At 60.6% G+C, this 56676-nt stretch carries 54 protein-coding genes (1 of these 54 only partly in view); 38 read left to right on the forward strand and 16 right to left on the reverse strand.

The features are described 5' to 3' along the window. Window positions 1-428: peptidylprolyl isomerase (locus tag Q1W40_RS00605; RefSeq protein WP_300707799.1), on the forward strand; the 428-nt coding region annotated here is incomplete at its 5' end. Here Q1W40_RS00605 and Q1W40_RS00610 read toward each other — a convergent pair. Both Q1W40_RS00610 and Q1W40_RS00615 read right to left on the reverse strand, forming a co-directional pair. Next, window positions 385-1182 (reverse strand): BPSS1780 family membrane protein, encoded by a 798-nt coding sequence (locus Q1W40_RS00610; RefSeq protein ID WP_300707801.1) that lies wholly within the window; start codon window positions 1180-1182, stop codon window positions 385-387. The two genes, Q1W40_RS00605 and Q1W40_RS00610, sit on opposite strands and share 44 nt — an antisense overlap. 12 nt (window positions 1183-1194) lie before the next feature. After that, entirely contained in the window at window positions 1195-2145 is a 951-nt protein-coding gene (locus Q1W40_RS00615; RefSeq protein WP_300707804.1) for a homoserine kinase, read from the reverse strand. Window positions 2146-2241: 96 nt separating this feature from the next. Here Q1W40_RS00615 and polA point away from each other — a divergent pair, with 96 nt between their 5' ends. The 3 genes from polA (at window position 2242) to Q1W40_RS00630 (ending at window position 5845) form a co-directional block, all read left to right on the forward strand. Continuing rightward, on the forward strand, window positions 2242-5082 hold the full coding sequence (polA, locus tag Q1W40_RS00620; RefSeq protein ID WP_300707806.1) for a DNA polymerase I: 2841 nt from the start codon (window positions 2242-2244) through the stop codon (window positions 5080-5082). Between the two features lie 92 nt (window positions 5083-5174). Beyond that, window positions 5175-5432 carry a type II toxin-antitoxin system Phd/YefM family antitoxin gene (locus Q1W40_RS00625; RefSeq protein WP_300707808.1) on the forward strand — a complete coding sequence of 86 codons (258 nt, stop codon included), beginning with the start codon at window positions 5175-5177 and terminating at the stop codon, window positions 5430-5432. After that, complete coding sequence (locus Q1W40_RS00630; protein ID WP_300707810.1) at window positions 5429-5845, forward strand: type II toxin-antitoxin system VapC family toxin; 417 nt, start codon at window positions 5429-5431, stop codon at window positions 5843-5845. The genes Q1W40_RS00625 and Q1W40_RS00630 overlap by 4 nt, the downstream gene beginning before the upstream one ends. Window positions 5846-5887: 42 nt before the next feature. Here Q1W40_RS00630 and Q1W40_RS00635 read toward each other — a convergent pair whose 3' ends face one another. The 7 genes from Q1W40_RS00635 to ppc all read right to left on the reverse strand — a co-directional run bounded on the left by Q1W40_RS00635 (window position 5888) and on the right by ppc (window position 15689). Beyond that, the gene (locus Q1W40_RS00635; RefSeq protein WP_300707812.1) at window positions 5888-6730 is read right to left on the reverse strand and encodes an enoyl-CoA hydratase-related protein; all 843 of its coding nucleotides are present in this window, start codon (window positions 6728-6730) and stop codon (window positions 5888-5890) included. Continuing rightward, complete coding sequence (gene dinB, locus Q1W40_RS00640) at window positions 6696-7925, reverse strand: DNA polymerase IV (RefSeq protein ID WP_300707967.1); 1230 nt, start codon at window positions 7923-7925, stop codon at window positions 6696-6698. The genes Q1W40_RS00635 and dinB overlap by 35 nt, the downstream gene beginning before the upstream one ends. Before the next feature lie 68 nt (window positions 7926-7993). Then, the gene (locus Q1W40_RS00645; RefSeq protein ID WP_300707814.1) at window positions 7994-9148 is read right to left on the reverse strand and encodes an alpha-hydroxy acid oxidase; all 1155 of its coding nucleotides are present in this window, start codon (window positions 9146-9148) and stop codon (window positions 7994-7996) included. Between the two features lie 129 nt (window positions 9149-9277). Then, window positions 9278-9766, reverse strand: a complete 489-nt coding sequence (locus Q1W40_RS00650) for a hemerythrin domain-containing protein (RefSeq protein ID WP_300707815.1) — start codon at window positions 9764-9766, stop codon at window positions 9278-9280. A gap of 113 nt (window positions 9767-9879) precedes the next feature. Further along, a complete protein-coding gene (locus tag Q1W40_RS00655) occupies window positions 9880-10716 on the reverse strand; it encodes a class I SAM-dependent methyltransferase (protein ID WP_300707817.1) in 837 nt (278 codons plus the stop codon). Between the two features lie 180 nt (window positions 10717-10896). Further along, complete coding sequence (argH, locus tag Q1W40_RS00660; protein WP_300707819.1) at window positions 10897-12345, reverse strand: argininosuccinate lyase; 1449 nt, start codon at window positions 12343-12345, stop codon at window positions 10897-10899. Window positions 12346-12830: 485 nt separating this feature from the next. Further along, window positions 12831-15689: a phosphoenolpyruvate carboxylase gene (gene ppc, locus Q1W40_RS00665; RefSeq protein WP_300707821.1), complete on the reverse strand. Its 2859-nt coding sequence runs from the start codon at window positions 15687-15689 to the stop codon at window positions 12831-12833. Window positions 15690-15830: 141 nt separating this feature from the next. Between ppc and hemC the strand changes: the two genes are divergently transcribed. The 4 genes from hemC to Q1W40_RS00685 are packed head-to-tail and all read left to right on the forward strand — an operon-like array spanning window position 15831 to window position 19885. Further along, window positions 15831-16748: a hydroxymethylbilane synthase gene (gene hemC / locus Q1W40_RS00670; RefSeq protein ID WP_300707823.1), complete on the forward strand. Its 918-nt coding sequence runs from the start codon at window positions 15831-15833 to the stop codon at window positions 16746-16748. Between the two features lie 7 nt (window positions 16749-16755). Further along, window positions 16756-17547 carry a uroporphyrinogen-III synthase gene (locus tag Q1W40_RS00675; protein WP_300707825.1) on the forward strand — a complete coding sequence of 264 codons (792 nt, stop codon included), beginning with the start codon at window positions 16756-16758 and terminating at the stop codon, window positions 17545-17547. After that, window positions 17544-18584, forward strand: a complete 1041-nt coding sequence (locus tag Q1W40_RS00680; RefSeq protein WP_300707827.1) for a uroporphyrinogen-III C-methyltransferase — start codon at window positions 17544-17546, stop codon at window positions 18582-18584. Before Q1W40_RS00675 ends, Q1W40_RS00680 begins: the two co-directional genes overlap by 4 nt. A gap of 5 nt (window positions 18585-18589) precedes the next feature. Continuing rightward, entirely contained in the window at window positions 18590-19885 is a 1296-nt protein-coding gene (locus Q1W40_RS00685; protein ID WP_300707829.1) for a heme biosynthesis HemY N-terminal domain-containing protein, read from the forward strand. 184 nt (window positions 19886-20069) lie between these two features. Here the strand turns inward: Q1W40_RS00685 and Q1W40_RS00690 are convergent, their stop codons facing one another. After that, window positions 20070-23057 (reverse strand): Rne/Rng family ribonuclease, encoded by a 2988-nt coding sequence (locus tag Q1W40_RS00690; RefSeq protein WP_300707831.1) that lies wholly within the window; start codon window positions 23055-23057, stop codon window positions 20070-20072. Between the two features lie 593 nt (window positions 23058-23650). Between Q1W40_RS00690 and Q1W40_RS00695 the strand changes: the two genes are divergently transcribed. Genes Q1W40_RS00695 through Q1W40_RS00710 form a run of 4 tightly spaced genes read left to right on the forward strand, consistent with a single transcriptional unit; the run spans window position 23651 to window position 26648 of the window. Next, the gene (locus tag Q1W40_RS00695; protein WP_300707833.1) at window positions 23651-24640 is read left to right on the forward strand and encodes an RluA family pseudouridine synthase; all 990 of its coding nucleotides are present in this window, start codon (window positions 23651-23653) and stop codon (window positions 24638-24640) included. Then, window positions 24612-25280, forward strand: coding sequence for an HAD-IA family hydrolase (locus Q1W40_RS00700; protein WP_300707835.1), 669 nt, complete (start codon window positions 24612-24614; stop codon window positions 25278-25280). Before Q1W40_RS00695 ends, Q1W40_RS00700 begins: the two co-directional genes overlap by 29 nt. 13 nt (window positions 25281-25293) lie before the next feature. After that, on the forward strand, window positions 25294-25659 hold the full coding sequence (locus Q1W40_RS00705; RefSeq protein WP_108322256.1) for a Rieske 2Fe-2S domain-containing protein: 366 nt from the start codon (window positions 25294-25296) through the stop codon (window positions 25657-25659). A 2-nt stretch (window positions 25660-25661) separates the two neighbouring features. Next, on the forward strand, window positions 25662-26648 hold the full coding sequence (locus tag Q1W40_RS00710; RefSeq protein ID WP_300707839.1) for a S49 family peptidase: 987 nt from the start codon (window positions 25662-25664) through the stop codon (window positions 26646-26648). Between the two features lie 6 nt (window positions 26649-26654). On the opposite strand, the gene Q1W40_RS00715 is transcribed toward Q1W40_RS00710, so the two are convergent. Then, window positions 26655-27425 (reverse strand): SAM-dependent methyltransferase, encoded by a 771-nt coding sequence (locus Q1W40_RS00715; protein WP_300707841.1) that lies wholly within the window; start codon window positions 27423-27425, stop codon window positions 26655-26657. Continuing rightward, window positions 27422-28042, reverse strand: coding sequence for a Maf family nucleotide pyrophosphatase (locus tag Q1W40_RS00720; RefSeq protein ID WP_300707843.1), 621 nt, complete (start codon window positions 28040-28042; stop codon window positions 27422-27424). The genes Q1W40_RS00715 and Q1W40_RS00720 overlap by 4 nt, the downstream gene beginning before the upstream one ends. Window positions 28043-28068: 26 nt before the next feature. Between Q1W40_RS00720 and Q1W40_RS00725 the strand changes: the two genes are divergently transcribed. From Q1W40_RS00725 to Q1W40_RS00815, 19 genes are all read left to right on the forward strand, one after another. Next, window positions 28069-28614, forward strand: a complete 546-nt coding sequence (locus Q1W40_RS00725; protein ID WP_300707846.1) for a YceD family protein — start codon at window positions 28069-28071, stop codon at window positions 28612-28614. 139 nt (window positions 28615-28753) lie between these two features. Continuing rightward, a complete protein-coding gene (gene rpmF / locus Q1W40_RS00730) occupies window positions 28754-28936 on the forward strand; it encodes a 50S ribosomal protein L32 (RefSeq protein WP_005794249.1) in 183 nt (60 codons plus the stop codon). 112 nt (window positions 28937-29048) lie between these two features. Continuing rightward, complete coding sequence (plsX, locus tag Q1W40_RS00735) at window positions 29049-30110, forward strand: phosphate acyltransferase PlsX (protein WP_300707848.1); 1062 nt, start codon at window positions 29049-29051, stop codon at window positions 30108-30110. Continuing rightward, complete coding sequence (locus tag Q1W40_RS00740) at window positions 30107-31084, forward strand: beta-ketoacyl-ACP synthase III (protein WP_300707850.1); 978 nt, start codon at window positions 30107-30109, stop codon at window positions 31082-31084. Before plsX ends, Q1W40_RS00740 begins: the two co-directional genes overlap by 4 nt. 81 nt (window positions 31085-31165) lie before the next feature. Next, window positions 31166-32116, forward strand: coding sequence for an ACP S-malonyltransferase (fabD, locus tag Q1W40_RS00745; RefSeq protein WP_300707852.1), 951 nt, complete (start codon window positions 31166-31168; stop codon window positions 32114-32116). Then, window positions 32113-32856, forward strand: a complete 744-nt coding sequence (fabG, locus tag Q1W40_RS00750; protein ID WP_300707854.1) for a 3-oxoacyl-ACP reductase FabG — start codon at window positions 32113-32115, stop codon at window positions 32854-32856. The genes fabD and fabG overlap by 4 nt, the downstream gene beginning before the upstream one ends. A 62-nt stretch (window positions 32857-32918) precedes the next feature. After that, on the forward strand, window positions 32919-33155 hold the full coding sequence (gene acpP / locus Q1W40_RS00755) for an acyl carrier protein (RefSeq protein ID WP_019427049.1): 237 nt from the start codon (window positions 32919-32921) through the stop codon (window positions 33153-33155). A gap of 6 nt (window positions 33156-33161) precedes the next feature. Beyond that, the gene (gene fabF / locus Q1W40_RS00760) at window positions 33162-34406 is read left to right on the forward strand and encodes a beta-ketoacyl-ACP synthase II (protein ID WP_300707857.1); all 1245 of its coding nucleotides are present in this window, start codon (window positions 33162-33164) and stop codon (window positions 34404-34406) included. Between the two features lie 25 nt (window positions 34407-34431). Next, window positions 34432-34923 carry a hypothetical protein gene (locus tag Q1W40_RS00765; protein WP_300707859.1) on the forward strand — a complete coding sequence of 164 codons (492 nt, stop codon included), beginning with the start codon at window positions 34432-34434 and terminating at the stop codon, window positions 34921-34923. 53 nt (window positions 34924-34976) lie between these two features. Then, complete coding sequence (locus Q1W40_RS00770; protein WP_300707861.1) at window positions 34977-36449, forward strand: DegQ family serine endoprotease; 1473 nt, start codon at window positions 34977-34979, stop codon at window positions 36447-36449. Between the two features lie 492 nt (window positions 36450-36941). Then, the gene (gene lepA, locus Q1W40_RS00775; RefSeq protein WP_300707863.1) at window positions 36942-38750 is read left to right on the forward strand and encodes a translation elongation factor 4; all 1809 of its coding nucleotides are present in this window, start codon (window positions 36942-36944) and stop codon (window positions 38748-38750) included. Then, window positions 38750-39715 (forward strand): signal peptidase I, encoded by a 966-nt coding sequence (gene lepB, locus Q1W40_RS00780; RefSeq protein ID WP_300707865.1) that lies wholly within the window; start codon window positions 38750-38752, stop codon window positions 39713-39715. Before lepA ends, lepB begins: the two co-directional genes overlap by 1 nt. 7 nt (window positions 39716-39722) lie before the next feature. Beyond that, complete coding sequence (gene rnc / locus Q1W40_RS00785) at window positions 39723-40427, forward strand: ribonuclease III (protein WP_300707867.1); 705 nt, start codon at window positions 39723-39725, stop codon at window positions 40425-40427. Then, on the forward strand, window positions 40424-41476 hold the full coding sequence (gene era, locus Q1W40_RS00790) for a GTPase Era (RefSeq protein ID WP_300707869.1): 1053 nt from the start codon (window positions 40424-40426) through the stop codon (window positions 41474-41476). The genes rnc and era overlap by 4 nt, the downstream gene beginning before the upstream one ends. 11 nt (window positions 41477-41487) lie before the next feature. Then, complete coding sequence (gene recO, locus Q1W40_RS00795) at window positions 41488-42237, forward strand: DNA repair protein RecO (protein WP_300707871.1); 750 nt, start codon at window positions 41488-41490, stop codon at window positions 42235-42237. After that, window positions 42234-42983 carry a pyridoxine 5'-phosphate synthase gene (locus tag Q1W40_RS00800; protein WP_300707872.1) on the forward strand — a complete coding sequence of 250 codons (750 nt, stop codon included), beginning with the start codon at window positions 42234-42236 and terminating at the stop codon, window positions 42981-42983. Before recO ends, Q1W40_RS00800 begins: the two co-directional genes overlap by 4 nt. Then, a complete protein-coding gene (gene acpS / locus Q1W40_RS00805) occupies window positions 42980-43378 on the forward strand; it encodes a holo-ACP synthase (RefSeq protein WP_300707874.1) in 399 nt (132 codons plus the stop codon). The genes Q1W40_RS00800 and acpS overlap by 4 nt, the downstream gene beginning before the upstream one ends. 35 nt (window positions 43379-43413) lie before the next feature. Next, a complete protein-coding gene (gene nagZ / locus Q1W40_RS00810) occupies window positions 43414-44502 on the forward strand; it encodes a beta-N-acetylhexosaminidase (protein ID WP_300707876.1) in 1089 nt (362 codons plus the stop codon). A gap of 18 nt (window positions 44503-44520) precedes the next feature. Beyond that, the gene (locus Q1W40_RS00815; RefSeq protein ID WP_300707878.1) at window positions 44521-44820 is read left to right on the forward strand and encodes a hypothetical protein; all 300 of its coding nucleotides are present in this window, start codon (window positions 44521-44523) and stop codon (window positions 44818-44820) included. Window positions 44821-45358: 538 nt separating this feature from the next. Here Q1W40_RS00815 and Q1W40_RS00820 read toward each other — a convergent pair. Beyond that, on the reverse strand, window positions 45359-46762 hold the full coding sequence (locus Q1W40_RS00820; RefSeq protein ID WP_300707880.1) for a lipocalin family protein: 1404 nt from the start codon (window positions 46760-46762) through the stop codon (window positions 45359-45361). Between the two features lie 456 nt (window positions 46763-47218). Between Q1W40_RS00820 and Q1W40_RS00825 the strand changes: the two genes are divergently transcribed. The 3 genes from Q1W40_RS00825 to Q1W40_RS00835 are packed head-to-tail and all read left to right on the forward strand — an operon-like array spanning window position 47219 to window position 49638. After that, window positions 47219-47905: a GntR family transcriptional regulator gene (locus tag Q1W40_RS00825; RefSeq protein ID WP_300707882.1), complete on the forward strand. Its 687-nt coding sequence runs from the start codon at window positions 47219-47221 to the stop codon at window positions 47903-47905. Window positions 47906-47956: 51 nt separating this feature from the next. Then, window positions 47957-48775 (forward strand): phytanoyl-CoA dioxygenase family protein, encoded by an 819-nt coding sequence (locus Q1W40_RS00830; protein ID WP_300707884.1) that lies wholly within the window; start codon window positions 47957-47959, stop codon window positions 48773-48775. Then, entirely contained in the window at window positions 48772-49638 is an 867-nt protein-coding gene (locus tag Q1W40_RS00835; protein WP_300707886.1) for a phytanoyl-CoA dioxygenase family protein, read from the forward strand. The genes Q1W40_RS00830 and Q1W40_RS00835 overlap by 4 nt, the downstream gene beginning before the upstream one ends. Before the next feature lie 404 nt (window positions 49639-50042). Here the strand turns inward: Q1W40_RS00835 and Q1W40_RS00840 are convergent, their stop codons facing one another. Together Q1W40_RS00840 and Q1W40_RS00845 are read right to left on the reverse strand one after the other, a co-directional pair. Then, entirely contained in the window at window positions 50043-51137 is a 1095-nt protein-coding gene (locus Q1W40_RS00840) for an ionic transporter y4hA (protein WP_300707888.1), read from the reverse strand. Window positions 51138-51337: 200 nt separating this feature from the next. Next, window positions 51338-51961, reverse strand: a complete 624-nt coding sequence (locus Q1W40_RS00845; protein WP_300707890.1) for a tyrosine-type recombinase/integrase — start codon at window positions 51959-51961, stop codon at window positions 51338-51340. A 320-nt stretch (window positions 51962-52281) separates the two neighbouring features. Between Q1W40_RS00845 and Q1W40_RS00850 the strand changes: the two genes are divergently transcribed. From Q1W40_RS00850 to Q1W40_RS00865, 4 genes are all read left to right on the forward strand, one after another. Next, window positions 52282-53103, forward strand: coding sequence for an SDR family oxidoreductase (locus tag Q1W40_RS00850; RefSeq protein WP_300707892.1), 822 nt, complete (start codon window positions 52282-52284; stop codon window positions 53101-53103). A gap of 8 nt (window positions 53104-53111) precedes the next feature. Continuing rightward, the gene (locus Q1W40_RS00855) at window positions 53112-54113 is read left to right on the forward strand and encodes an AraC family transcriptional regulator (protein ID WP_053170193.1); all 1002 of its coding nucleotides are present in this window, start codon (window positions 53112-53114) and stop codon (window positions 54111-54113) included. A gap of 60 nt (window positions 54114-54173) precedes the next feature. Further along, the gene (locus tag Q1W40_RS00860) at window positions 54174-54692 is read left to right on the forward strand and encodes a hypothetical protein (RefSeq protein WP_133240064.1); all 519 of its coding nucleotides are present in this window, start codon (window positions 54174-54176) and stop codon (window positions 54690-54692) included. 359 nt (window positions 54693-55051) lie between these two features. Beyond that, window positions 55052-55735 (forward strand): Crp/Fnr family transcriptional regulator, encoded by a 684-nt coding sequence (locus tag Q1W40_RS00865; protein ID WP_300707900.1) that lies wholly within the window; start codon window positions 55052-55054, stop codon window positions 55733-55735. Between the two features lie 131 nt (window positions 55736-55866). On the opposite strand, the gene Q1W40_RS00870 is transcribed toward Q1W40_RS00865, so the two are convergent. Further along, window positions 55867-56676: the 3' portion of a tripartite tricarboxylate transporter substrate binding protein gene (locus Q1W40_RS00870; protein ID WP_300707902.1), read on the reverse strand. It continues 57 nt past the right edge of the window; the window shows 810 of its 867 coding nt (coding positions 58-867); the start codon falls outside the window, past its right edge; the stop codon is at window positions 55867-55869.

Here is a 56676-nt window from a genome sequence, read left to right on the forward strand (position 1 = left end):
ACGCCCAAGGCCAGTTGTTGGACAAAGCACAAGAGCCCACTTCGTATTTGCACGGCGGCTACGAGAACACCCTGCCCAAGATCGAAGAAGCCCTAGAAGGCCAGGACGTGGGCTTTGAGACCACCTTGAAGCTCGCTGCAGCCGACGCCTTTGGCGAGCGCGACGAAACGCTGGTGCAGACCATCGCCAAGAAAGACTTTCCGCCGGGCGTCAAAGTCGGTGGCCAGCTGCGTGGCCGCACACCCGAAGGGCAAGAGCACGTGTTCACCGTGATCAAGGTCAAGGGCGACCAAGTCATTCTGGACGGCAATCACCCCTGGGCTGGTCAGAACCTGAGCCTGAGCCTGAAGGTGCTGGAAGTGCGTGCCGCTTCAGCCGATGAAGTCACGCACCGTCATGCGCACGGGGCGCACGGTCACCACCACTGACCTGGAAACAGTCCCGCACGGAATACACCATCGAGGTGAAAAACATGGCCGCGACCATGAGTCCGGCGGGCATCAAAATGGCCATCAGCAAGCTGGGATCGCCCAGCAAGCTGGTCACCAGCATGGACACGGTGGCCACGGCAACGAAGAGGCCGAACCAGACTGCCACGTACACCATGAAGGCGCGCAGGTTTCGGGCACAAGCCACAAAGCTGAAAAACAGGCTTTTGACGGGGCTGACACCTTGCCAATGCACCAGTGCTGGCGCATGCCAGAACATCATGGCCAGCGGGATGTACAGCACCATGGACACCCACAGCGCGGCCTGAAAAGAAGCCGAATTGACCACGTCGGGGCTCATGTTGGCACCCGTCAGGTAAACCTGCGCAAAGGTGCCGCCATCGACCAACGCTGAAATACCCATGATGAGCAGGAACGCCACCGCGTACCAGGCGCCCAACTGCAACATCGCTTTGCGTTGAGGGCCTGATTTCAGCGCGGCAAACAGCAGGCCTGGCATGGGAAAGCGTTGGTCCTCGGCCACCTCTGTGGCGGCCATCATGCCCAGCGTCAGCGCAGGCAGCAGCACCAGAGCCAAAGCCCCGCCCAGCAGCGGCACGATGGACACCAGCGAGACCACCGCCATGAACAAGAAAAACAGGCCCGACAGGGCCAGGGGCTGGCGCCAGAAGGTGCGGATGCCCTGGCGGGCCCAGTTCAGGCCAGTGCGTGCGGGGACGATGTTCAGTTGCATGAGGTCAGTGGATCAGAGCGTCACGGCTTGCGCAATGCGCCCGCGCAACACCCGTTCAAAATGGGCGGGGTCGTGTGGCGTGAGCATGGAAGCTTCACGCGGCAGGTGATAGTCCCACAAACGCGAGATCCAGAAGCGCAAAGCCCCTGCGCGCAAAAGGGCAGGCAGCAAAGCGCGCTCGGCGGCGCTCAAGGGGCGCACGGCCATGTAAGCCTGCAGCATGGCCTGGGCGCGTGGTGCGTCGTGCAGGCCAGTGGCCAGGTCAATGCACCAGTCGTTCAGGCACACGGCCAAGTCAAACAACCAGGTGTCCACGCCCGCGAAATAAAAATCGAAAAAGCCTGTCAACTGCTCGCCATCGAACATCACGTTGTCTCGGAACAGGTCGGCATGCACCGGGCCGCGGGGCAGGGCGGTGTAAGCGGAGCTGGCGGCGATGTGGTTTTGGTAGGCCAGTTCGCTGCGCAGCAGGGCCGCTTGGGCATCATGGAGGTAGGGCAGTACCACCGGCACGGTCTCGTTCCACCAGGGCAGACCTCGCAAATTGGGCTGGCTGCGGTTGTAGTCGGCCCCGGCCAGGTGCATGCGCGCCAGCATGTCACCCACGGCGGCGCAATGCACGGCCTGGGGTTGCAACTGGCTCCTGCCCGCCAGCTTGTTGACCACGGCCGCAGGTTTGCCGCTCACGGTGTGCAGGATGTCGCCATCGCGGTTGGCGGCGGGGTTGGGCACCGGAATGCCGCGCCCTGCCAGGTGCTTCATCAGGAACAGATAAAAAGGCAGTTGTTCCTGGGTCAAGCGCTCGAACAAGGTGAGCACGTAATCGCCTTGGGTCGTGGTGGCGAAGTAATTGGTGTTTTCGATGCCGCCCTCAATGCCGCGCAATTCTGTCAGTTCGCCCAGGTTCAGGGACTGCATCAGTTGGGCCGCTTGGGACTCGGAGACTTCGGTGAATACCGCCATGGGAGAGCTTGTGAGGGGACCAGAGGGCTGGCCGGATAGGAAAGTGTCGATTGTAGAGGGGCAAGAAAGGGCTTTATCCCGGTACACAATCGGGGGATGAGCGAAAACACCCCCGATACCGCGAAGCCGACCCTGCTGCTGGTCGATGGCTCCAGCTACCTGTACCGCGCCTTCCATGCCATGCCCGACCTGCGGGCCGTGCCGGGTGACCCGACCAGCCCCGCCACCGGGGCCATTCGCGGCATGATCAACATGATGGAGCGGCTGCGCAAGGACGTGCCCGCCGTTTATGCCGCTTGCGTGTTCGACGCCAAAGGCCCGACTTTTCGCGACGAGATGTACCCCGAGTACAAGGCCCACCGCAGCCCCATGCCCGACGATCTGCGCTCGCAGATCGAGCCGATCCATGAGCTGGTGCGCCTGATGGGCTGGACTGTGCTGGACGTGCCCGGTGTGGAGGCCGACGATGTGATCGCCACGCTGGCCCACACGGCCGCGCAGCAGGGCATCGAGGTGACGGTGTCCAGTGGCGACAAGGACCTGAGCCAGCTGGTGAACGAGCACATCACCATCATCGACACCATGAACGGCAAGGTGCGCGATGTGGCGGGTGTGACCGAAGAGTTTGGCGTGCCGCCCTCGCTGATGATCGACTACCAGACCCTGGTGGGCGACCCGGTGGACAACGTGCCCGGTGTGCACAAGGTCGGCCCCAAGACGGCGGCCAAGTGGCTGCTCGAATACGGCTCGCTCGACAACCTGATGGCGCACGCCCACGAGATCAAGGGCGTGGCGGGCGAGAACCTGCGCCAGGCCGTGGACTGGCTGCCCAAGGGTCGGGCGCTGGTGTCCATGAAAACCGACTGCGACCTGAACGGCTGGGTGCCCGATTTGCCGTCGCTGGCCAGCCTGCACCTGCACGCGCCAGACAAAGACAAGCTGCTGAATTTTTACCAGACCTATGGCTTCAAGGGGCTGGTGCAATCGCTGGGCGGGGCCATGCCTGCGCCTGCGGCCAAGGCCAAAACCGCCAAGCCCAAAGATACCGGTATGGGCGATTTGTTCGGCGGTTCCGAAGACGAAGAAGCCCCGGCATTGCCCGCGCTGGACAACGCCGCCAGCGCGGTGCAGGGTGATTTGAAATACGACACGGTGCTCGACTGGGCGCTGTTCGACCAATGGCTTGAGCGCATTGAGCAAGCGCCGCTGACCGCCATCGACACCGAAACGACTTCGCTGGACGCCATGCGTGCCGAAATCGTGGGCATTTCGCTGAGCGTCACGCCCGGCGAGGCGGCCTACATCCCGCTGACCCACAACGGCCCGGGCGCGCCCGAGCAACTGCCGTTGGCAGACATCTTGGCCAAGCTCAAGCCCTGGCTGGAAAACCCGGCCCGCCACAAGCTGGGCCAGAACATCAAATACGACCGCCATGTGTTCGCGAACCACGGCATCGAGGTGCAGGGCTACGCCCACGACACCATGCTGGAGAGCTATGTGCTCGAAGTGCACAAGCCGCACGGCTTGAGCAGTTTGGCCGAACGCCATGTGGGCCGCCGGGGCGTGACCTATGAAGACCTGTGCGGCAAGGGCGCGCACCAGATCCCGTTTGCGCAGGTCGACGTGGACAAGGCCGCGCATTATTCGTGCGAAGACTCGGACCAGTGCCTGGACGTGCACCTGACGTTGTGGCCGCAGATCGAAGCGCATGCGAGCCTGAAGTTTGTGTACGACCTGGAGATCGCGACCAGCGAAGCGCTGTACCGCATCGAGCGCAACGGCGTGCTGATCGACGCGCCCACCCTGGCCGCGCAAAGCCAGGCGCTGGGCGAGCGCATCGTGCAGCTCGAAACCGAGGCTTACGAGATCGCAGGCCAGCCCTTCAACCTGGCCAGCCCCAAGCAGCTGGGCGAGATCTTTTTTGACAAGCTCGGCCTGCCCGTCATCAAGAAAACCGCCACCGGCGCCCGCAGCACCGACGAAGAGGTGCTGGAAAAACTGGCCGAAGACTACCCGCTGCCGGCCCGCATCCTGGAGCACCGCAGCCTGTCCAAGCTCAAAGGCACTTACACCGACAAGCTGGCGCAGCTGGCCCTGCCGCGCACGGGCCGCGTGCACACCAACTACGCGCAGGCCGTGGCCGTGACGGGGCGCCTGTCGAGCAACGAGCCGAACCTGCAAAACATCCCGGTGCGCACCGCCGAGGGCCGCAAGGTGCGCGAGGCCTTTGTGGCCCCCGCAGGCTGCGTGATTGCCAGCGCCGACTACAGCCAGATCGAGCTGCGCATCATGGCGCACCTGAGCGACGATCCGGCCTTGCTCAAGGCCTTTCATGAGGGGCTGGACGTGCACAAGGCCACGGCGGCTGAGGTGTTTGGCGCAACGCCCGACACGGTGAGCAGCGAGCAGCGCCGCTACGCCAAGACCATCAACTTCGGCCTGATCTACGGCATGAGCGCCTTTGGTTTGGCCAAGGCCTTGGGCATCGACAACACGGCGGCCAAGAACTACATCGCCCGTTACTTTGAGCGCTTTGCCGGGGTCAAGCAGTACATGGACAGCACCCGCGAGCAGGCCAAGGCCCAGGGCTATGTCGAGACCGTGTTTGGCCGCCGCCTGATGCTGCCCGAGATCAACAGCCCCAACGGCCCGCGCCGCGCCGGGGCCGAGCGCGCCGCCATCAACGCGCCCATGCAGGGCACAGCGGCCGACCTGATCAAGCTGAGCATGGTCGCGGTGCAAAAGGCGCTCGATGAACAAGGCAAGGCCACCAAAGTCATCATGCAGGTGCACGACGAACTGGTGTTCGAGGTGCCTGAATCTGAGGTTGAATGGGTGCGCACCGAGGTGCCGCGCATCATGGCCGGAGTGGCCGACCTCAAGGTGCCGCTCTTGGCCGAAGTCGGCTTTGGCCCGAACTGGGAGCAGGCGCACTGAGGTTCTGATGCCAGGGGTGAATGACCAGTTGGTTTGACAGATGAAAAAAACACAGGCAGACTAGTCTGATGACTAGTTTGAAGGGGGTTCAGATGCATGCATGGCCGGTACAAGACGCGAAAGCGCGGTTCAGTGAATTTTTGGACGCTTGTTTGGTTGAAGGACCTCAAATGGTGACCCGGCGCGGCACCGAAGCCGCTGTGCTGGTGCCGGTGCAAGAGTGGCGGCGTATGCAATCGGCAACTCGCCCCTCGTTGAAGCAATTGCTGCTTTCTGACCAAGCCCGCACCGACATGAGCTTGCCGCCACGCGGACAAGCCAAACGGCGATCCGTGAAGCCGCTGTTGTGAGTCAGCGTTATCTGCTGGACACCAATGTGGTGTCGGAACTGCGCAAGCCACGGCCGCACGGGGCCGTGGTGGCGTGGCTGCAATCGCTGGATGACGCTCAGCTGTATGTGTCTGCGGTCACGCTGGGCGAAATACAAGCGGGCATCGAAATGACGCGAGAGCAAGACCCTCAAAAGGCTCAAGAGATTGAGGCTTGGTTGGCGCTGGTGGCTGGCGCGTACAACGTCTTGCCCATGGATGCTGCTGCATTCACGGCTTGGGCGCGGTTGATGCATCGAAAGTCAGACACGTTCTACGAAGACGCCATGATTGCCGCCACGGCGAAAGTGCATGGACTGACCGTTGCTACCCGGAATGTGGCGGATTTTCGGGCGTTGGGGTTTGAGGTGTTCAATCCTTTTGTTGCGACCTAGTTCGCCAAGTTGCCAAAGAGACTATGGCGCATACCGTCATGCTCAGCCGAATTCCCGAAACCCCTTCAGCGCCGGCAGAGGCGCGAAGTTCGCTTCACGTTTTTGCTGAAACGCGCTGATCGCTTCGCGCACGTTGGCGTTGCTCCAGATCGCGCCTTGCAGCCAGCCCATGTGGCGCAGGCTGTCTTCGGTGCTGTGGTCGCGGGCGTAGTGCAGCACTTGCTTGGTGCCCCAGATGGCCACGGGCGGTTTGCTGGCGATCTCTTTGGCCGCTTGCAGGGCGGCGGCCACAGCCGCTTCGTGGGTGGGCAGCACGTCGTTGACCAGGCCGTGGGCCAGCGCTTTGTCGGCACTCAGGCGGCGGCCTGTGTAGGCCAGTTCTTTGACCAGGGCCATGGGCAGCAGCTTGGGCAGGCGCTGCAGCGTGCCCACGTCGGCCACCATGCCGATGTTGATTTCCTGGATGCAGAAGAACGCGTCGGCCGAGGCATAGCGCATGCAGCAGGCGGTCACCATGTCCACCGCGCCGCCAATGCAGCCGCCGTGGATGGCCGCAATGACCGGGATGCGCAGCTCTTCGAGCAGGGTGAAGGTGTGCTGCATGTCGGTCAGCAGGTCGTACACGGCAGAGCGGCCTTCGGCGCTGCTGTCGTCCATCTGGATGGCGCTGCCAAAGGTTTGCAGGTCCATGCCCGCGCTGAAGTGTTTGCCCGTGCTGGAGATCACCAGCGCCCGGGCGGTGCCCGCCTTATGAATGTCGGTCAGCACCTCGTGCAGCTCGCGCCAGAAGGTCGGGTGCATGGTGTTCATCGCCTCGGGGCGGTTGAGCACCAGGTGGGCAACGTGGCCCTCAGTCGTCAGGGAAAAACAGTTCAGTTTGTTCATGGGTGGTCTCCTCAGTGGCAATGTAGCCCTTGTCTGCGGGGGCGGCTGTCCCCGCCTTGACCAGCGTGCCCACCCGCACGCCCAGCAGGCGCAGGCGGCGTGTCAGGTCTACCCGCTTGAGGCATTGCCCAGCCACCTGGCGGATGCGTTTGGCGTCGGCTGTGTAGTCGGTCAGGCTTTGGTCGCGTGTCACAGCCTGGAAGTTGTCATACCGCAGCTTGATGCCGATGGTTTTGCCTTCGTAGCCTTTGCGCTGCAGGTCGGCCGCCACCTGTTCGCACAGCCGGGTGAAGACGGCCCCGAGTTCTTCGCGGTCGCGCACGGCGTGCAGGTCGCGCTCAAACGTGGTTTCGCGGCTCATGCTGACGGGCTCGCTCTCGGTCTCCACCGGGCGGTCGTCGCGCCCCCAGGCTGCCTCGTGCAGCCAGGCACCGTAGCTTTTGCCAAAGTTTTCAATGAGCCAGTGCTGCTCGCGGGCGGCCAGCTCGCCGATGGTGTGGATGCCAAAGCCCTTGAGTTTTTCATCGGCCTTGGGCCCCACGCCGTTGATCTTGCGGCAGGCCAGCGGCCAGATCAGGGTTTGCAGGTCGGCCTCGTGCACGATCGAGATGCCGTTGGGTTTGTTGAACTCGCTGGCCATCTTGGCGATCAGCTTGTTGGGCGCCACGCCAATCGAGCAGGTCAGGCCCGTGGCGTCAAAAATGCTTTTCTGGATCAGGCGGGCCAGCACACGCCCGCCTTCGCGCTGGCCGCCGGGCACCTCGGTGAAGTCGATGTAGACCTCGTCCACGCCCCGGTCCTGCATGACGGGTGCGATGTCGGTGATGATGCTTTTGAAGGTGCGCGAATAATGCCGGTAGCGCTCAAAGTCCACAGGCAACAGGATGGCCTGCGGGCAGAGCTTGGCGGCTTTCATCAGCCCCATGGCCGAGCCGATGCCGAACTGCCTGGCCGCATAGGTGGCGGTGGTGATCACGCCGCGCCCGGTGTAGCCTTCGATGCGCGGGAAAAAGTCGACCGGAATCCGGTCCAGCCGCTCTGCAAAGGTTTCTTCGGTCCATTCGCCCTCGGGGTAGGCCGCCTGCAGCTTGCCCAGCAAGTCGTCTTCCTTGCGGCGGCCGCCGCCAATGACCACCGGCAAGCCCTTGAGCTGCGGGTAGCGCAGCAGCTCGCAGGACGCGTAAAACGCGTCCATGTCGAGGTGGGCAATGCGGCGGGTCAGGGCGGTGGTCACCCTTCAAGCATAGCGCGAGCGCTGGCCACTCAGGCCGTCGGGAAGGTGCCTGGCAACAAGATATTCGTGCCCACGTTCTGGATGTTGGTGTGACCGCAAAAGGCCATGGTCACGTCCAGTTCCTTGTGGATGATCTGCAGGGCCTTGGTCACGCCTTCTTCGCCCATGGCACCCAGGCCATAGACCATGGCGCGGCCGATCATGACGCCTTTGGCACCCAGGGCCCAGGCCTTGAGCACGTCCTGGCCGCTGCGAATGCCGCCGTCCATCCAGACTTCGATCTGGCTGCCCACGGCGGCCACGATGGCTGGCAGGGCTTCAATGCTGCTGGGGGCGCCGTCGAGTTGGCGGCCGCCGTGGTTGCTGACCACGATGGCGTCAGCCCCGCTGGCCACGGCCAGCTTGGCGTCTTCCACGTCCATGATGCCCTTCAAGATCAGCTTGCCGCCCCATTGCTTTTTGACCCAGGCGATGTCTTCCCAGTTGAGCGTGGGGTCAAACTGCTCGTTGGTCCAGGAGGCCAGCGATTTCATGTTGGTCACGGCCTTGACGTGGCCGACCAGGTTGCCAAAAGTGTGGCGTTTGGTGCCAGCCATCCCTAAGCACCAGCGCGGCTTGGTCATCAGGTTGATGATGTTGGCAATCGTGGGGCGGGGTGGTGCGGTCAGGCCGTTTTTGAGGTCTTTGTGGCGTTGGCCGATCACTTGCAAATCGAGCGTGAGCACCAGGGCGCTCACGTTGGCGGCCTTGCAGCGGTCGATCATGCGGACCATGGCGTCGCGGTCGCGCATCATGTACAGCTGAAACCAGAAGGGCGCTTGCGTGTGGGCCGCGATGTCCTCGATCGAGCAGATGCTCATGGTCGACAGGGTGAAGGGGATGCCGAATTTCTTGGCCGCCATGGCCGCGTGCATTTCACCGTCGGCATGCTGCATGCCGGTCAGGCCCACGGGGGCGATGCACACGGGCATTTTGGTGTCGATGCCCACCATTTTCGTGGCCGTGGTGCGGTTTTCCATGTTCACGGCCACGCGCTGGCGCAGCTTGATCTTGTGGAAGTCGCTTTCGTTGGCGCGGTAGGTGCCCTCGGTCCAGGAGCCGCTGTCGGCGTAGTCGTAGAACATGCGCGGCACGCGCTTTTCGGCCAGAACGCGCAGGTCTTCGATGTTGGTGATCACGGGCATGGGGCAGTCTCCGAAAGGATGTCAGTTGTTCAAATCAACAGGCATCCTAGCCGCCCAGCGGCTCGGAGGTTGTGAAACTTGGGACAGCTGCTTTGAAATTTCTTGGGGCAGCCCAAGCCCCAGGGGGTTTTAGCTGGTGCAGCTGACGCTGCCACAGCCCGACATGGTCACGTTTTTGATGGCCGAAGGGTCGGCCAGGGTTTCGGTCACGCTGTCAAAGCCGACCGATTTCAGGTGCGCCGCCAAGCCCGCGTCCATGCTGTTGGCGTGGCCCGGGAACCATTCGGCCAACGCTTCAGCCAGGCGGGTGATGATCTGTTTGTCGGTGTCCAGGTAGTGGGCTTCCACCACGCGCATGGTCTCCAAAATCGTGGCGTGGTGCTCGGCGTGGCAGTTGTCGGCCGAAAAGCCAGTGGCCAGCATCCAGCGCTCTTCCTGGGCAAAGTGCTCGACCGTGTGGTCCAGGAACGCTTTGTAGACCGGCAGCTGCTCGTCCTCGGGCGTGGCCAGGATCTGGTTGATCATGTCCACAAACTCCTGGTGCGTCTCGTCCATGCGGGCGTCGCCCGTGTTGAGGGATTCGGTCCAGGGCATCAGGGTGGGGGTGGCAGTGGTCATGGCGATCGGTTCAATGGGGCTGAAGACGTTCCCGCAAGGACTGCAGGCGCTGTCTAGAAACCAAATTATCGCGGATAGCGCATGGGGCCTGTGTGACCCTGCAGCCTGGCTGGCTAATCGCTGTCGCAGACCCGCAAATGGGCCAGTCCATAGAGGGGGCCGCCTGTGAAGGGGCTGCAACACAGCTCGGTCATGCAAGCGCCCCAGCCATAGGCTTCGGAGACACTGCGCTGGGCGATCAGTTCCAGCCTGGGGTGGATCTGGGCGATTTCCAGGCCATTGTGTGCGCCCCATTGGAATGGGGCCATGAGGGGCGCAAAAGGCGCTTGCGGACCGATACCCCAAGGCGAAATGAAGTCGACCAACAACTCCGAGCCATCGGGGGCGTTGTTGGCGATTTCCCGCAAGACCGTGCGCACCTGTGTGGCGGGCAGGTACATCAAAACACCTTCACACACCAGCAACAGAGGTTGATGCGGCTCGCCCTGGTGAGGCTCCAGCTGTTTCCACCAGCCTGCCTGGGTCAGATCCAATGCCTGGTTTTTGCATTGCCCGGAGGTCTCGGGGATCAAGGATTGGCGCAAATCGATCACCTCGGGCAAGTCCGCGTCCACCCAGCTGTTGTGTTCATTGCGCAGCCACTGGAAATAATGCGCCAGCCCTGCGCCCAGATTCACCCCCGTGCTGTCGGGGTGCCGCTCGAAGAAGTTTTGTCCCAACTGTTTGATCAATTGCGTGCGCCACAACACGTTGAGCAGAACGGAGGCGTCACTGGGCGAAGGGGTGGCGACCACCCCTGCTGTGTTCAGCAGTGCCTCGGCATAGCGATCGCCAGGGTTGAGCGCAGGGAAGATTTTGGGGCCGTGCGCCCGAGCCGCCAAAGGAATCAGCAGTGTGCGAGGCAAGGCCTCCAGGGTGTCGAAGTCCGTGGACCCGGTGCGAAATTCCATGGTGTGCCTCCTTGTGGCCCGGTCGGCTTGGCCAAGGCCAGTGACGAGGCATGTGTTGTCGTGCAACAAAGAGGGCAGTCTTGCGGTTCTGGTGTGGGCGGTCTGTGTGTGGACGAACCCAAAGCAAAAAGGGGCAGCCGCATGCAGCGACTGCCCCTGGGTGTGGATCGGCTTTGAGGGTCAGGCCAAACGTGTCCGGTGACGCGCAATCTGCAGCCGCACTTGCGCAGGCGCTGTGCCGCCCAGCGTGTTGCGGGCATTGAGCGAACCTTGCAGGCTGAGCGGCCCAAACACATCGGCTTCGATGCGGCTGTCGAACTTTTGCAGGGTTTCCAGCGGCAGCTCTGACAGGTCCACGCCCAGGCCTTGGGCGGTCTTGACGGCGTGGGCCACCACTTCGTGGGCGTCGCGGAAGGGCAAGCCTTTTTTGACCAGGTAGTCGGCCAGATCCGTGGCGGTGGCGTAGCCTTTTTTCACGGCGGCTTCCATGGCGGCGGCGTTGACGGTGATGCCGCCCTCTTTTTGGCCGGTGGCGGGGTTGAGCTGTCCGCCGACCATTTCGCTGAAGATGCGCAGGGTGTCTTTGAGTGTGTCGACGGTGTCAAACAGCGGCTCTTTGTCTTCCTGGTTGTCCTTGTTGTAGGCCAGGGGCTGGCCCTTCATCAGGGTGATCAGGCCCATCAGGTGGCCGACCACGCGGCCGGTTTTACCGCGCGCCAGCTCGGGCACGTCGGGGTTTTTTTTCTGCGGCATGATGGACGAGCCGGTGGTGAAGCGGTCGGCAATGCGCACAAAGCCGAAGTTCTGGCTCATCCACAAAATCAACTCTTCAGAGAAGCGGCTGATGTGCACCATGCACAGGCTGGCGGCGGCGGTGAATTCGATGGCGAAGTCGCGGTCGCTCACGCCGTCCAGGCTGTTCTGGCAGACCTGCGCGTTGCCGTGTTCATCGACCATGCCCAAGGTGCGGGCCACGCGCTCGCGGTCCAGCGGGTAGGTGGTGCCCGCCAAGGCGGCGCTGCCCAGCGGCAGGCGGTTGGTGCGGCGGCGCACGTCGCTCATGCGTTCGGCGTCCCGGGCAAACATCTCGACATAGGCCAGCAGGTGGTGGGCAAAGCTCACGGGCTGGGCCACTTGCAGGTGGGTGAAGCCGGGCAGGATGACCTCGACGTTTTGCTCGGCCACATCGACCAACGACTTTTGCAGGTCGACCAGCAAGTCGATGATCAGGTCCATCTCGCTGCGCAACCACAGGCGCACGTCGGTGGCCACCTGGTCGTTGCGGCTGCGGCCGGTGTGCAGGCGTTTGCCTGCGTCGCCCACCAGTTGGGTCAGGCGTGCTTCGATGTTCAGGTGCACGTCTTCCAGGTCAAGCTTCCATTCGAAGACACCGGATTCGATTTCCTGGGTGATCTGCGCCATGCCGCGCTGGATGTCGGCCAGATCGCTGGCGCCGATGATCTTTTGTGCGGCCAGCATCTCGGCGTGGGCCAGCGAGCCCTGGATGTCGGCTTGCCACAGGCGTTTGTCAAAGAACACGCTGGCGGTGTAGCGCTTGACCAACTCGCTCATGGGTTCAGAAAAGAGCGCGGACCAAGCTTGGGATTTTTTGTCGAGTTGGTTTGTCATAGACGCCGATTTTATCGGGTGCAGGCGCCGTGGCCTGGCTTGGGCCTCCGATCCGAGCTTGGCGGATGATAGGTAACACCAACCGACCACAGATCTGACCCGATGAACTCGACATGTCAGCGCATCCCCTGTTTTGTCATCCCTGGCGAAGCCCCGGGATCCAGTGTGCAGCCATGCCCTGTGCAAATGCCAGCTGTGTGCAGTGGATCCCGGATCAAGTCCGGGATGACAGGTAAAACAAGTCCGGGATGTCAGGCAAAACAAGTCAGGGATGACCGGCAAAGTGAGTCCGGGATGACAGCTAAAGCAATTTAGGGCCGACAGAAGTTGCAGATTCGCCCCGATATTTTCAAATTTCCATGGGGCGGATCAATAACGCTGCGCCGCAGCGCGATAGACCGTGTTGAGGTCGCATTTTTTCAATTGACTCCGCCCGACCCTGTTTCAGCAGCGTTATACGGCTAGAGCCTCTTTGTTAAAAATGCTCAACCGGTGTTCCTCAACCCCGCCGCAATCCCGTTGATCGAGATGTGGATGCCGCGCTGCACCCGCTCGTCGGCCAAGCCGGCGCGGTAGCGGCGGATCAGCTCGACTTGCAGGTGGTGCAACGGGTCGATGTACGGAAAGCGGTGGCGGATGGAGCGGGCGAGAGCCGGGTTGCTCTCTAGCCGGTTCTTCTCGCCGGTGATTTGGGCCAGCGCGTCGGCGGTGCGGTGCCATTCGGCCTCGATGGCGGCAAAGATCTTTTTGCGCAGGCGGCTGTCGCTGACCAGTTCGGCGTAGCGTGAGGCCAGGGCCAGGTCGCTTTTGGCCAGCACCATGTCCATGTTGGACAGCAGGGTGCGGAAGAAGGGCCACTGGCGGTACATCTTTTGCAGCAAGGCCAGTGCGGCTTTGCGTTCGGCCGCATCGGGCTTGTCCAGAAAGGCTTGCACGGCCGAGCCAAAGCCCAGCCAGCCGGGCAAGGTCAGGCGGCACTGGCCCCAGCTGAAGCCCCAGGGGATGGCGCGCAGGTCTTCGATTTTTTCCAATGCCTTGCGCGAAGCGGGGCGTGAGCCGATGTTCAGCTGGGCCAGTTCTTTCAGCGGTGTGGCCCCAAAGAAGTAGTCGGTGAAGCCAGGCGTGTCGTACACCAGCCCACGGTAGGCGTCCATGCTGGCTTCGGACAATTCGGCGGCGGCGTCCAAAAACGCCCGTGTGGCGGGCTTGGTGGGTTGCAGCAGGGTGGCTTCGAGTGTGGCGGCGACCAGGGTTTCCAGGTTGCGGCGGCCGATTTCGGGGTTGGCGAATTTGGCACCAATGACTTCGCCTTGCTCGGTCAGGCGGATCTGCCCGCGCACGGTGCCCGGTGGCTGCGCCAAGATGGCCTGGTAGCTGGGGCCACCGCCTCGGCCCACGGTGCCGCCGCGTCCATGGAACATGCGCAGGGTGATGCCGTGGCTGCGTTCGAGTTTCTCGAACAATTCCACCAGCGCGATTTCGGCGCGGTACAGCTCCCAGTTGCTGGTGAAGATGCCGCCGTCTTTGTTGCTGTCGGTGTAGCCGAGCATGATGTCCTGCTCGCCACCGCTGCGCTGCACCAGGGCAGCCACGCCGGGCAGGGCGTAGAACTCGCGCATGATGGGCGCGGCGTTGCGCAGGTCTTCGATGGTTTCGAACAGCGGCACCACGATCAGGTCGTTGATCGCCTCTGTGTCCAGCGTGCCGCGCATCAGGCCCACTTCCTTTTGCAGCAACAGTACTTCCAGCAAGTCGCTCACGGTTTCGGTGTGGCTGATGATGTAGTGGCGGATCGCTTGCTTGCCAAAGGTGCTCAGCATGCGCTGGGCGGTTTCAAAGATGGCCAGTTCGGACACGGCGTGTTCGCTGTAGTCGGCACCGGGCACGCGCAGTGGGCGGGCGTCGTTGAGCAGGCCCAGCAGCAGGGCTTGTTTGGCGTGTTCGTCGAGCTGGCTGTAGTTCTTTTCCACGCGGGCGGTGGTCAGCAGTTCGGCCACGACTTCTTCGTGCTTGTCCGAACTTTGGCGCAGGTCCACCGTGGCCAGGTGAAAGCCAAACACCTCCACGGCACGGATCAGCGGGTGCAGGCGCTGCGCGGCCAGCGCTTCGGCGTGGTGGCTGCACAAAGACGCTTCGATGGTGCGCAGATCAGTCAAAAAGTCTTCGGCGCTGGCATAAGGGTTCTGCGGGGCGACGGCGTGGCGTGCGGCTTCACCACCCGTGAGGGTTTTCAATGTCGCGGCCAGGCGGGCGTAAATGCCTGTCAGTGCCCTGCGGTAGGGCTCATCCTGGCGGTGTTCGTTGGTGTCGGGCGAGCGTTCGGCCAAGGCCAGCATGTCCGGGCCAAAGGGCACCAGCATGGCCGACAGCGACAGCTCGCTGCCCAGGTAATGCACTTCGGTCAGGTAGTGGCGCAGGGCCACATCGCTTTGGCGGGTCAGGGCGTGTTCCAGCGTTTGGGCGGTCACATTGGGGTTGCCGTCGCGGTCGCCACCGATCCACTGGCCCATGCGCAAGAAGCTGGCAATCGGCTGGCCCGGCAGGGCTTCTTCCAGCTCGGCATAGAGCTTGGGGATTTCGCGCAGGAAGGTGGCTTCGTAATAGCTCAGCGCGTTTTCAATCTCGTCGGCCACGGTGAGTTTGGTGAAGCGCAGCAGGCGGGTTTGCCACAGCTGCATCACGCGGGCGCGCATTTGTTGCTCGTTGGCGGCCAGCTCTTTGGGTGTCAGGGCGTCTTTGGCAGCGTTCACCATGGCGGCGCGGGCCTTGATGGCATCGCGCTCGGTCAGCAGGTGGGCGATGTCGCGCTCGGCGTCCAGAATGCTTTTGCGCTGCACTTCGGTCGGGTGGGCGGTGAGCACGGGCGAGACGTAGCTGGTGGCCAGCATGTCCGAGATGCTGCGCGGCGTGATGCCCGCCCAGCGCAGGCGCTGCAGCGCCACGTCGATGCTGCCTTCTTGCGTGTGGCCAGCCCGCTCGTGGATGGCGCGGCGGCGGATGTGGTGGCGGTCTTCGGCCAGGTTGGCCAGGTGACTGAAGTAAGTGAAGGCGCGGATCACGCTCACGGCGCGGTCGCCGGGCAAGCCCTTGAGCAGCTTTTTCAGCGCCTTGTCGGCCTCGTGGTCGGCATCGCGGCGGAAGGCCACCGACAGCTTGCGGATTTGCTCCACCAACTCATAGGCCTCGGGGCCTTCTTGCGTGCGGATCACGTCACCCAGAATGCGACCCAACAGGCGAATGTCTTCGACCAGCGGGCGTTCGCTGTCGCGTTTGTCGGTTTTGCTGGCGCGCACGGGGGCGTTTTTGGACAGCGCGGCGGTGGTTTCTTTGGAGGCCTGTTTCATCGTGAGGTGTGCGGTGAAGGGGTGGTTCGGCAAGCGTGTGTGCAGCGCTTGTGGCGCTGTGCCTCATGCTAGCATCGGCCAGCCCCTAGAAATTACCAACGGGTTTCATCTTGATGAAGCCTTTCTTCAGAGAAATTCAACGTGTCTTTGACTTCTTCCCCCACCATCGTGATTGCCACCCGTGAAAGCCGTTTGGCGCTTTGGCAGGCTGAGCACGTCAAAGCCTTGCTGGAGGGCCTGGGTTGCACGGTGCAATTGCTGGGCATGACCACGCAGGGCGACCAGATTCTCGACCGCAGTTTGAGCAAAGTGGGCGGCAAGGGTTTGTTTGTGAAAGAGCTGGAAGTGGCTTTGCAAGAAGGCCGTGCCGACATCGCGGTGCATTCGCTCAAGGATGTGCCCATGGACATGCCCGAAGGCTTTGAGCTGGCCTGCGTGATGGAGCGAGAAGACCCACGAGACGCCTGGGTGTCGTCGCAATATGCCCGGCTGGAAGACTTGCCGCAAGGCGCAGTCGTTGGCACCTCCAGTCTGCGCCGAACCGTGCTGCTGCGTGCATTGCGCCCCGATTTGAAGATCGAGCCCTTGCGCGGCAACCTCGACACCCGCCTGCGCAAGCTCGACGAAGGCCAATATGCGGGCATTGTGTTGGCGGCGGCGGGCCTCAAGCGTTTGGGTTTGACCGATCGCATTCGACACATTTTTGAAACCACCGAGATGCTGCCGGCCGCAGGCCAGGGCGCTTTGGGCATCGAGATCCGCAGCGACCGCGCCGATTTGCGGGCTTTGCTGGCCCCCTTGGCCGACAGCGTGACTTGGCAGCGTGTGGCCGCCGAGCGGGCGGTCAGCCGCGCCATGGGCGGCAGCTGCTCCATGCCTTTGGCCGCGCATGCGGTCATGGACGGCGGCGCGCTCAAGCTGCAAGCCGCTTGGGGCGACCCGCAAGGCGACACCACTTTGGTGACGGCAGCCTCGGACATCACCGCGACCGATTTGACCGCTGCCGAGGCTTTGGGCCTGCGCGTGGCGCAGGCGCTGCAGCAGGGCGGCGCGCATTAAGGCGCACATGGTGGCCGAGCCTGCCGTCCTGGTCACCCGGCCCGAGCGCGAAGCCGAGCCTTGGGTTCAGGCCTTGCAAGCCGAAGGTGTGCGCGCCGAGGCTTTCCCGCTGATTGACATTTCAGCCTTGCCCGATCCGTCGGCTTTGCAGGCGGCCTGGCAGCAAGTGCCGACATGTCTGGCGGTGATGTTTGTCAGCGCCAATGCCGTGCGGTTTTTCATGGCGGCTCAGCCGGGTGGTGTCCATGTGCAGGCCTGCCGCGCCTGGGCCACAGGGCCGGGCACGCAGGCGGCCTTGCTGGCGGCGGGCTGGCCCGCGCAGCAGATCGATGCACCCCCGGCCGATTCAAGCCAGTTTGACTCAGAAGCCCTTTGGGCGGTGGTGGCTGAACGCGTTCGTGCCGCGCAGGCGCCAAGCCCGGCCCGTGTGCTGATCGTGCGGGGGGCCGATGCGCAGGGCCAGATGGCCGGGCGCGATTGGCTGGCGCAGCAACTCGAAGAAGCGGGCTTGCTGGTATTGCAGGCGGTGGCTTATGTGCGGCGTGCGCCGGTTTTGTCGCCTGCGCAGCAAGCGCGGGCCGAGCAGGCCATGCACGACGGCAGTCTGTGGCTGTTCAGCAGTTCCGAAGCGGCGCTGCACCTGACGCAGGCTTGCCCGCGCTTGGACCTGTCCCAAGCCCGTGCGCTGGCCACCCATCCGCGCATTGCCGAGCGCTTGCGCCAAGCCGGTTGGGGCCATGTTGAACTGGTGCCTGCAGCACTGAGTGCACAGGCCTTGTCTATAAAATCACTTTCATGACTTCCATGCCCGACAACGCCTCTGTTTCTGAACCCTCTGCGTCCGCAGCCCCCATGCTGCGGTCCTGGAAAATCTGGCTGGCGCTGGGTGTGGCGGCCTTGGCCTTGCTGGTGTCGGTGGGGCTGTGGCAAAAGCTGGCGCGTATTCAGGAGCAGCTGGCACGCCAAAGTGCCGATGCCGGCCAGCAGTCGCTGGAGGCCAAAGCTTGGGCCAAACAGGCGCAGGACACCGTCAAGGACAGCGCAGCGCGGCTGGGCTTGGTCGAGGCCCGTCTGGGCGAGGTGGCGCTGCAGCGCAGCCAGCTCGAAGAGCTGATGCAAAGCCTCTCGCGCTCGCGTGATGAAAACCTGGTGGTGGACATCGAAGCCGCTTTGCGCATGGCCCAGCAACAAGCCCAACTGACGGGCAGTGTGGAGCCTTTGCTGGCCGCGCTCAAGTCGGCACAGCAGCGCGTGCACCGCGCGGCCCAGCCCCGGTTGGCTCCTGTGCAGCGGGCACTGGAAAAAGATCTGGAGCGCCTGAATGCCGCGCCGGTTTTTGACTTGCCTGGTTTGCTCATCAAGCTCGACGAGGGCGTGGCCCTGGTCGATGGTTTGGTGTTGGCGAACCAGAACCAGGCCGCCAATGTGACGCTACCCGGACCTGCCAGTGCCGATGGTGCGCAGCCCGCACCGTCTTGGTGGATGGCCGGTTTGAACCGCTTTGGCGAGCAGCTGCGGGGCTTGGTGCGTGTCAGCCGCATCGATTCGCCAGAGGCGGCCTTGCTGTCCCCAGAGCAAGGTTTTTTCCTGCGTGAAAACCTGAAACTCAAATTGCTCAATGCCCGCCTGGGTTTGCTGGCCCGCCAAAAAGACGCGGCCCGCAACGATCTGGGTTCAGCAGCGGTCATGGTGCGCCGTTATGCCGATGCGTCCTCTCGCAAAACCGAGCAGATGCTGCAGTTGCTGGAGCAGGCTGGTCTGCAAATGAAAGCCAGTGAGATGCCTCATCTGGCAGCCTCGCTGAATGCTTTGTCCACCGCTGCGGCAGGAAGGTAAGACCCATGCGTGCAGCTCTTTGGCTCCTCAGTTTGTTTGCGCTGGCGGCAGCGGGCGCTTGGTTTGCGGGCAACAACCAGGGCACGGTGACTTTGTTCCTCTCGCCTTACCGGGTGGACATGTCGCTGAACCTAGTGTTGCTGATCTTTGTCTCGGTGGTGTTGTTGGTGGTGGTGGCGCAGCAGGCGTTGTCGGCTTTGTTCGCCTTGCCCAAGCAGGCGCAGCGCTGGCGCTTGCAGCAAAAAGAGCGGGCAGCCCACGCGGCCTTGCTGGACGCCATCAGCCACTTCATGGCCGGGCGCTTTTTGCGCGCCCGCAAGTCTGCGCAAACCGCACTCGAAAAAGAAGCCTTGATGCAGGCAGCAGGTCTGGCGCTGGACCATGCGGTGTCTTTGCGCACGGTTTCCCACGTCATGGCGGCCGAATCGGCACATGCCTTGCAGGACAAGACACTGCGTCAGCACCATCTGGCACAAGCCGCTGTGCAAGCTCAGATGGCGCCAACTGCCGAGCGCCAGACCTTGACCGAGGGCGTGCAGTTGCGTGCGGCGCGTTGGTTGCTGGACGACCGCGATGCCGAGGCCAGCTTGGAGCGCCTCAAGGAGCTGCCGCCGGCGGTGGGCCGTCGCATGGTGGCCCTGCGTTTGCTGCTCAAGGCCTCGCGCCTGGCCGGGCAAACCGCGCAGGCGCTGGACACCGCCGTGTTGCTGGCCAAGCACCGGGCTTTCACACCTTTGGCGGCCGAGAGTCTGGTGCGTGGCTTGATTCTGGAATGGCTCACGCAAGTGCGCGATGCCGACGGGGTGCAAAAGCTTTGGCAAAAACTCAGCCCTGCTCAGCGCAAGATGCCCGATGTGGCCGCTGAAGTGGCTTTGCGGTTCATGGCCCTGGGTGGCCCTGCCAGCACGGCCCGTTTGTGGCTGGAGCCTTTGTGGGCGCCCTTGCAAGGTAGTGCTTTGGCGCAGTGGTCGCCTTTGCAAAAGTTGCGCGTTGTGCAAGCGCTGGAGCGCAGCCAGCCCGATCCGCAAGCGCCCGATGCCCGCCAGGCCCTGGCGCGTGCAGAGAGCTTGCAGCAAGCCCACCCACGCGACCCGCGTTTGCAGTATTTGGCCGGTATGGTGTGTTTGCGCCAACGCTTGTGGGGCAAATCGCAGGCCCTGCTGTCGCAAGCGGCCAAAGGCCTGCAAGAGCCCGAATTGCAGCGTGGCACTTGGCTGGCTCTGGCCGAATTGGCTGAGCAACGCGAAGACGCCGTGGCTGCGGCGCAAGCCTGGAAGCAAGCGGCACGGGTCAACGGCTAAGGCGTTCTCAGGAAGCGGCTTGGCCCCTCTGTCTGCCGGGCTTGGGTCATGCGCTGAGTGATGAGTTGCCTGCATACCGCAAGGCGCTGATGTCTTGTAGTGAGCCTGGATTCAGGCACAAAAAAGCCGAACCCGCGGGTTCGGCTTTTTGTGGGCTGCGCTGAATGTCATCAGCGCATCGCGGTCAGAACGGCAAGTTCATGTCTTTCAGGTCTTTGCGTGTTTCCACCAGAACCAGAGGACCTTCGTTGACGACCACGGCTGGAGGGCGCTCACGCGGCACATGCACCGGCTTGGGCTCGGCGGCGATGGCGGCCTGAACGGCTGCGATCTTGTCGGCGTCGGAGTTCACCCACACCAGGCCAGAGGTTTGTGCGACTTGTTGCAGGCTGTCCAGGGGCAGTGCGTAGCTGGCCACTTTGGGCAAGCTTGGCACGGGCTGGGCGGCTGCGCTTGGCGCGGGCAGGGCAGCTGCGCTTGGCGCAGGTGCTGGCGTTGGGGCGGGTGCCGCCGTCACGTGTGTGATCACGGGGGCAGCCACTTGCGGGGCCACTTCGGCAGGAGCCGCAGCAGGCGCTGTGACAGGCGTTGGCTCCGCTTGTGCAACTTCTACCTGGGCGGTTTCAACGGGCGCCGCTTGGACCGGTGCAGCCGCTTGTTGCGCACGCTCGAAGTAAGAGCGTGGTGCAGGGCGGTCTTCACCGGTGTTGGCTTCGGCTGCAGGGGCTGCATCGCTCACGGCGGTGTCATTGTCCTGACGGGGCTCGCCGTCCTGGCGTGCTTCGCCATTGCGCTCGCGGCGGTCGCGGCCATAACGGTCGCGTGAGCGGCGTTCGCGGCGTTCGCCGTTGTTCTCGGTCGGTGCTGCGCTGTCGGCAGTGAGCGCTTCCTGGGCTTCTGTGGCCACAGTGGTTTCTGCGGTGTTCAGCTCGCCAGGGGCTTTGTCGTTGTTGCGACGCTCGCCGCGTTCACGGCGGCCTTCACCACGCTCGCCACGGCCTTCGCCCCGTTCACGGCGGCCTTCACCGCGTTCGCCACGCTCGGCGCGAGGTGCGCGTTCTGTGCGGGCTTCGGTGGTGCCGTCAGCGGCCAACTCGGCAGGTGCCTCGTTGCGGTTGTTGTCACCGCGTTCGCGGCGGCCTTCGCGGGGCTGGCGCTCACCGGCTGGGCGCTCGGAGCGCTCGCCACGTGCTGGACGGCCTTCGCCATCGCGCACTTCGTTGCGGCCTTCGCCACGGCGACCACCTTCACGCGGTGCGCGGCCTTCGCCTTGCACGCCTTCGGCACGTTCTGTGCGCTCACCACGGCGGCCATCACGGCGACCGTCGCGGCGGCCATCACGGCCACCTTCACGACGTTCACCATTGCGCTCGCCGTTGCGGCCTTCGCGGGCTTTGCCGTCTTTCTTGTCGGCCACAGCGGGCTTGGCTTCTTCGGTGCTGCCACCGAACAGGCTCTTGAGCCAGCCAAAGAAACCACCGCTGGCAGCGGCGGCCTTCACAGGGGCAGCGGCCTTGGCGGGCTTGGCCGCTGCGGCAGGCGCTTCAGCCTTGACCGGTGCCACAGGGGCGGGAGCATCGGGCAGCACGCCTTTGATGACCGGGGTCTGCTTGTTGGTGGGTTCTTGCGAACGACGCGTCACGGTGGTGGCGTCTTCGACGATCTCGGCCATCTTGTAGCTGGCTTCGATGCGGTCCAGGCGTGGGTCGTCGTGCTTCAAGCGCTCGAGCTTGTAGTGCGGGGTTTCCAGCGACTTGTTGGGCACCAGCAGCACGCTGATGCGTTGCTGCAGTTCGATCTTGGCGATCTCGGGGCGCTTTTCATTGAGCAGGAAGGCGGCCACTTCGACGGGCACTTGCGCGTGCACGGCGGCGGTGTTGTCCTTCATGGACTCTTCCTGGATGATGCGCAAAATTTGCAGTGCCGAGCTTTCGGTGTCGCGGATGTGGCCAGCACCGCCGCAACGTGGGCAGGGGATGGATGCACCTTCGGACAGGGCAGGCTTCAAGCGCTGGCGGCTCATTTCCATGAGGCCGAATTTGCTGATGGTGCCGAACTGCACGCGGGCGCGGTCCTGGCGCAAGGCATCGCGCAAGCGGTTTTCCACTTCGCGGCGGTTCTTGCTTTCTTCCATGTCGATGAAGTCGATCACGATCAGGCCGCCCAGATCACGCAGGCGCATCTGACGGGCCACTTCGTCAGCGGCTTCCAAGTTGGTGCGGGTGGCGGTTTCCTCGATGTCGCCGCCCTTGATGGCGCGGGCCGAGTTCACGTCCACCGACACCAAGGCTTCGGTGTGGTCGATCACGATGGCGCCGCCCGAGGGCAGTTGCACGGTGCGGGCGTAGGCCGACTCGATCTGGTGCTCGATCTGGAAGCGGCTGAACAGCGGCGCGTCGTCGCGGTAGCGCTTCACGCGCGGCGCGAACTCGGGCATCACGTGGCTCATGAACTGCTGAGCTTGTTCGTAGATGTCGTCGGTGTCGATCAGGATGTCGCCGATGTCGTTGTTGAAGTAATCGCGGATGGCGCGGATCACCAGGCTCGACTCTTGATAAATCAGGAAGGCGCCTTTGCCCTGGGCAGCGCCGTCAATGGCGGTCCAGAGTTTGAGCAGGTAGTTCAGGTCCCACTGCAGCTCGGGCGCGGAGCGGCCGATGCCTGCGGTGCGGGCGATGATGGACATGCCCTTGGGGTACTCCAACTGGTCCATCGCTTCTTTGAGCTCGGCGCGGTCGTCGCCCTCGATGCGGCGGCTGACGCCACCACCACGGGGGTTGTTGGGCATGAGCACCACGTAGCGGCCAGCCAGCGAGATGAAGGTGGTCAGGGCAGCGCCCTTGTTGCCACGTTCTTCTTTTTCGACCTGGACCATCAGTTCCTGGCCTTCGCGGATCACATCGTTGATGCGGGCTTGGCTGACGGACACGCCTTCAGCAAAATACTGGCGCGAGATTTCCTTGAAAGGCAAGAAGCCGTGGCGGTCTTCGCCGTAGTCGACAAAACAGGCTTCGAGCGAGGGCTCGACGCGGGTCACCACCGCTTTGTAGATGTTGCCCTTGCGCTGTTCGCGGCCTTCGATTTCGATTTCGTAGTCGAGGAGTTTTTGTCCGTCGACGATGGCCAGGCGGCGTTCTTCAGCCTGCGTGGCGTTGATGAGCATCCGTTTCATGATGCGTTCCTTCTCTTATCAGTGTCGGCTCCAGTGCGAAAAAAAAGTCCGCTGACTGGGGCCTGTTTACACAACCGGCTTCGGGTTCCTGAGAACCTCAAAGCCCACGTTGCCGGAGCTGACGCCTGAAACGAAGGGAATTGCCGAAGGTGTCCGACATTCAGCTGCGCGTGAGCACAGGAATGGGGATCGTGGCGCGTGGATGGGGCGAGTGGAAAGTCGTGCAGAGATTCGTCCACTGCCGGGGGCTTCCCCCGGTGTCCAAGACAAACTGTCGGGCACAAGGCGTGACGGCAGAGCCTGGCTTTGTGAGCCACTCCATCCACATCAGCAAAGTTCCGAACAACACAAACATCTCGCTTTGATCCGTTCAGCAGCCTTCTGAGGCTGCTGAACTTGGGGTATTCCGTATCTGGGTTTCTGGGCGTCGGCTCAACCTCCGGGGCGATTGGCCACTGTTGGCGTTGGCCTTCAGTCTGCAAATCGTGCCGGGGGTGGCATCGACCATCTGGTTTGGCGCGGTGGTGGTGGACTAAACTCCTGTCTTCAGGAATTCATTTCCATTTGAATCAACCACTTACAGCCAATTGCCAGTGAATCACATTATAGGGGCCCAAACCGCTGCTGCGTCGCCCGCCGTCAAATGGTTGTTGGTGGACGAAGAATCTGCCGGTCAGCGCTTGGACAACTTTTTGATGCGCCACCTCAAAGGGGTGCCCAAAACCCACGTGTACCGGATCATCCGAAGCGGCGAGGTGCGCATCAACAAAGGCCGCGCCTCGGCCGAGACCCGGGTTGAAACCGGCGACGAGGTCCGCCTGCCGCCCGTGCGCATTTCTGAAAAAGTGGCCGAAAAGGCGGCACGACCCGCCCCTGGCCGCGAATTTCCGGTGCTTTTGGAAGACGACAGCCTGATGGCCATCGACAAGCCTGCCGGAGTGGCGGTGCATGGGGGCTCGGGGGTGAGCTTTGGGGTGATCGAGCAACTGCGCCAGGCCCGGCCCCAGGCCAAGCTCTTGGAGCTGGTGCATCGGCTGGACCGCGACACCAGCGGGATTTTGCTGGTGGCCAAAAAGCGCAGCGCCCTGAAAAACCTGCAAGACCAGTTCCGTGAACGCGAGACGGGCAAAACCTATCTGGCCCTGGTCAAGGGCGAATGGCCCGCCAAGCTCAAGGTGATTGACCAGCCGCTGCACAAGTTTTTGCTGCCCGACGGTGAGCGCCGCGTCAAAGTGACCACGCCCGAAGACCCGGACGGTATGCGCTCGATCACGTTGGTGAAGGTGTCCCAGCGCCTGGCCGGCGCCACGCTGCTGGAGGTGACCATCAAGACCGGGCGCACCCACCAGATCCGGGTGCACCTGGCCAGCAATGGTCACCCGATCGCCGGTGACGACAAATACGGTGACTTTGAATGGAACAAGGTGCTGCCCAAGCAGGGCCTCAAGCGCATGTTCCTGCACGCCTGGCGTTTGCAGTTCAACCACCCGGCCACCGCCGAGCGCGTGGCCTTGCAAGCCGATCTGCCCCCTGAATTGAAAGCCTACGTCGACCATGCCCAGCTCAAGACCCCGTCAGTTTGACCTGATCGCCTTCGATTGGGACGGCACCCTGTTTGACTCCACGGCCATCATCACCCGTTGCATCCAGCGGGCCGTGGTCGATGTGGGGGGGCAAGAGCCCAGCCGCGAAGCCGCCTCTTATGTGATCGGCATGGCGCTCATGCCTGCGCTGGCCCATGCCGCGCCCGATGTGCCGGCTGAAAAATACCCGGCACTGGGCGAGCGTTACCGCCACCACTACATCGCGCACCAGAACGACATCAGCCTGTTCGACGGTGTCTTGCCTTTGCTGCACGCCCTGAAGGCGCGGCACCATTGGCTCACGGTGGCCACGGGCAAAAGCCGCCATGGCCTGAATGAAGCTTTGCGCGATGTGGACCTGCGCGATGTGTTCGATGGCTCACGCACGGCCGATGAGACAGCGGGCAAGCCCAGCCCGCTGATGCTGCACGAGCTGATGCGCGAGTTTGGCGTGGAGCCCGAGCGCACCTTGATGATCGGTGACACCACGCACGATTTGCAGATGGCTTTGAATGCCGGTTGCGCCAGTGTGGGTGTGAGCTATGGTGCCCACGAGCCCGAGGCTTTCCATGTCTTGAAGCCGCGCCATGTGGCGCACAGCGTGCAGGACCTGCACGACTGGTTGTTGCAACACGCTTGAGACTGGAGCGGTCATGGATGCGGTGATCCCTTTGTGCAACAGCGCGGACCTCGTCAACGGGGGCCGCGCCGTGCCCTTTGACATTGTGTATGCCGGGCAGACTTGCCGGGCTTTTGCCATCCGCTACCAAGGTGAGGTGCATGCGTACCTGAACCGTTGTACCCATGTGGCGATGGAGATGGACTACCAGCCCGATCGTTTTTTTGACAACACCGGCCGCTGGCTGATGTGTGCCACCCATGGCGCCACCTACCAGCCTGACACGGGCGCGTGCTCCGGCGGACCCTGCCGCGGCGGCCTTGTGAAAATAGACCTTTCAGAGCGGGACGGCGTGGTTCACTGGCATACTGCCTACAACTTGAAACCTGTTGAATTTTGACCATGCAAGAACCCCGCGAGCCCTTGTTCACCACCGATTCAGCCGATGCCATGCCCGCGGCTGAGCGCAGCTGGGAGCGTCGCACCTTGGAAGCGCTGGCCTTTGCCACCTTGCAAGAGCAAAAAGCAGCACGCCGCTGGAAAGTGGGCCTGCGCCTGGCCTGGTTGCTCTTGATCTGTGTGATCGCCTGGCAGGCCTTCAGCTACAACTCGCCCACCATGAGCCCCAGCATGCCGCACACGGCCATGGTGGCCATCAAGGGCGAAATCGGCTCGGAAGGCGATGGCAGTGCAGAGAACGTCATGGCCTCCATGCGCAGTGCGCTGGAAGACTCAGGCTCACAGGCCTTGGTCTTGTTGATCAATTCGCCCGGCGGCAGCCCTGTTCAGGCGGGCTTGATCAACGATGAAATTCGCCGACTGAAAGCCCTGCACAAGAAACCGATTTACGTGGTGGTGGAGGAGTCGTGTGCTTCAGCCGCTTACTACATCGCCGCCGCCGCCGACAAGATTTTTGTCGACAAGGCCAGCATCGTGGGCAGCATCGGTGTCTTGATGGACGGCTTTGGCTTTACGGGCCTGATGGACAAGTTGGGTGTGGAGCGCCGCTTGATGACGGCGGGGGTCAACAAGGGTTTTCTGGACCCCTTCAGTCCGCAAACCGAAGCCCAGCGCAAACACGCGCAGGCCATGCTCGATCAGATCCATTCCCAGTTTATTCAGGTCGTGCGTCAGGGCCGAGGTGAGCGCCTGAAAGAAACCCCTGAGATGTTCAGTGGCTTGTTCTGGAGCGGTCAGCAGGCGGTGGACATGGGCCTGGCCGATGCCATGGGCAGCCTCGACAGCGTGGCGCGCGATGTGGTCAAGGCACCCGAGGTGATTGATTATTCCCGTCACGAAAACGTGGCCGAGCGATTGGCCAAGCGCTTTGGCGCAGCAGTGGGCGAGGGCGCTGTGCACGCCCTGCGCATGGGCTCAGCCCTGCGCTGATCGCCGTCAAGGCCCGATGGCGTAGACCGCGGGCGTGTGACCATCAGGGCCTTGCAGGCCCTTTTTCCATTGGGCCACCGTGTGGCTCTGGATGCGTGCCGAGGGCAGCGTCAAGCCGCTGGCAATCGCCAGCCGAGTGCTGCCTTGCAAACTTTGCAGCAAGCCGCTGAGCATGGCGGCATTGCGGTAAGGCGTTTCAATCCACAGCTGCGTTTGGCCTGTTTTGTGGGCCAGCGATTCGAGTTGTTTCAGGCGTGCAGCCCGCTCCCCGGCGTCTTGCGGCAGGTAGCCCACAAATGCAAAGTTCTGGCCATTGAGTCCACTGGCGGCCAGGGCCAGCAGCAGCGACACCGGACCGACCAAAGGGATCACGCGCAAACCCAGATCGTGCGCAGCCCGCACCACCGAGCTGCCCGGGTCGGCCACGGCGGGCATGCCCGCTTCGCTGATCAGGCCGATGTCGTGCCCCTTCAGCGCCGCTGCCAGCAAGGGTTTGCCATCAAAACCCGATTGGTGGTCGCCTTTTTTGTGCACATGGCGCGGCAATTCGGTGATCTGTTGCTCGGCCAGAGGTGCGACCAAAGGATGAGATTCACCCACGCGCTTGAGGAAGGCGCGGGTGCTTTTGGCGTTTTCGCAGACCCAGTGCTGCAAGCTGGCGGCGATGGCCAGCGTGCTGACGGGCAGGACATCGCTGACCGGGGCTTGCTCGGCGCAGCCAAAGTCCAGCGGGGTGGGCACCAAGTACAGGCGGCCTTGTGCTTTCGGTGCGTTCACAGCAGTTTCACTCCAGCTTGGCGCAGCAGGCGTGCAGTGCGGATCAAGGGCAGGCCGATCAGCGCGGTGGGGTCGTCGTTGTCGATGGATTCGAGCAGCGCAATGCCGAGGCCTTCGCTTTTGGCGCTGCCTGCGCAGTCATAAGGTTTTTCGGCTTGCAGGTAGGACTCGATCTCGTTGTCGCTCAGGTCGCGAAAGACCACCCGCACAGCGGCCAGGTCTACCGCCTCAAAGCCGGTGGCCAGGCACACCACGGCCAAGGCGGTTTGAAACACCACGGTTTGGCCACGCATCTGCCGCAATTGCTGCACGGCGCGGGCATGTTCACCGGGTTTGCCCAAAGGCACCCCGGCCAGATCGGCCACCTGGTCGGAGCCAATCACCACCGATTCGGGGTGTTGGGCTGCCACGGCTTTGGCTTTGGCCAGGGCCAGGCGCAGGGCCAGATCGCGGGGCGATTCACCCGTTGCAGGGGTTTCGTCAACGTCGGGTGCGGCCACTGAAAATGGGATGCGCAAGCGCTCCATCAGTTCGCGACGGTAGCGCGAGGTGGAGCCCAGCACCACGGGGCGGGTTTCGGTGGAGTTCAAAACAGAGGGGCTTGCAGAAATGCTCATGGGGGTGATTCTCTTACACTGCGGGTATGGAAAAAAAGTTGGACCCCTCACATCTGGATGTCGTGGCCTTTGCGCGTGACGGCGCAAGCCTTGAAGGTCAGTCGCCCCTGAGCGCTTTGCCTCGCCTGCTCGATGAGCAAGTCGCGGGTGATCTGCAAGCTGGGCTGGTGGCTTGGCGCTTGCAAGGCCGTTTGGTGCCCCAGTCAGGGGGCGCCGATCAGGTTTGGCTGGATTTGCAAGCCTCGGTGGCCTTGCCCATGCAGTGCCAGCGTTGCCTGACCCCCGTGCTGGAGACGGTGGAGGCCGAGCGCTCGTTCCGTTTTGTGGCCGATGAGGCCACGGCCGCCGCGCTGGACGATGAGGCTGAAGAAGATATTTTGGTCATCAGCCGTGACTTTGATGCGCTGGCCTTGGTGGAGGATGAGCTGATCTTGTCTTTGCCCTTGGTGCCTTTGCATGAAGTCTGCCCGAAAACCGTGCCCATGTCGGCGGTGGACCCCGAGTTCGAGACCGCTGCGGTCAAACCCAATCCGTTTGGTGTGCTGGCGGGCTTGAAAACAGGCAAGCCCTGATCTTTTGAAACGGGATGGCCAAGTGCTTCAGCTTAGGCTATAATCGATGGCTTCGCTCAGTTCTCTTCTGAGTGACACTGTTATCAACCAGAAGCTGCGTTGTATTTGCGCGGCCTCCACAAGCTTCCAAGGAGCCATCATGGCTGTTCAGCAAAACAAAAAATCGCCTTCCAAGCGCGGTATGCACCGTTCGCACAATGCACTGAACGTGCCAGGTATCGCTGTGGAACCCACCACCGGTGAAACACACCTGCGTCACCACATCAGCCCCAACGGTTTTTACCGTGGCCGCCAAGTGCTGAAGAACAAGTCAGAAGCCTGATCGGCGTCAGCCCTCAAGCCTCAAGAGGCCCGGCGCTACTTTTAAAGTAGCATCGGGCTTTTGTTTTTGTGGCTTTTGATTTGCATTTTTTCGTTTTGAGTCCAAGGATTCCATGACCTCGTCCACCCCGATCACTGTGGCAGTCGATTGCATGGGCGGTGACCACGGCCCACGCGTCACGCTGGCCGCGTGCCGTCGTTTCCTGTCGACTCACCCCGATGCCCGTTTGCTCTTGGTGGGTCGCCCCGAGGCTTTGAGTGGTTTGTCCGATCCGCGTGCTCAAGTGGTGCCCGCCACCGAAGTGGTGGAGATGGGCGATCCACTGGAAATTGCCTTGCGCAAGAAAAAAGACTCGTCCATGCGCGTGGCCATTGAGCAGGTGCGCGATGGCCAAGCCGGTGCTGCCGTGTCTGCGGGCAACACCGGTGCATTGATGGCCATTGCCCGCTACGTGCTCAAAACCATGGACGGCATCGACCGTCCCGCCATTGCTGGTCAGATGCCCAACTTCAAGGGCGGTGGCACCACCATGCTGGACCTGGGCGCCAACGTTGACTGCACGCCAGAACACCTGCTCCAGTTTGCGGTGATGGGCTCGGCCCTGGTTTCGGTGCTGCAGGACAAGCCAAACCCCACGGTGGGCTTGCTCAACATCGGCGAAGAGGCCATCAAAGGCAATGAAATCATCAAGAAAACTGGTGAATTGCTCCGATCTGCAGGCAACGCTGGTGATTTGAATTTCCATGGCAACGTGGAAGGCAACGACATTTTCAAGGGCACGGTGGACATCGTGGTCTGTGACGGCTTTGTGGGCAATGTGGCCCTGAAAGCCAGCGAAGGCTTGGCCACCATGATTGGTGGTTTTCTGAAAACCGAGTTTTCTCGCAATATCTTCACGAAAATCGCAGCACTTTTAGCTTATCCGGTCTTATCTGCATTTAAAAATCGCGTAGACCACCGTCGTTACAACGGCGCAGCCCTGTTGGGCTTGCGTGGCTTGGTGTTCAAGAGCCATGGCTCGGCCGATGAGATTGCTTTTGAAACCGCCCTGAACCGGGCTTATGATGCAGCCCGAAACCAATTGCTGGATCGCGTTCGTGAACGCATCGCGCATGCGGCCCCCTTGTTGATGGGCGCGCAGGCCGAGCGCTCAGAAGCGGTCACCACACCATGAGAATTTATTCCCGCATTCTGGGCACCGGCAGCTACCTGCCGGCCAACCGCCTGACCAATGCCGATCTGGCTGCCCAACTGGCGCAGCAGGGCGTTGAAACCTCTGACGACTGGATCGTTGAGCGCACGGGTATCCGCGCCCGCCACTTTGCGGCCGACCAGCAAGGCAGTAGCGATCTGGCCACCGAAGCCGCCCGCAAGGCGCTGGCCGCCGCAGGCATCGGTGCTGACGATCTGGACCTGATCATCGTGGCCACCTCGACCCCCGACATGGTGTTCCCGTCGGTGGCGACCATGGTGCAGCACAAGTTGGGCACCGCAGGCTGCCCGGCGTTTGACGTGCAAGCCGTGTGCAGTGGCTTCATTTATGCGCTGACGATTGCCGATTCGATGATCCAGTCGGGCTCGGCCAAACGTGCGCTGGTGATTGGCTCGGAAGTGTTCAGCCGCATCCTCGACTTCAAGGACCGCACCACCTGCGTCCTGTTTGGTGACGGCGCTGGCGCGGTCATCCTGGAGGCTTCGGACCAACCCGGTATTTTGGCCACCGACTTGCATGCCGACGGCAAACACAAGGACATCCTGTGTGTGCCCGGTCATGTCAACCAGGGTGGCATTCTGGGCGACCCGGTCCTCAAGATGGACGGGCAAGCCGTGTTCAAACTGGCTGTGGGCGTGCTCGAAGAAACTGCCCGGGCCAGCTTGGCCAAGGCCAACTTGACCGATGCCGACATCGATTGGCTGATCCCGCACCAGGCCAACATCCGCATCATGCAAAGCACGGCCCGGAAGTTGAAGATGTCTTCGGACAAAGTGGTGGTGACCGTCGATCAGCACGGCAACACCTCGGCTGCTTCTATCCCGCTGGCGCTGGACACCGCCGTGCGCGACGGGCGCATCCAGCGTGGCCAGACCCTCATGCTCGAAGGCGTGGGCGGCGGCTTCACCTGGGGCTCGGTGCTCCTGCGTTATTGATTCGCGCTTGATTTGACAGGCCCGGGTCAGCGATGCGCGGCACGCTCTCCGGGATTCTTTCCAGATATAAAAAATTTGCACATGACCTCATTTGCTTTTGTTTTTCCCGGTCAGGGCTCCCAATCGGTGGGCATGCTGGACGCCTGGGGCGATCACCCTGTGGTGCTCGAAACCCTGAAAGAAGCCTCGGACGCCCTGGGCGAAGACGTGGCCAAACTGATCCACGAAGGCCCCAAGGAAGCGCTGGCCATGACCACCAACACCCAGCCCGTGATGCTGGTGTCGGCCGTGGCCGCTTACCGCGCCTGGCTGGCCGAAGGTGGTGCCAAGCCCTCTGTGGTGGCCGGTCACTCGCTGGGCGAATACAGCGCTTTGGTCGCTTCGGGTGTGTTGACGCTGGCGCAAGCCGCGCCCCTGGTGCGCTTGCGCGCCGCCGCCATGCAGGAAGCCGTGCCCGTGGGCGTGGGTGCCATGGCCGCCATTTTGGGTCTGGCCTCTGACAAAGTCATCGAAGGCTGCAAAGCAGCACAAGCCACCTTTGCTGCTGACAGTGCCGAAGTGGTGGAAGCCGTGAACTTCAACGACGCGGCGCAAACCGTGATCGCGGGCAGCAAGGCAGCCGTGGACAAAGCCTGCGAAGTGCTCAAGGGCATGGGCGCCAAGCGCGCGCTGCTCTTGCCCGTGTCGGCGCCTTTCCATTCGAGCCTGATGAAACCCGCCGCCGAAAAGCTGCGTGAGAAGCTGGCCACCTTGACTTTGGGTGTGCCGCAGATCCCGGTGCTCAACAACATCGACGTGGCCATCGAAACCGATGCCGACCGCATCCGCGATGCGCTGTACCGCCAGGCTTTTGGCCCGGTGCGCTGGGTCGAATGCGTGCAGGCCATCAAGGCCCGTGGCGTGACCACCTTGGTCGAGTGCGGCCCCGGCAAGGTGCTGGCGGGCATGACCAAGCGCATTGACGCTGAATTGAACGGCGTGGCGCTGTACGACCCCGCCACCTTGGCCGAAGTGAAAGGACTCCTCGCATGAGCGAAGCACAAAAACACATTGCACTCGTCACAGGCGCTTCGCGCGGCATTGGGGCATCGATTGCCCTGCACCTGGCCCAACAAGGTTTTGTGGTCATTGGCACCGCCACCAGCGACGACGGTGCTGCCAAGATCAGCCAAGCACTGTCGGCCTTCCCAGGCAGCCGGGGTGCCAATTTGAATGTGAACGACGCCGCGGCAGGCGAAGCCCTGATCGACGCCATCGTCAAGGAGCACGGCGGCCTGCAGGTGCTGGTCAACAACGCGGGCATCACCCGCGACACCCTGGCCATGCGCATGAAGGACGACGATTGGGACGCGGTGCTGGACACCAACCTCAAGGCGGTGTTCCGCATGAGCCGCGCTGTGATTCGCCCCATGATGAAGCAGCGCTATGGCCGCATCATCAGCATCACCAGCGTGGTGGGCGCGTCGGGCAACCCTGGCCAAGCCAACTATGCAGCGGCCAAGGCCGGTGTGGCGGGCATGACCCGTGCCCTGGCCCGAGAGTTGGGTAGCCGCAACATCACGGTCAACTGCGTGGCCCCCGGTTTCATCGAAACCGACATGACCGCCAGCCTGCCCGAAGAACAACAAAAAGCCTTGCTGGGCCAGATCCCTCTGGGCCATCTGGGCAAACCCGACGACATCGCCCATGCCGTGGCCTACCTGGCCGGAACGCACGCGGGCTATGTCACCGGACAAGAATTGCATGTCAATGGTGGCATGTTCATGGCCTGATTTCCGGAAACCCCTTCCGGACAGGTAAAATCTTCATTTTTCACAACCCTCAGAGGGACCCCATGAGCGATATCGAAGCACGTGTCAAAAAAATCATTGCTGAACAACTCGGCGTTGAAGAGTCACAAGTCACCAACGAAAAAGCCTTCGTGGCCGATCTGGGTGCCGACTCCCTGGACACGGTGGAACTGGTGATGGCACTCGAAGACGAGTTTGGCATCGAGATTCCTGACGAAGACGCAGAAAAAATCACCACGGTGCAAGCTGCGATCGACTACGCCCAAAGCAAGAAGGCCTGATCGACGATGACCCGGCGCCGCGTTGTTGTCACGGGTTTGGGATGCGTCAGCCCCGTGGGCAACACGGTCGCCGATGCATGGTCCAGCCTGCTTGCCGGTCAGTCCGGCATTGGTCCGATCACACGTTTTGATGCTTCAGCCATAGCCTGCCGGTTTGCGGGTGAAGTCAAAAACTTTGATCTCGAGTCCTACATCTCCGCCAAAGAGGCGCGGACGATGGACCGCTTTATTCACTTGGGCATCGCTGCCGCAGCCCAGGCCATTCAAGACTCAGGCTTGCCTACGGGCGAGGCGCTGAGTGAAGAAGAGGCTTGCCGCATCGGTGTGGTGATCGGTTCGGGCATTGGCGGTTTGCCGCTGATCGAAGACACCCACACCGAATACACGGCGCGCGGTGCACGCCGCATTTCCCCATTTTTCGTCCCGGCCTCGATCATCAACATGATCTCGGGCCATGTGTCGATGCGCAGTGGTTTCAAAGGTCCCAACTTGGCTGTTGTGACCGCTTGCACCACAGGTTTGCACAGCATTGGCGAAGCCGGTCGTTTGATCGAATACGGCGACGCGGATGTGATGATTGCAGGTGGTTCAGAGGCTTGTGTCTCGCCGCTGGGCGTGGGTGGCTTTGCGGCCATGCGCGCCTTGTCGACCCGCAACGACGACCCCACTGCAGCATCGCGTCCTTGGGACAAAGACCGTGACGGTTTTGTGCTGGGCGAAGGCGCTGGCGTGATGGTGCTCGAAGAGTACGAACACGCCAAAGCCCGTGGCGCCAAGATCTACGCCGAGCTGGGTGGTTATGGCATGAGCGCTGACGCGGGTCACATGACCGCGCCCAGCATGGACGGTCCCCGCCGCGCCATGATCAATGCCATGCGCAATGCCGGTGTCAACGCTGACCAGATCGATTATCTGAACGCGCATGGCACCTCAACACCGCTGGGTGACATCAATGAAACCAATGCCATCAAGGCGGCATTGGGCGAGCACGCTTACAAAACTTTGGTCAGCTCGACCAAGTCCATGACCGGTCACCTTTTGGGTGGCGCGGGTGGCATTGAGAGCGTGTTCACGGTGTTGGCTGTGCACCATCAAAAAGTGCCGCCGACCATCAACCTGGTCAACCCCGACCCCGAGTGCGATCTGGACTACTGTGCCAACACGGCACGCGATGTGAAAATCGATGTGGCTCTGAAGAACAACTTCGGTTTCGGCGGGACCAACGGCTCTTTGGTGTTCAAACGCATCTGACGAGCCTTCCAGCAAGGTCACCACCATGCACAACGCCCCACCTGTGATTTATCCGGTGGGGCGTTTTGTTTGGGGCGTCCCTTGTATTGGTGCGTTGGCGCTGACCGGTGCTGTGGGCTTGCTGTGCTGGCAGGCCGCGAGCGGTGCCGAGGGACTGACAGTTTGGGGCGCGTGGGCACTTTGGGCTCTCTCGAGCACCTTGGCTGTGAGCCTCGAGGCCAGAGAATCTTCGGCGCAAGGCCATTTGGGCTGGTGCGGGGATGGCTGGAGTTGGCGAGACGCGCATATGCAAGAGCGCGTGGTTCGATTAAGCCTGCTGCTCGATGGTGGTCGATACATGTGGGTGTCCTACCGCATGGCAGACGCGTTTGAAACGCACAATACCTGGCCTCGCATTGCCATCGTCAGACAGACCGACATGCCCTTGGCTTGGCATGGTTTTCGTTGCGCTGTATATTCGCGCCCACTGGGCAATGGGATGACTTCAGACCAAACTCAATGGCCCATGATCATTTGAGACACCAGCGGTCTTGGATGCGCTTGTATGACTTCAGATCAAGGGATGTACCGATGTTGAAAATGGCATTGAAAAAGTGCGCAGTCTCCTTTGTGGGGGCTGCAACGTTGCTGGGCGCGGTGGCCTGCTGGGTGCCTGGTGTGGCCATGGCACAAAGCGCGCAGCCCGTGGTGCGGGGACTGCCTGACTTCACCGAATTGGTCGAGCAGGTGGGGCCCTCCGTGGTGAATATCCGAACGCTTGAGAAGGTGCGTGCCAATGCGGCGGGATCGGGTGCGACCGATGAAGAAATGCAAGAACTCTTCCGTCGCTTTTTTGGCATGCCTTTGCCGAACATGCCTCGGCAGTCGCCCAAACCCAATCGTCCTCAGGCGCCAGAAGAGTCGCAACCTCGTGGCGTGGGCTCGGGCTTCATTTTGAGTTCGGACGGCTTCATCATGACCAACGCCCATGTGGTGGAAGGCGCCGATGAGGTGATGGTGACACTGACCGACAAACGGGAGTTCAAGGCCCGCATCGTGGGCGCTGACAAACGCTCCGATGTGGCGGTGGTGAAAATCCAGGCTTCGGGCTTGCCTGCCGTCAAAGTGGGTGACGTCAGTCGCCTCAAGGTGGGTGAATGGGTCATGGCCATTGGTTCGCCGTTCGGTCTTGAAAACTCTGTCACGGCGGGCATTGTCAGTGCCAAGCAGCGTGACACGGGCGAGTACTTGCCTTTCATCCAAACCGATGTCGCCATCAACCCCGGCAACTCGGGGGGGCCGCTGATCAATATGCGCGGCGAAGTGGTGGGCATCAACAGTCAGATCTACTCACGCTCCGGTGGTTTCATGGGCATTTCTTTTGCGATCCCCATGGACGAGGCGGTGCGTGTGAGTGAGCAGCTGCGCAGCAGTGGCCGAGTGACTCGCGGGCGCATTGGCGTGCAAATTGCGCCGGTGACCAAAGAGGTGGCCGAGTCGATTGGCCTGGGTAAAGCCCAGGGGGCCTTGGTGCGGGGTGTGGAAGAGGGCGCACCGGCTGACAAGGCAGGCATCGAAGCGGGCGACATCATCACCAAATTTGATGGCAAGCCGGTCGAGAAGATGGCGGACCTGCCCCGCTGGGTGGGCAACACCAAACCGGGCACCCGTGCGCCCATCACCGTGTTCCGTCGCGGCAGCAGCAAGGACCTGAGCATCACGGTGGCTGAGATCGAAGCCGATAAAACCGAGGCGCCTGCGGCCGAGAAGAAAACAGCCCCAACCAAAGCCGCCACTTTGGGCTTGGTGGTGAGCGACTTGACGGCAGCGCAGAAGAAAGAGTCGCGTGTTCGCGGTGGTGTGGTCGTGGACAGTGCCAGCGATGCGGCAGCCCGTGCAGGCATTCAGGAGGGCGATTTGATCCTGGCGGTGGCCAATATGGAAGTGGCCAGCGTGAAAGAGTTCGAGTCGGTGGTCAGCAAACTAGACAAGAGCCGCCCTGTGAGTCTGTTGATCCGCCGGGGTGATGGTGCCCAATATGTGTTGATTCGCCCAGGTAAGTGAGCAGCGTGCGGACTTGTCAAGAGTCCCGCTGCTTTGCTGGGTTATTGATCACCCCATGGCGGTGTCATGAATATTTTTTGATGCCACGATTCAAATACATGAATGTGGGTAAATGCTAACTTTGATGGGTTCTCATAACGAATTTGGATAAAATCAAGCGTCTTGACCATGAATTCATGGCATATCAGGCAGGTTCGAATTCACGATGCGAGATTCCCCAAAAGAATCCACCGCTCATTCACAGACCTTCCACAAGTTGTTCCTCGATGTATTCGGTGGCTTGTGAATAAGTTGTGGATAAATTTCATGTTGCAAAGCAGCAACGACCGGTCTGAGGCGATTTTGGGGCTGTACGAATGGGGCAATTTGCCTACAATGAAGTCCCAACTATCGCAGTTGCCATAGATTGTTGGTTCAGGGCGCGTCACACAAAGACGCGCCCTTTTTTCTTTTCCGGATCCTTGATCCTCAAACACTTGCAGACCTTCGTTGATGAATCACATCAGAAATTTTTCGATCATTGCGCACATTGACCATGGCAAATCCACGCTGGCCGATCGCTTGATTCAGCGTTGCGGAGGTCTGGAAGCCCGGGACATGGAAGCCCAGGTGCTGGACTCGATGGACATCGAGAAAGAACGCGGCATCACCATCAAGGCGCAGACCGCAGCACTCCAATACAAAGCCAAAGACGGGCAGGTCTACAACCTCAACCTGATCGACACGCCCGGCCATGTGGACTTCTCTTATGAAGTCTCGCGTTCGCTGTCGGCCTGCGAAGGCGCCTTATTGGTGGTGGACGCCAGCCAAGGTGTGGAGGCGCAAACGGTGGCCAATTGCTACACCGCGCTCGACCTGGGTGTGGAAGTGGTGCCCGTGCTCAACAAGATGGACTTGCCCAACGCCGATCCCGACAACGCGCGTGCCGAAGTCGAAGACGTGATCGGCATTGACGCCACCGATGCGATTCCCTGTTCGGCCAAGACCGGCATGGGCATTGAAGAAATCCTGGAAGCTGTGGTGGCCCGTGTTCCGCCGCCCAAGGGCAACCCCGACGCACCTTTGCGCGCCATGATCATCGACAGCTGGTTCGACAGCTATGTGGGTGTGGTCATGCTGGTGCGCGTGGTCGATGGCCAGCTGCTCAAGAATGAGCGCATCCGCATGATGGCCAGCAATGCCGTTTATGAAGCGGGAAGCTTGGGTGTATTCACTCCGGCCAACGAGCCACGTCAAATGCTGCGTGCCGGTGAGGTGGGTTACATCATTGCGGGCATCAAGGAATTGCAAGCGGCCAAGGTGGGCGACACCGTGACGCTGGAAAAGAAGCTGCCCAACAACCTGGGCCCCGCCACTGACGCGCTGCCGGGTTTCAAGGAAATTCAGCCGCAGGTGTTTGCCGGTTTGTACCCGACCGAGGCCAACCAGTACGATGCATTGCGCGATGCACTGGAAAAGCTCAAGCTCAACGATGCTTCGCTGCATTACGAGCCCGAAGTGTCTCAAGCGCTGGGTTTTGGTTTTCGCTGCGGCTTTTTGGGTCTGCTGCACATGGAGATCGTGCAAGAGCGCCTGGAGCGCGAGTTCGACCAGGACCTGATCACCACCGCGCCCAGTGTGGTGTACCAAGTGGTCAAGCCGGACGGCGAGGTCATCATGGTGGAGAACCCCTCCAAGATGCCCGACCAGGGCAAGCTGCAGGAAATCCGCGAGCCCATCGTCACAGTGCACCTGTACATGCCGCAAGACTATGTGGGCCCGGTCATGACCCTGGCTAACCAAAAGCGCGGTGTCCAGATGAACATGGCCTACCACGGCCGACAGGTCATGCTGACCTATGAAATGCCCTTGGGCGAGATCGTGCTCGACTTCTTTGACAAGCTCAAATCGGTCAGCCGGGGTTATGCCTCGATGGACTACGAGTTCAAGGAATACCGCGCATCCGATGTGGTGAAAGTTGACATCATGCTCAACGGCGAGAAGGTCGATGCATTGTCCATCATCGTGCACCGCACCCAGGCGCAGTACCGCGGTCGCGCCGTGGCCGCCAAGATGCGCGAGATCATTTCGCGCCAGATGTTCGATGTGGCGATCCAGGCGGCCATTGGTGCCAACATCATTGCCCGTGAGACCATCAAGGCCTTGCGCAAGAACGTGCTGGCCAAGTGCTACGGTGGCGACATCACGCGCAAACGCAAACTGCTGGAAAAGCAAAAAGCGGGTAAAAAGCGCATGAAACAGATTGGCTCTGTCGAGGTGCCGCAAGAGGCATTCTTGGCGATTTTGCAGGTGGAAGATTGATGCAGTTTTTGACGTCTTTGGTGTTGGCCGCTTTTGTCGCCTATGCCGGTGCTTGGTATCTGGGCTTCATCGAGGGCAATTTCGCTTTGCTCTTGTTGTTGGCCACGGTCGTGACCGGTATTTACTGGTTGGCGGAACGCTTCGTGTTTTTGCCGCGCCGTGAACAAGCTGCCGCCCAACTGGAAGCCCAGACGGCAGCACGCCGCGCCGAATTGTCCAAGATGGGCATCGAGAAAGTTGACACCGACATCCAAGATGCGCGCGACAAATTGTTGATGCAACCATGGTGGCTGGACTGGACGGCCGGGCTGTTTCCGGTCATCGTGGTCGTGTTCATCTTGCGCTCTTTCTTGTTTGAGCCTTTCAAGATCCCATCGGGCTCCATGATCCCGACGCTGCACATTGGCGATCTGATTTTGGTCAACAAGTTCCATTACGGCATTCGTTTGCCGGTGGCCAACACCAAACTCACCGAAGGCACGCCCGTGCAGCGCGGCGATGTGATGGTGTTCCGCTACCCACCCAAGCCCAATGTGGACTACATCAAGCGCGTGGTGGGTGTACCGGGCGACGAAGTGGCCTATCTGAACAAGAAGCTCACCATCAACGGCCAGCCGATCGAGACCCAGGCTTTGCCCGATTATTTCGACGACTCGACCATGCGGTATTTCAAGCACTTCAGCGAAAAGCTGGGCAGCAAACCGCACCAATCGATCCAGGACAACGACCGTCCGGCTTTTGTGCCGGGTGTGGACCCGTTCCCGCACAGCGAAAACTGCCAATACACCGTTGAAGGTGTGCGTTGCAAGGTGCCCGCCGGTCATTACTTCATGATGGGCGACAACCGCGACAACTCCTTGGATTCGCGCTATTGGGGCTTTGTGCCCGATGCCAACATCGTGGGCAAAGCCTTTTTTGTCTGGATGAACTTTGGCAACCTCAAGCGCATTGGCGCTTTTGACTGAGGTGAGCGTGGCCATTACATCCGCTGTTTCTCCCGCATTGTCTGAATTGCAAATTCGCCTGGGCTACGCTTTTCGCCAGCCAGGCTTGTTGCAGCAGGCCGTCACGCACCGCAGCTTCAGCGCCGACCACAACGAGCGTCTGGAGTTCTTGGGCGATTCGGTGCTCAACCTCTCGGTCGCGCACATGCTGTACACCCAACTGGCCAGCTTGCCCGAAGGCGATTTGTCGCGTGTGCGGGCCAACCTGGTCAAGCAGGACACCCTGCACCAATTGGCCAAAACCCTGGACTTGTCGGTCGTGATGCGGCTGGGCGAGGGCGAAATGCGCTCGGGCGGGCAAGGGCGTCCGTCCATCCTGGCCGATGCCCTTGAGGCGATCATTGGCGCTGTGTACCTGGACGGTGGCTACAAGGACGCGCAAGCGCTGGTTGAACGCCTGTTCGCCCAGGTCGACATCAAACCCGACATGCAGGCGGTGGGCAAAGACCCCAAGACCGAGCTGCAAGAGTGGCTGCAAGGGCGCAAGCTGGCCTTGCCCAAATACACCGTCATCGGCACCTCGGGGGCCGCACACCGCCAGGTGTTTGAAGTCTCTTGCGAAGTGACCGAATTGCGCCAAACCCAACAAGGCTCGGGCGCGTCGCGTCGCGCAGCAGAACAAGCAGCGGCCGAAGCCCTGCTGAAAATCCTCAAATCAGAAAGCGCCGCATGAGCACCGACAAAACCCCTGGCGAAGCCGAGCGCACTGCGCATGAACAAATCGTGCGCCGCCCGGTGCAGATCGCGGGTGTGACCATCCAGCCGCGCGACAGCGCCGAAGCTGCGGCACTGCCTGCCGAGCCGCTGCCCGTGCCCGCAGTGGTTGAAGGCCAGCGCTGCGGCCTGGTGGCCATCGTGGGCAAGCCCAACGTGGGCAAGTCCACCTTGCTCAACGCCTTGGTGGGCCAAAAGATCAGCATCACCTCGCGCAAGGCGCAGACCACGCGCCACCGCATCACCGGCATCCGCACGCAAGGGGCCAACCAGTTTGTGTTTGTGGACACGCCCGGCTTTCAGACCATCCACGGCACGGCGCTCAACAAGTCGCTGAACAAGACCGTGGTGGGCGCCGTGGGCGATGTGGACCTGGTGCTGTTCGTGGTCGAAGCGGGCAGCTTCACCAACGCCGATGCCAAGGTGCTGGCGCTGCTCAAGCCCGGCATCCCGGTCCTGCTGGTGGCCAACAAGCTGGACAACGTGCACCGCCGCGCCGAGATCGCACCCTGGTTGCGCGAGATGCAAGAGCGCCATGCCTTCACCGAGTTTGTGCCCATGTCGGCCAAGCAGCCCAAAGACATCGAGCGCCTGCTGGACATTTGCGAAAAGTACCTGCCCGAGCAGCCTTGGTGGCACGGTGAAGACGAATTGACCGACCGCAGCGAGAAATTCCTCGCCAGCGAAATGGTGCGCGAAAAGCTGTTCCGCCTGACGGGCGACGAGCTGCCTTACACCTCCACCGTGGTGATCGACAAGTTCGAAGAAGAAGCCGGCCGCACCGCCAAGCGCATGCTGCGCATTGCCGCCACCATCGTGGTCGAGCGCGAAGGCCACAAGGCCATGGTGATCGGTGACAAGGGCGAAAAGCTCAAGCGCATCGGCACCGAGACCCGGATGGAACTGGAAAAACTGCTGGACGCCAAGGTCTTCATCGAGCTGTGGGTCAAAGTGCGTTCTGGCTGGGCCGACGACGAAGCCCGCGTGCGCTCCTTCGGCTACGAGTAACTCCATCCTCAATGGCCACCAAGCGGATCGCGGACGAGCCAGCCTATGTGCTGCACCGCTACGACTGGAGCGAAACCAGTCTGATTCTGGAGGTCTTCACCCGCCACCATGGCCGCGTGGCGGTGGTGGCCAAAGGCGCTAAGCGCCCCAGCTCCAGCTTTCGCCCGGTGCTCTTGCCTTTGCAGCCTTTGTCGCTGACCTTCGGTGGCGATGGCGACATCCGCACCCTCAAGTCGGCCGAATGGGTGGGCGGCCACGTCATGCCCACGGGCGAGGCCCTGCTGTCGGGATACTACCTGAATGAACTGCTGATGCGCTTGTTGGTGCGTGACGATCCGCACGCCCGTTTGTTTGAGGTGTATGCCGCTGCTGTGCGCCTGCTGGCCAGTGGCGAGCCCAGCGCGCTGCAATGGGCTTTGCGTGGCTTTGAGCTGATCTTGCTCAAAGACATTGGCCTCTTGCCAGCGCTCAATGCCCAGACGCTGACCCTCAAAGCCGTGATGACGGATGAACACTATGCACTGGTGCCTGAAGCTGGCTTGCAATGGGTGCCCGCCGATGACCGCAACGCCTTGACCGGCGGCCAGTGGCTGGCGCTGCAAGCCGCTTTGGACGATGCGAACCCGATGACCGCATTGGTGCGTGACTGTGCGGACTTGCTGCTCCAATTGCAGCGCCCGATGCGCCTGATGCTCAACTACCATTGTGGTGTGGGCGCTTTGCGCACTCGCCAAATGATGCTGGACCTGCAAACCTTATGAACACTTCTGCCTCTCGCGTGGCCCTGTCGGTCAACGTCAACAAAGTCGCGCTGCTGCGCAACTCCCGCCATTTGGGCATTCCCAGCGTGACCCGTGCGGCCGAGTTGTGCCTGCAGGCGGGTGCACAGGGCATCACGATCCACCCCCGGCCCGACGAGCGCCACATCCGCGCCACGGATGTGACGGAACTGATCGCCTTGATGAAAGCCTGGCCCGACCGCGAGTTCAATATCGAAGGCAATCCTTTCCACAACCTGATGGACCACGTGCGCGCAGCGCGCCCGCACCAGGTGACCTTCGTGCCCGACAGCGAAGGCCAGTTCACCAGCGACCACGGCTGGACCTTTCCGCAAGACGCCGAACGTCTGAAACCATTGATCGACGAGTGCAAGGCCCTGGGTGTGCGCGTGAGCCTGTTCATGGACCCCATCGCTGAGCAGATGGCCGCAGCCCGCGCCGTGGGCGCTGACCGGGTGGAGCTTTATACCGAGCCCTATGCGGCGACGTGGGGAACACCCGACAACGCGGCGCAGTTGCAGCGCTATGCCGATGCCGCCGATGCCGCCACCCAGGTGGGCTTGGGCCTGAACGCCGGGCATGACCTCAACCGCGACAACTTGCCCGTCTTCGTGGCGGCGGTGAAGGGTTTGCAGGAGGTCTCGATCGGCCACGCCCTGATCGCCGATGCGCTGGAGCTCGGTTACGCCGCCACCGTGCAGGTTTATCTGGATGGCCTGAAAAAATGATCTACGGCATTGGCACCGACATTTGCGACATCCGCCGTATCCAGGCCAGCCTGGATCGGCACGGTGAGCGCTTTGCCGCCAAGGTTCTGAGCGAGGCCGAAATGGCCACCTGGAAGGCCCGCAGCGCGCGTTGGCCCGAGCGGGGTGTGCGTTACCTGGCCACCCGCTTTTCGGCTAAAGAGGCTTTCAGCAAAGCCATTGGCTTGGGCATGCGCATGCCCATGACCTGGCGGCTGTGTGAAGTCGGCAAGCTGCCCAGCGGTCAGCCGGTCATCGTGCTGCACGGTGTGCTCAAAGAATGGTTCGAAGCCAAAAACTTGAGCGCCCACATCACGGTGACCGACGAATCCGAATACGCCGCGAGTTTTTGTGTGGTCGAAACCCGGACCTCTTGATTTTTCTTTGTTGACCCTGAACTGCTGAGACACGCATGAGCATCCACGCCCCCCTCATTCTGGACATCGAAGGCCACAGCTTGACCGCTGTGGACCGCAGGCGTCTGGCGCACCCCCTCACCGGCGGCATGATTTTGTTTGGCCGCAATTGGCACAGCCGGGCGCAGCTCAGCGACTTGTGCGCCGAGATCAAAAGCATCCGTCCTGACCTCTTGATCGCGGTGGACCACGAGGGCGGCCGTGTGCAGCGCTTTCGCACCGACGGCTTCACCCATTTGCCCAGCATGCGTGCCATTGGCGAACTCTGGGGCCAGGACGACAAAGGCCAACCTGGCACCGGCGTGCTCAAAGCCTGCGAAGCGGCCACCTCGGCGGGCTTTGTGCTGGCCAGCGAGCTGCGCGCTTGTGGTGTGGATTTCAGCTTCACCCCGGTTCTGGATTTGGACCATGGCGAAAGCGGTGTCATTGGCGATCGCGCCTTTGCCCGCGACCCGCGTGTGGTGAGCCTGCTGGCCCGCAGCCTGATGCAGGGCCTCTTGCAAGCGGGCATGGGCAACTGTGGCAAACACTTTCCCGGGCACGGCGCGGTCAAGGCCGACTCGCATGTGGCGCTGCCGGTGGACAAGCGCAGCCTCAAAGCCATCCTGGCAGACGACGCGCAGCCTTACCGCTGGCTCACCAGCGTGCTCACTGCGGTGATGCCCGCCCATGTGATCTACAGCAAGGTGGACAGCCGCCCGGCTGGCTTTTCGCCGCGTTGGCTGCAAGACATCCTGCGTGCCCAGCTGGGCTTTCAGGGCGTGGTCTGCACCGACGACCTGTCGATGGCTGCCGCCCGCCAGATGGACGGGCGTACCCTCAGCTACACCGAGGCGGTGATCACTGCCCTGCAGGCAGGCTGTGACTTGGCGCTGCTGTGCAACCGCTCGGCTGTGAATGGCGGCGGTGCAGAACTCGACGACGTGCTCGACCAGTTGGCCGAGGCACAAGTCAAAGGCCAATGGCAGCCCAACGAGGTCAGCGAAGAGCGCCGACTGAACCTGCTGCCGCGCTCGCCCGCTCGTGCTTGGGACGAGCTGGTGCGCTCGGCCGATTACATGCAGGCGCTCGACCGCTTGCCTTGACCTGAACAGGACATCTGAATGAACTGGATCGTGCGCATTTTCATGGGTCTTCTGGGACTTGCCTTTCTGGCGGGTCTCTTGGTGGCGCTGGGCCTCTACATCGTGTTCGCCACCGTGCGCTGGTTGCTCACCGGGCGCAAGCCCCAGGTGGTGATGGTCTGGCAGCAGTTCAGCGACCTGCGCAAGGGCGCAGGCTGGGGTGGTCAGCGCGGCTTTGAATCGGGTTTTGAAGCACAACGCCAGGACGACATCGTCGACGTGGAAGTGCGCGAGGTGGTCGACGACGCGCCTCGCCTGCCATCTCAGCGCCGAGGCTGACATAACAGGGGTGTGAACCGCAATTCGCTGGGTGTTGCCTACGCCTATATGGTTTTTGCGGTTAGCCCGATTCATGGCCGTAATGCGGCGTTGCTGCAATTGGTTAAGCACTTGTCAAATGTCGGTTTCCGGCCAAAAGGTGTCGCTGATGTGTTCTCCCTGAAGGCCCGATCCAGGCTGGGAGCGGTCGTCGTGTTCTGTGGTGCGAAAGTCAGAGTTTGCAAAGACCGATCACCGGATGAAAGAGTTAACGATAGGGGGGCATCCACAGCTGCGAAGACTTCGAGAAGGATCTTGTGAATTCTTGGAGTCCGGGCACTTCGTGGACGACCAAGTGCATGCCATCCCATGCAGGGGTGCTGGAGCCCCAGCGGAAAGAACCAACGGCCGACATTCCATGAAAGACCCAACCGTCCGTGGCTTCGGCCACCTGATCGAGGAGACCAGGACCTTCGGACCGAAAGGCTTTCGGAAACACCTGGTGCTCGAGCAGCCCAAGAGCGCGTTCACCAACTCACGCTTAAGTAGATCCCGGGATTCAGCTCGCCGGCGGGAGGTACTGCGCAGTCGGAGTGATCGTGCCCCTCACACCCAACCGATACGCCCGGGCCACCAGCGCTTTGTACTCGGCTTCAGGGATGACCCGGTCACGAGTCAGGATGGATCCCGCGGTCCCGGTCGGGTCGCCGACGATCGCCCAGCTGTAGTCCGGGGCGTAGTCCAGGATCCAGTAGTTGCCCGGCTCGTCCCTGGTGGGCAGGCCGGAGAAGCTCACTTTGTGGCGGGTGTTGGCGGCGTTGACCGGAACCGCTGATCCGGTGATGGTCCACGCCGGCCCGCTTGGTCCGGAGGTGTTCCCGGAATTTTCCACCGTGAAGCTGTCGCCGAGCTGGTAATCGTAGACCGCTTTGACGTTGACGAGCACGACGGACGGGTCTTGTTTCACGCTGCCCTGTTCGTACCACGTGCCCAAGTACTGAGCGATATCAACCGGGGGCGGCGCGGGCAGCACGGTGCCCCCTGTATTGCCAATCACGAGCGGCTGGTTAGCGACGTAGGTGCCGTCGTTGGGATTGCCGTAGATGCCGTAGAAGGGATCAGAGGGCCCGCGCCCTTCGTAGATATCGTTGATCCAGCCAGTGGAGAGCGTGATCGCGGCGCTCATGGCGCTGCCGTCATCGAGCTGAACGCCGACGAACTGGACGGGGTGGAGGGCCACGAGCTGCTCCGTGGTACTGCCCCAATTATTCCCGGCTTGAGGCGGCGAGGCGATCTGGTAGAGCGGGATGCCCAGGGAGTCGAGCTTGGCGAGCGTAGCGGGGAACTGGTCTGGGCGAGCCACGCCATCGAACATCACCACGCCCAGAAGATTCGCGGCGGCGCCGTTGTCTACGGTGCGTGCAGCCACCTCGGCGGCGAAACCGCCGCCCAGACGCTCTCCGGCAAGCAGGAACTTCTGGGGTAGCACCCCCTGATAGCCGGCGGCGTTCGCGCTGATGGCGAGCGCCACACGGTCACCAAGCATCATGTCGGCGACCGCCTGCTGCATGGCCGCGCTGCCGAGATATCGCCCCGGCTGGGTCGGAATCTCGAAGGAGCTGATCACAGGCACCACGACGATGCTGTTGGTCTGGCCCGCGATCTGGGCCGCCAGCGCGGCCAAGTCCGCCGTGTCGCCGCGTTGGAGCCAGACGACGCCTTTGGCCGAGACCGTGCCGTCAGCCTGGGGCGGGAAGTACCAGTCCGCCGACGTCACGAAGAACCCGGGGCTATACGGGATGAAGAGCGAAGATCTGCTGGCTGTCACGCCGTTGTCGAATTGCGGAGAATCGGTTGCAGGCAGGCCATTGCCGCCACACCCGCCCAAACTAAGACACAGCACAGCAACGATTAACAATGAGATTGTCTTTAACATGAGAGAAACCTTGTAGTGTTTGCTCAACTGATAGTTCACTCCAACGAAGGGATTCTGCCTGTTGGTGGGTGCAGCGTGCTCGTCGGCGATGACGACTCTTGGCATTTCACATTGAACATCACGGCCCTGACATCGACCCGCCACTGCCGTGCATAGAAATGAATCATCGATGCCGTTACGTTGAACAGGTCAAGTTGATTATCAGTGAATCGACATGAGTGCGCCAATTTGCCTCGCATTGTGGCATTTCGCGATTGGTTGCTCGGCCAAGTTGTGCATTCAGATTGAACACCTGGACCTAAAGCTGTCGTTGGATACAGAAATTCAAAAGACCGCTTTGGGTCGGTAGCGACTATTGGCCAGAAGCGGTCGTAAGGTAGTTAGGTCTATTGCCGGGGATCATTGCCATCACCTGCGAAGCCATCGCAGACACTGAACGCCGGCTACCCGCCTAAATGAGTTACATGTGGCACCATATTGCGCATGAATCGACAACCCCACGCGCTCCCTAAATCGTTACCTCAAAGTCAAGTGCCTCCCTCACTGACCGAAGAAGCCTATCGACGTATCGAAGAGATGATTGTGACTCTCGAGCTTGCACCGGGCAGCGTGGTTTCGGAGGCCATGCTCAGTGAGCGCATCGGGATTGGGCACACGCCCATTCGTGAGGCCTTGCAACGCCTTGGACGAGAGCATCTTGTCCAAATTCTTCCTCGTCGCGGAGTCGTGGTTACCGCCATCGACGTCGGACATCAGCTTCAGATCCTCGAAACGCGACGTGAGCTAGACCGTTTGATCGCTCGCTCTGCCGCCGCCCGTTCCACCTTGCCTGAGCGGGAGGCTATGACAGCCATTGCGCAAAGCATGGAAGCTGCAGTGAAGTCCGGGGATCTGCTAGCTTTCCTGCATTGGGACAACGAAATGAACAGACTGGCTGCACAAAGCGCTCGCAATATGGTTGCCGCGTCGGCTGTGGCGGCCCTGCATTCTGCTTCAAGGCGTTTCTGGTTCTACCACCACCACGACCAAGCCAATGCGACATTGCGGCTGCACGTGGCACTTGCGCGCGCGATAGCCACGGGTAAAGGTGATAAGGCTGCGGAAGCTAGTGATCGGCTGATTGACGATCTTTTTGAATTTGCCCACAGGACCCTGATTACCCGCACTTGACATCTGGCATACCAGTCACATACCATGAACTCCTGTTCAAGGAGTTTGCCTGTGCGCCTCACCCATCAACAAGTCCAAGCCTATAACCGTGACGGATTCCTCATCCTAGAGGACCTCTTTTCAGCTTCAGAGGTGGCGGCCATGCGAGCCGAGCTTGGGAGGATTCAAGAGGTAGACACCGATCACTTAGTTCGCGAAAACGGCAGTCATATCGCCAAAACCATTTACCGTGTTCACGAGGCAGACGGTCCAACCGCTTCACCTGTTTTCCATGCCGTCGCGCGTTGTCCGCGAATGCTGGAGGCCGCTCAGGATCTGCTCGGCGATCAGCAGCTCTACATCCATCACACCAAATGCAATTTGAAGACTGCAATTGACGGTTCGGTGTGGGCTTGGCACCAAGACTACGGCACTTGGAAGCGCGATGGCATGCCTGAGGCACTTCCAACCACGGCGCTCATCATGCTGGACGAGCCCACTGAAATGAATGGTTGCCTCTACTTCATTCCAGGGAGCCACAAGGAGGGTAGTTTGGAGCCGGAGTTCAACGACGCCACAGGCTACAAGTTCTATGTGACACCCAAGGAAAAGCTCCTCGAAATCATGGAGCGAAGCCCTCAACCAGTTCCGATTGTTGGCAAGCCAGGCACGGTAGTTTTCTTCGATTGCAACATCCTGCACGCATCGGGACACAATTTGTCCCGACACAATCGCTGGGCAATTTATCTGGTCTACAACCCGGTCAAAAACCAGTGTCACGAGGTGCCCAACCCTCGCCCCGATTACGTGCGATCGGTCAACACGAAACCACTCTTTGCAGGAAGCGACAACATCCTCGCAGTCAACATCTCGTTACAGGAGGTCCGATGAACACCCGCCATCAGCGTGTCCTCAGCGATGCGCAAATCAGCAACTATCGCGAAACCGGATACCTCAATCTTCATCAAATACTTGATTCCGAACTGCTTGGCCGACTCATCTCCACCACCGAGCGACTCTACGACGAAGGCTGTTCACTCAAACAAAAGACGAAACATTACGATCTGGAGCCTGAGCACACCCTACAGAATCCACGCATCCGACGCATTTCCAGCCCGACCGAACTTGACTCGGTGTACCTTGAAACTGCCTTTGATTCGATCCTGGGGGACATTGCCGCTGACCTGATCGGAGGGCCGGTCAAGTTCTACCACTCGAAGATCAATTTCAAACTGCCCCACGGGGGTGCCGAGATTGGCTGGCATCAGGACTGGCCAGTATTTCCGCACACCAACACCAATCTTGTGGCCCTAAGCGTGCCGCTGAACGCGTCACGCTCGATCAATGGCTGCCTACAGACGATCCCCGGCAGCCACAAACTCGGACCTCGGAGTCATTGGGAAAAGGGTCTCTATAAGCTCAATTGCAACCACACGATGACCGCCCAAGACTACGCGGATGTGGTTGATAACGAGTTAAACGTGGGAGATGTTGTGGCACACCACGGTCTCGTGGTGCATGGTTCAAGTCAAAACCGATCGGACACCTTGCGCACAACCTACATCATCCAATACGCTGCTGCTGACGCATTTTCCTACACCGCACCGGTTATAGACAGCATGCATCGCAATCAAATGGTCAGGGGCGAACCGGCAACACATGCACGCGTAGAAGCTGGGCTCATCGAATTACCGCCGGATTTTTCTGCAGGATATTCAGGCATTTATGCCCTCCAAACAGCTGCTAAGACCTAGGACCCATTACACAAAGGCTCGGGCAGGCGACCGGTCAAAGCCGACCCGAAGCAGACGCTGACCTGTGCGCAAACAACCTATAAGATTCTGATCAGCGTTCAACGTTGGGCAACGAAATAATGACGAGCGCTGAACTAGGTTCCAGGGCAAGCAGCCATACTGGAGTTCGTTGTTTAGGAACATCAGCTGCCCAGGCAGAAGGATGACCGGACCAGTGGGCTGAGATACCGTTAAGCGGCCCTCGACGCAGTAGATAGTGATATAGCCGGCTACCTTGTGGGGAGGGAAGGTCACCTTCGCGCAGTTGTGTATCGTTTGTCTCAGCGTGTACTTCTTCAGGTTGTGGCCGAAGAAGGCAGAACACTGCTTTTCGGTCTTGCCCCGGTTTTAATTCAGATTCTGGCTCAAGGAACGATGGCGGTGAAGAGATACACCGCAAAGATCACCAGGTGAACGGTTCCCTGCATCACGGTCGTGCGTCCCGTACCCAAAGACAGGGATGCCACAAACAGCGAAAGCACAAGCAATACCGTCGACTTTGCATCAATGCCAAGCGAGAGCGTCCAGCCGGTCATCAAGGAAACAAGAGCAACGGCCGGGATCGTAAGTCCGATGCTGGCCAGTGCAGAGCCGAGGGCCAGATTGAGACTGGTCTGCAGGCGGTTCGCCCGCGCCGCATGATAAGCGGCAATGCTCTCGGGCAGCAGGACCACCAAAGCGATGATGATGCCCACCACGGTCTTAGGGGCCCCCATGCTCGCGACAGCCATCTCCAAAGCGGGTGACAGTGCCTTGGCCAGCAGCACGACCGCACCCAAGCAACCCAATAAGAGCGCCGCGCTTAGGCTCGCCATCTGGTTAGAGGGCGGTGGCGCGTGCACTTCCTCGTCTGCCTCAGCAACCACGGGCAAAAAGTAATCCCGATGACGAACGGTCTGGACCAATATGAAAGTGCCGTACAGCACAAGCGAGACCACGGCAATGAAGATCAGTTGGCTGCTGCTGTAGAACGGACCCAAGATGGTCGTGGTGTAGTTGGGTAACACCAGGGCGAGCACCGAGATGGCCGCTAGGGTGGCCAAGGCCGTTGACACCCCGAACAAACCAAAGGATTGCTCGCCATGACGGCGTCCGCCGGTGAGCAGGCAAAGTCCAACCATACCGTTGAGGATAATCATCACCGAGGCAAACACCGTATCTCGAGCCAACCCGCTGGCGGCCTCGCCTCCCGCGATCATGAGCGACACGATGAGCGCGACCTCAATGCCTGTGACCGCAAGTGCCAGCACCAGCGTGCCATAGGGCTCACCCACTCGGTGAGCAACAACTTCCGCGTGAAAGACGGCCGCGAGGACGCCCGCAACAAGGCCAGAGACAAGAAGGACCTCAAACAGTCCACCCAGCCCGACTCCGTGCCCTGTGAAATTCAGGACGAGCAAAACCCAAGCAGCTATCGGGCAGGTGATCGACCAGACGGGTAATCGAGAGGGTAGCTTCATGATCGGAGTTTATACCGACCCATTTGCTTGGACCGGGGCGTGAAAAGCTTGGATTCGCCCACACCGATGTGATTCTCAGACTCCAAAGAACTCAGCTTTTTGAGACTGCTTCTGGCCGGAAGCACCGTTTCCGACGGATTCCGCAGAGCCGTCATTTGGGGCTGCCGCACCGTTGCGAAAAATTGCCAAGGTTGACCATCTTAAATTTCGGTCTGTTCCGAGATCTCAAGAGCATCGTCGACCTCAATACCCAGGTATCTAACGGTGGACTCCAGCTTTGCGTGGCCCAGTAAAAGTTGAACAGCTCGGAGGTTCTTGGTCCGTCGATAGATCAGCGTCGCCTTGGTCCTTCGCATCGAATGGGTCCCATACTCGGAACGATCTAGACCAAGCTCGTCTACCCAATGCCCAAGAATGCGGGCGTACTGCCGGGTACCCAGGTGCGGCGAATCGTGAAGCCGACTGGGGAAAAGAAAGTCCTCTGACTTCAAGGCAGCCTGTTTGATCCAGGCCTGTAACGCATCCCTTGTGACTGAGGTGATTTCGAACTGAACTGGACGCTTGGTCTTGTGCTGCATGACTATGGCGCGTGTAGCTAGTTGGTCTCCGTGGGATACATCACGTACCTTGAGTGCAACCAAGTCACATCCTCGCAGCTTGCTGTCAATGCCAAGATTAAAGAGCGCTAGTTCACGGGTCCGCCCCTCCATTTGAAGACGTACGCGTAGGGCCCAAATGTCCTTCACCTTAAAGGGGGCCTTCTGGCCTACGATCTTGCCCTTATTCCACGGTTCATGGTGAACAGAAGTACCTGAGGTTTCCATGATGGTCTCCCATCTAGTTGAGGGAGTACAGAGCATGAGCCGATCAGGCGGCACCACATTGCGCTGTGTCAAGTCAGCGGGAATACTCTATCGATACGAGTGACTGCAAATGGGTGCATGAGTCAACTCACGCCTTCGGCCAATTGCTATCGGTCATGAGTGACTGCTTTTGTGTGTGCAGGCGTGACATCAAATTGGCACAAAACTAGACGAGCCATTTGAATCTGCACATTTTGGCGTATTTTGATTGCTGATTGGCGCGCTTGGACAGTGTCAGTTCCTTGCCTCCCGTCTACATTTATTGCAGGAGGTTCAAGACCATGAACAAGACTGTATTGATCACCGGGGCATCCAGCGGGATCGGCAAAGCCACCGCAAAACGTTTCCAATCAGCCGGCTGGAACGTTGTCGCAACCATGCGCTCTCCCGAAGACGAACGGGAGTTGAATAACCTGGATCGCGTCCTCGTCACACGGCTGGACGTACTGGACTTGCCCTCCATCCAGTTAGCCGTGCAAGAGGGATTAGCTCGGTTCGGCAAACTTGATGTACTGCTGAACAATGCCGGATACGGTGCGTATGGGCCGCTGGAGGTCACACCCATGGAGAAGATTCGTCGGCAGTTTGACGTCAATGTAACGGGTCTGTTGGCCACAACTCAGGCTGTATTACCGTACTTTCGTGCCCAGCGAAGCGGCACGATCATCAACATCTCGTCGATTGGAGGGAGAATAACTTTCCCCCTCGGTACGTTGTACCACGGCACCAAGTTCGCGGTGGAGGGCCTTTCCGAATCACTGCACTTTGAGTTGCTGCCTCTGGGGATTCGGGTGAAGCTCGTGGAGCCTGGCATGGTGAAAACAGACTTTTCTGGACGTTCGTTCGATTTCAACAACGAACCTGCACTGCCCGATTACCAGCCGTTAGTGCAGGCCTTCATATCGGCACTCGGGCCCATGGCAGAAAATGCCTCTCCAGCGGAATTGATTGCCGACACCATCTTCGGCGCTGCAAGCGACAGTGCCGATCGACTTCGCTATGAAGCGGGTGCTGACGCTGTTCACCTATTGAACGCTCGTCGCCAATCAGACGATGCCACTTTTATTGGTGGTATGCGATCACAGTTTGGATTGAGTGCATGATTGGCTAAATGCACTCCACTACCTACGCTCTGGACTCCACCTGGCGCCCCCTACTCAAAGATTTGGGGGTGTCTGGTGCGAATATATTGCGGCGAGCGGGATTGCCTGAAGATTTGCTACTCCGTCCATCGGTCCGCCTAGAGGCCGAGGATTTCCACAGGTTTTGGCAAGGCATCGAGGCGGAGATTGCTGATCCGTTGCTTCCCCTAAGACTCTGCCGCGATGTGCGCAGCGAATCGTTCTCCCCGCCTCTTTTTGCTGCATTGTGCAGCCCCAACTTGCTCGTGGCTGCACAGCGCATAGCGCGTTACAAGGCCCTGGTTGCCCCTGTGCGGCTGGAGGTGCGCGAAGACGAGCAAGAGGTAGCGTTCGAGTTTGTGTGGCTGAGCGCGGGTAACAAGCCTCCTACCTCGCTGGTGGTGACGGAACTGCTCTTCGTTGTGACATTGGCGCGCATGGGTACGCGTGAGGTGGTCAATCCGCTGATGGTCACCACCACCGCATTGCCGCTGGAAACTACTCCGTATGCAGACTTTTTGGGCGTGAATTTGAAAAAAGGCAGTGCTCACTGCATCACGTTCTCCAAGGCTGATGCTTTGCGTCCTTTTCTTACCTCGAACGAAGAAATTTGGGCAGCATTCGAACCGGAATTACGAACACGATTGGCACAGCTTGATGCTTCCGTACAAGTAGGTCAACGGGTCCGATCGGTCTTGCTAGAAGCATTGCCGGGGGGAGGGGTGGGTATGGAGGCGGTGGCACGGAGGCTCGGGATGAGCCAGCGATCGCTTCAAAGACATCTTGAGCAGGAGGGCCTGACCTATACGGGATTGCTGCAAGCCACTCGGCAATCGCTGGCACAGCATTACCTCCTGAAGACTGATTTGCCAACAGCTGAGATCTCATTTCTTCTCGGGTTTGATGAGCCAAACTCATTCTTTCGAGCGTTCAGGGGTTGGACTGGACAGACCCCCGACGGTCTGCGCCAACTGCTACGCGCCGCACCTTGATGAATCATCTTTCACGCTTATTCCGATTAGGCGCTCAGACAGTAATTGAAAGGAATTTTTATGACCGGCACACCATCTGATTCAGGGCTACTTGAAGCCATGCAAATTTACTTCCAAGGCGAGAAATTGGAAGCGTTGGTCTTCATCCTCCCGGCCGGTCTGATCAGCCTTGTGGTCGGAGCCTGGTTGATGACTGACAGCCCCACCAGTTTTGCACGAGGTGTTGCAATACCTTTCCTTCTGATGGGATTGCTTATGACTACGGTGGGCGCTGTTGTGGGCTACCGCTCGCCAGCACAAGTGCAAGCTCTTGAGCAGTCACTGAAAACTAATCCCCATGCGGCTGTCACAGAAGAATTGACACGGATGAGCAAGGTCAATAAAGCATGGCCCGTCTACTTGGCCATTTGGGGCCTGTTGGGCGTTGCCGGTTTAGCACTCCGCTTTTTAACCTCTGCCGATTTATTGCAAGGGATCGGCATTGCTCTGGTCTTATTTGCCGGAGTAGGTTTGCTGGTTGACGGATTTGCTGAGCGAAGAACCCATCCCTACACCTCAGCACTCCATGCTTTGGGTTGAGTGCGGCCAGTTACGTGAGCGAATGGGTGCTCTATTTGAAAATATTGCAGTGAGGTATGACTGCTTGAGTGACCACTCAACCTGTTCCCACTTCCGCTTTGGGTCGGGTAGAGACGGTCAAGAACGACCGCCTCAGTTCGGCCAATAGCAGTCAGCAGCATGGGCGCCTTGAAAATACGAAAATAATTGATTGATAAGTGAGTCAACACGTGTTCGTGTCTCTGCATTGCCATCTGCATGCCAAATAATTTGATCTAATGACCGAGACCCTGATATCTCTTGCTTGTGCATGTTGATGCGCCTTCAATCATTCACAAAAATCATCTTGATGCAGAGATGGATTTCAAGGACATACAGAGATGGCTTCTCAAAATCTCGCAGCAATTGCACCAGATGAATACGACCTTTCACGTGAACTGACTCAACAACTTTTGGCTAAAGCTCGATTGAAACGATTTGCCAAGGGCGAAAGTCTTTTTCACCAAGGCTCTGCGCCCGACGCGGTTTATTTCGTGAAGTCGGGCGCAGTGCAGTTGAGCAACGCCTCATCGGCTGGCCGGGAAGCGGTTTTGGGTATCGCTGAGGCTGGCATGTGGTTCGGTGAATTGACTCTGATCATTCAACAAGAACGTGTACATGACGCCAAAGCACTGGTCCCGACGGAGTTGATGGTGGTGTCTAAAACGCACTTCTTTAATGTGGTCAACGACAACAAAGAATTTTTGAGCGAACTGCTGCACTTGGTGTGCCGACGCTACAAATGGGCCATCGAACGGATCGAAGCCACCATTCTTCGGCCCGTTCCTGTTCGCTTGGCTGACCGTTTGCTGGCGGAACTTGACATGGCCAAGCACACATCAGCCAGCCATCCGACCGAACTCAATTTGTCACAAGAACAGCTCGGCCGCATGTTGGGAGCCTCTAGGCAGACGGTCAACCGCTTGCTCAAGCAGTGGGAGTCGGAAAACATCCTCACATTGACCTACGGTCGCATCCGTTTGCGCAATCTGTCGGCATTGCGCCGGATCGTGGCAGAGTCTTAAAGCGTAAACATCGGGGTGCTGGAAGCGCGCTGCCGAACCAGATGCTTACACCCTCCCAAAACGAGTTCCTGCCTTGATCTGCCACTTTTCATGCAACGATGCAGTGATGCATCATTGCATGAGCGGATTGATCACTGCGTGATACGAATATTGGCGGCTTTTGTGATGTCTGCGTAAATGACTGCGTCGGCCTTGATCACCTGTGCAAACTCTTCAGGCGTACCACCACCAGGTGCCACCCCCATGGCTTTCAGGCGTGCCAGCACGTCAGGCATTTGCAGGACGGCATTCACGTCTTTGCTGATCTTCTGTGCAATGGCGCTGGGCGTGCCGGCTGGTAAGAACAGCCCGTGCCAGCCCATGGGCTCAAACGATTTGTAACCCAGCTCCGTGAAAGTGGGGACACCCGACAACTCTGGGGGGCGTTGGGTGCCCGCAATGGCCAGCGCTCGCAGGTTTTTCATGTGCGGCAGTGCCGAAGGAATATCGATGAATGCGCTGGGCAGCTGATTGCCAATCAGGTTGGTGATCATCGGAGCCGAACCCTGGAAAGCCACATGCGTCAAATCCAGCCCGGTTTGTTGCTTGAACAGTTCGCCATTCAAATGCGCTGCGCTGCCGATGCCGTAACTGCCATAGCTGCCTTGCGCAGTCTGGGAACGGGCCAGATCGATGAACTCCTTGAGCGTCTTGGCAGGCGAGCTGGCTGGGACAACGAAGAGGTTGTTGGTCTTCAAGGTCACAGTCACAGGCTGCAGGTCCTTCAATGGATCGTAGGGCAGCTTCTCCATCATCGATGGCTGTTGAATCAGCACCGTGTTGTGGTACAGCAAGGTGTAGCCATCGGCCGCCGTTCTGACCACTTGCTGTGTGCCGATGATGCCTGACGCACCGGGTTTGTTGTCCACCACCACGGGCTGGCCCCAAGTCTGTTGCAGCTT

The sequence above is a fragment of the Limnohabitans sp. genome, assembly GCF_030158565.1.
Taxonomy (GTDB): Bacteria; Pseudomonadota; Gammaproteobacteria; order Burkholderiales; family Burkholderiaceae_C; genus Limnohabitans_A.

Excerpts from the sequence above, each read along its gene's own strand:
- Q1W40_RS00650 (WP_300707815.1), bottom strand. The coding sequence starts at position 9,766 with ATGACCACTGCCACCCCCACCCTGATGCCCTGGACCGAATCCCTCAAC.
- Q1W40_RS00700 (WP_300707835.1), top strand. The coding sequence starts at position 24,612 with ATGCCCAGCTCAAGACCCCGTCAGTTTGACCTGATCGCCTTCGATTGG.
- Q1W40_RS00815 (WP_300707878.1), top strand. The coding sequence starts at position 44,521 with ATGAACTGGATCGTGCGCATTTTCATGGGTCTTCTGGGACTTGCCTTT.
- Q1W40_RS00635 (WP_300707812.1), bottom strand. The coding sequence starts at position 6,730 with ATGAACAAACTGAACTGTTTTTCCCTGACGACTGAGGGCCACGTTGCC.
- Q1W40_RS00615 (WP_300707804.1), bottom strand. The coding sequence starts at position 2,145 with ATGGCGGTATTCACCGAAGTCTCCGAGTCCCAAGCGGCCCAACTGATG.
- Q1W40_RS00865 (WP_300707900.1), top strand. The coding sequence starts at position 55,052 with ATGGCTTCTCAAAATCTCGCAGCAATTGCACCAGATGAATACGACCTT.
- nagZ (WP_300707876.1), top strand. The coding sequence starts at position 43,414 with ATGAGCATCCACGCCCCCCTCATTCTGGACATCGAAGGCCACAGCTTG.
- acpP (WP_019427049.1), top strand. The coding sequence starts at position 32,919 with ATGAGCGATATCGAAGCACGTGTCAAAAAAATCATTGCTGAACAACTC.
- lepA (WP_300707863.1), top strand. The coding sequence starts at position 36,942 with ATGAATCACATCAGAAATTTTTCGATCATTGCGCACATTGACCATGGC.
- Q1W40_RS00845 (WP_300707890.1), bottom strand. The coding sequence starts at position 51,961 with ATGGAAACCTCAGGTACTTCTGTTCACCATGAACCGTGGAATAAGGGC.
- Q1W40_RS00740 (WP_300707850.1), top strand. The coding sequence starts at position 30,107 with ATGAGAATTTATTCCCGCATTCTGGGCACCGGCAGCTACCTGCCGGCC.
- plsX (WP_300707848.1), top strand. The coding sequence starts at position 29,049 with ATGACCTCGTCCACCCCGATCACTGTGGCAGTCGATTGCATGGGCGGT.
- rpmF (WP_005794249.1), top strand. The coding sequence starts at position 28,754 with ATGGCTGTTCAGCAAAACAAAAAATCGCCTTCCAAGCGCGGTATGCAC.
- ppc (WP_300707821.1), bottom strand. The coding sequence starts at position 15,689 with ATGAAACAGGCCTCCAAAGAAACCACCGCCGCGCTGTCCAAAAACGCC.
- Q1W40_RS00825 (WP_300707882.1), top strand. The coding sequence starts at position 47,219 with ATGAATCGACAACCCCACGCGCTCCCTAAATCGTTACCTCAAAGTCAA.
- Q1W40_RS00710 (WP_300707839.1), top strand. The coding sequence starts at position 25,662 with ATGCAAGAACCCCGCGAGCCCTTGTTCACCACCGATTCAGCCGATGCC.
- Q1W40_RS00685 (WP_300707829.1), top strand. The coding sequence starts at position 18,590 with ATGCGTGCAGCTCTTTGGCTCCTCAGTTTGTTTGCGCTGGCGGCAGCG.
- Q1W40_RS00725 (WP_300707846.1), top strand. The coding sequence starts at position 28,069 with ATGGAAAAAAAGTTGGACCCCTCACATCTGGATGTCGTGGCCTTTGCG.
- polA (WP_300707806.1), top strand. The coding sequence starts at position 2,242 with ATGAGCGAAAACACCCCCGATACCGCGAAGCCGACCCTGCTGCTGGTC.
- argH (WP_300707819.1), bottom strand. The coding sequence starts at position 12,345 with ATGACAAACCAACTCGACAAAAAATCCCAAGCTTGGTCCGCGCTCTTT.
- Q1W40_RS00625 (WP_300707808.1), top strand. The coding sequence starts at position 5,175 with ATGCATGCATGGCCGGTACAAGACGCGAAAGCGCGGTTCAGTGAATTT.
- dinB (WP_300707967.1), bottom strand. The coding sequence starts at position 7,925 with ATGGACGCGTTTTACGCGTCCTGCGAGCTGCTGCGCTACCCGCAGCTC.
- Q1W40_RS00800 (WP_300707872.1), top strand. The coding sequence starts at position 42,234 with ATGAACACTTCTGCCTCTCGCGTGGCCCTGTCGGTCAACGTCAACAAA.
- Q1W40_RS00655 (WP_300707817.1), bottom strand. The coding sequence starts at position 10,716 with ATGGAATTTCGCACCGGGTCCACGGACTTCGACACCCTGGAGGCCTTG.
- fabF (WP_300707857.1), top strand. The coding sequence starts at position 33,162 with ATGACCCGGCGCCGCGTTGTTGTCACGGGTTTGGGATGCGTCAGCCCC.
- Q1W40_RS00705 (WP_108322256.1), top strand. The coding sequence starts at position 25,294 with ATGGATGCGGTGATCCCTTTGTGCAACAGCGCGGACCTCGTCAACGGG.
- Q1W40_RS00720 (WP_300707843.1), bottom strand. The coding sequence starts at position 28,042 with ATGAGCATTTCTGCAAGCCCCTCTGTTTTGAACTCCACCGAAACCCGC.
- era (WP_300707869.1), top strand. The coding sequence starts at position 40,424 with ATGAGCACCGACAAAACCCCTGGCGAAGCCGAGCGCACTGCGCATGAA.
- Q1W40_RS00610 (WP_300707801.1), bottom strand. The coding sequence starts at position 1,182 with ATGCAACTGAACATCGTCCCCGCACGCACTGGCCTGAACTGGGCCCGC.
- Q1W40_RS00835 (WP_300707886.1), top strand. The coding sequence starts at position 48,772 with ATGAACACCCGCCATCAGCGTGTCCTCAGCGATGCGCAAATCAGCAAC.
- Q1W40_RS00645 (WP_300707814.1), bottom strand. The coding sequence starts at position 9,148 with ATGCCCGTGATCACCAACATCGAAGACCTGCGCGTTCTGGCCGAAAAG.
- Q1W40_RS00690 (WP_300707831.1), bottom strand. The coding sequence starts at position 23,057 with ATGAAACGGATGCTCATCAACGCCACGCAGGCTGAAGAACGCCGCCTG.
- Q1W40_RS00765 (WP_300707859.1), top strand. The coding sequence starts at position 34,432 with ATGCACAACGCCCCACCTGTGATTTATCCGGTGGGGCGTTTTGTTTGG.
- fabD (WP_300707852.1), top strand. The coding sequence starts at position 31,166 with ATGACCTCATTTGCTTTTGTTTTTCCCGGTCAGGGCTCCCAATCGGTG.
- lepB (WP_300707865.1), top strand. The coding sequence starts at position 38,750 with ATGCAGTTTTTGACGTCTTTGGTGTTGGCCGCTTTTGTCGCCTATGCC.
- Q1W40_RS00680 (WP_300707827.1), top strand. The coding sequence starts at position 17,544 with ATGACTTCCATGCCCGACAACGCCTCTGTTTCTGAACCCTCTGCGTCC.
- recO (WP_300707871.1), top strand. The coding sequence starts at position 41,488 with ATGGCCACCAAGCGGATCGCGGACGAGCCAGCCTATGTGCTGCACCGC.
- Q1W40_RS00840 (WP_300707888.1), bottom strand. The coding sequence starts at position 51,137 with ATGAAGCTACCCTCTCGATTACCCGTCTGGTCGATCACCTGCCCGATA.
- Q1W40_RS00850 (WP_300707892.1), top strand. The coding sequence starts at position 52,282 with ATGAACAAGACTGTATTGATCACCGGGGCATCCAGCGGGATCGGCAAA.
- fabG (WP_300707854.1), top strand. The coding sequence starts at position 32,113 with ATGAGCGAAGCACAAAAACACATTGCACTCGTCACAGGCGCTTCGCGC.
- Q1W40_RS00675 (WP_300707825.1), top strand. The coding sequence starts at position 16,756 with ATGGTGGCCGAGCCTGCCGTCCTGGTCACCCGGCCCGAGCGCGAAGCC.
- acpS (WP_300707874.1), top strand. The coding sequence starts at position 42,980 with ATGATCTACGGCATTGGCACCGACATTTGCGACATCCGCCGTATCCAG.
- Q1W40_RS00860 (WP_133240064.1), top strand. The coding sequence starts at position 54,174 with ATGACCGGCACACCATCTGATTCAGGGCTACTTGAAGCCATGCAAATT.
- Q1W40_RS00855 (WP_053170193.1), top strand. The coding sequence starts at position 53,112 with ATGCACTCCACTACCTACGCTCTGGACTCCACCTGGCGCCCCCTACTC.
- Q1W40_RS00770 (WP_300707861.1), top strand. The coding sequence starts at position 34,977 with ATGTTGAAAATGGCATTGAAAAAGTGCGCAGTCTCCTTTGTGGGGGCT.